Genomic DNA, 49,401 nt, shown 5'->3' with positions numbered 1-49,401 from the left:
CGAACCCGGAAGCTAAGCCTTTCAGCGCCGATGGTACTGCAGGGGGGACCCTGTGGGAGAGTAGGACGCCGCCGAACTCCTTGTGAAGCCGGGTTTCCCCGGGCCAGTTATGGCCGGGGAAAACCGGCTTTTTTTGTTTCTTGGGGCTGTTCAGCCCGTCGGGTGGGGCCGGGATGAGAAGGCAAGCGGGTCGCGCTGCCTTGGCTTGCGGTTCGTATGCCTTGTCAGAGGCGGCCGGCTGCTTTGAGTGCGAGGTAGGCGTCCGCCAGGGCGGGGGCGAGATCCTCCGGGGTGGCGTCGACGACCGTGACGCCGTGGCGGCGGAGCCGGTCCGCCGTGCGTGTGCGCTCTGCTTGTGCGCGGGCGCCGGCGGCGGCCTGGTAGACGGCTTCCACGGAACCCCTGGCCGCTGCCATTTGCTGGATGTGGGGATCGGCCACCGCGGCCAGCAGGACCGTATGGCGGTGCGTGAGCTGGGGCAGTACGGGCAGCAGGCCTTCCTCGACGGGGGCTGCGTCCAAGGTCGTCAGCAGGATGATCAGTGAGTGGCGCGGGGCGGTCCGCAGGGCGGCGGCGGCAAGGCCGTGGGAATCCGTCTCGACGAGTTCCGGCTCCAGGGGAGCCAGAGCGCCGACCACGGCCGGCAGGAGGTCGCCCGCTGTGCGGCCCTGTACAGAGGCCCGGATCCGCCGGTCGTAGGCGAGGAGCCCCACTTGGTCCCCGGCGCGGCCCGCCAGGGCGGTCAGGAGGAGCGCGGCGTCCATGGCGGCGTCGAGTCGTGGGATGTCGCCGACGCGGCCGGCCGAGGTTCTTCCGGTGTCGAGGACGAGGAGGATGTGACGGTTGCGTTCCGGACGCCAGGTACGGACGGCCACGGACGACTGGCGGGCCGTGGCACGCCAGTCGATGGAGCGGGTGTCGTCACCGGGGACGTACTCGCGGAGGCTGTCGAATTCGGTTCCCTCGCCGCGGGTGAGCAGACTGGTGCGGCCGTCCAGCTCGCGGAGTCTGGCGAGCTTGGCCGGGAGGTGCCTTCGGCTGGGGAACGGTGGCAGGACGCGGAGGCGCCAGGGCACTTGGTGGTGGCCCTGCCGGGCTGCGAGTCCGAGCGGGCCGTAGGACCGCACGGTGACGCGGTCCGGTGCACGGTCGCCGCGGCGTGTGGGCCTGAGCGGAGTGGTGATGCGGCGCTGCTCGCCTCCCGGGATGGTCAGCCGGTGGCGGGTCCCGGCCGGGGTGGCGCCCGGCGGCAGCACGCTGGGAGGCCATGCGTCACGGATGAGGGCGCGCAGCGGGCGGCCCGGAGGGCTGGCGATGGTGAGGTGGGCGGAAGCCTGTTCGCCGAGCCGAACTGACGTATCACCGGATCGGGTGAAGCGGAGCGTGCGGACTGGCGCGGCGAGCGCGAGGTCTCCGAGAATTGCCAGCAGCAGGGGGAGATTTACCAGGAGCAGCCCGGTGGTGCTGGGCATCAGCAGACCGGTGACCAATGCGCCGAGAGCGGCGATCAGAGCAGTTCGTCCGGTGAGGGCCATCGTTCACTCGCGCCGTTCAGCGGGGGACGGGGACGTTGGCGAGGATTGCCTGGATCACAGAATCCGGCGTGATGCCTTCCATCTCGGCCTCCGGGCGCAGTTGGACGCGGTGGCGGAGCGTGGGCAGAGCCAGGGCCTTGACATCGTCGGGGATGACGTAATCGCGGCCGGTGAGCCAGGCCCAGGCCCGAGCGGTCGACAGCAGAGCGGTGGCGCCTCGCGGGGAGACACCGAGAGAGAGCGAGGGGGAGTCGCGGGTGGCACGGCAGATATCGACGACGTAACCGGTGATCTCCGGGGAGACGGAGGTTGTTGCCACAGCGGTGCGGGCCGCTGCCAGATCGGTGGCGTTCGCCACGGGGCGGAGGCCGGCAGCCTGTAGGTCTCCCGGGTTGAAGCCCTGCGCATGGCGCATGAGCACGGCCATCTCGTCGTCGCGGGAGGGCAGGGGCACGGTCAGCTTCAGGAGGAAGCGGTCTAGCTGGGCTTCCGGCAGGGGGTAAGTGCCCTCGTACTCAACGGGGTTCTGCGTCGCTGCCACGAGAAACGGTTCGGGCAGAGGGCGGGGAACTCCGTCGACGGTGACTTGGCGCTCTTCCATGGCTTCCAGGAGAGAGGCCTGGGTCTTCGGCGGAGTGCGGTTGATCTCGTCGGCGAGCAGGAGATGGGTGAAGACGGGACCGGGCTGGAAGGAGAACTCGGCCGTGCGCGCGTCATAGACCAGGGAACCGGTGACATCGCTGGGCATCAGATCGGGGGTGAACTGGACGCGTTTCATGTCGAGTTCCAGCGAGGCGGCCAGGGCGCGGACGAGCAGCGTCTTGGCGACTCCGGGAACGCCTTCGAGCAGGACATGGCCGCGGCAGAGAAGTGCGACGACCAGGCCCGTGATGGCCGGATCCTGGCCGACCACGGCTTTGGCGATCTCGGTCCTCAGCGCCTCCAGGGAGGCGCGGGCGCTGTCGGCGGTCGGGGCGCTCACGAGGGGGTGTCCTTTTCCTTGAGGGGAGCTGTGTCGGGGGGTGTGGTGGGAGCAACGGGGATGCCTGCGGTGACGGTCCGTTCGAGGCGGTCCAGTTCCTCGGTGAGGCGGATCAGGGACTGGTCGTCGGGAGGCACCGGTCCGAAGAGCAGGGCGGCGATATCGGGCTCGGCGCCGGGGACATGGGCGGCCAGGGCCGGGCACAGGGTCTCGGGATGGTGGGCCCGGACGGCGGTCACGCCGACGACCGGGGCGAGCCGGCTTCTGGTGGCGGACCGGAGGATCTCGGTGGCACGGTCCCGGGCGTGTGCCTGGTGGTACAGACGGGCACGACCCTCGGTTGTCTCCGAGGCCCGGATGGTGACGGGGAGCCGTTCCGGTGTGAGGGGTCCGAGGCGCCGGGCCCGCCACAGTGCGGCGAACACGGCGGCGATGCCCAGTTGCGTCGCTGCCCAGAGCCAGCCCGGAGGCAGGAGCTGGAGGAAGCCGCGGTCTGCGCCATCGGAGGCGGCGGAGTCGTCGAGTGAGGGGAGGTACCAGATCAACTCGTCCTGCGAGCCCAGGAGTTGCAGGGCCAGGGAAGCGTTGCCGTGTTCCGCGAGCCGGTCGTTGAAGAGGATGTCGGGCGAGCCGAGCAGGACGGTGTCGCGGTGGTCGGGGCCCGGGATCCGGACCAGGGTCGGCAGTCCGTCGCCGAGATAGCAGATGTCGGCGTCCGGCGCCTTCGAGGAGAGGGAGTAACGGATGCCACCGAGCTCGGCGTCTCCGGCCCGGCGGGCGGCGGGGAGGTCACAGTCCGGGGAGCGGGTGGCGACCTCGACCGGTTCGGCCACCCGCAGGGCGGGGGCCAGGGCGCGGGTGGCATCGGGGCCGGGGCCGAGGAGCACGGTGCGCGCACGCGGTGCGGCGGCCGTCTTCTTCAGGACCGTCAGCTGGCGTTCGGTGAGGAGGTCGGGGTTGGTGATCAGCAGGGTGGTGCCCGGACCGGCCGCCGCGGTGGCCTCTGCGGTCGTGGTGACCACTGTGGTGCGTACGCCGCGGTCGGCCAGCAGTTCGGCGACAGCGCGGCTGCCGTAGCGATCGGCGGAGCGCGGGTCGAGCCGGCCGTGCTGTTCACCGGATCGCACGGCGGCGAGGGCGATTCCCGCCAGGATGAGGACGGCCAGGGCGAGGAGCAGGCCGCGGGACCGGGTCCAGAGCTGGTGGGCGGTGGGGGCGGCCGAGGTCTCGGCGGCGGCTGTCCGGGTCATACGGTTCCCCCGGCCCCGGCCCCGGCGGGCTGCGGCTTGGTGTGCTGGAGCTGGACGTCCAGGTCCCGGAGTCGGCCGTAGACCTCCGCGGTGCCGGGACGGCCGCCGTAGGTGACGGCGTCGAAGTCCCGGGCAGCGGTGCGCAGTTGGTCCGCGTGAGCGGGCAGGGGACGTCCGGCCTCGGCGGCGGCCTCATCGGCGGTGCGGCCGGGGCGCGGGTCGAGCAGGGCGCGTTCCTCCAGCGACCGGACGAGGGCTCGCATCCGTTCCCGCACGGCGAGGTCCCATTCCTGGGCGGCGGCGTGCCGTTCGGCGGCCGTCCGGTGTTCGGTGGCGCTCCGCGGACGGTCGTCGAAGAGGGCGACAGCGGCAGTCGATGTGCGGTGCAGTGGACCGAGGCGCAGCCGGAGGGCCACGACCAGGAGGAGGAGTACGGCGATGACGACGGCCAGGCCGACCGGGCCGCCGGGGGTGACCCCGGCCGCGGCGTTGAAAAGGGTGTCGAGCCATTCCCAGAAGCGGTCGAGGGCCCGCCGGAGAAGGCTCGGTTCATGCTCCCGGTACATCCGCCGGGAGAGTTCGTCCTCCGCCGCCTCCCGGGCGGGCAGTCGCGGGATCCGTACGGGGACGTCGTCCGCCGCACGAATCCCGTACCGCGCCGCCGCGAGACCGCCCGCTGCCGCGATCACCGCATCAGCTCCCCGGGGTGGCGCCGTCGGTGCGGCCGTCTCCGGGGCCCGGTGTTCCGTAGCCGGGGAGGCCGGCCGCGCGGCCCAGCTCCAGGTCGAGGGCTTCCCGCCGGATCCGCTGGTCCATGTAGAGGAGAGCCGTGACGCCGGCGCTGATGGGGAAGGTGATGGTGGAGCTGATCACCGCGCCGATGCCGAGGACGATGAGGAAGAGCCAGCCCGTCTCCGCGGTCTCGCCGGCCATCCAGTCGGCGGCGCTCTCGCCGCCGACGACCACGGCGATCAGGCTGGTCGGGATCTCGATGACGGCGGCGACGAACACCAGCAGGACCATGGTCAGCAGCTGGATGCCGAACACCCGCCACCAGGCACCCCGGACGAGCTTGGCGGACCGGCGCAGGGAGGCGACGACCCCCTGCCGTTCCAGCATCAGGGCCGGGGCGGCCAGGCTGAAGCGGATCCAGAGCCAGACCGCTGTGACGAGGGCGGCGAGGCCTCCCGCGAGCGTGAGAGCGGCTCCGGCGCCGGTGGGGCCGGTCGCGGTCATGATCAGCCCTGGGGCCATCGCCGCGAGGGTGATCGCCAGGATGATCAGCGGGATCAGCAGAAGCAGCCCGAAGAGGCGCGGGAGCTGGGGCCGCGCGCTGCGCCAGGCGTCACCGGTGGTGACGGGGCGGCCGAGGACCGCCTGGCTGACGACTATGGTCAGCATGGCGGTGGCGATGATGGTGCCGAGCATGCTGACGACCCCGGTGACGGCGCCGCCGGTGAGGGTGCCGCTGAGGGCGTCCAGGATCTCGTCGGGCGTCGGGTCGGGATCGTTCTCCAGGGCGGCCAGCCCGGTCTGGTCGTTGAACCAGATTCCCGTGGTGACCGTGGAGACGGCCTGGGTGACCGCGGCGACGGCGAGGGAGATGCCCAGCACGGTGCGCCAGTGCGCCCGCATCGTGGAGACGGCGCCGTCCAGGATCTCGCCGATGCCCAGCGGCCGGAGCGGGATGATGCCCGGCTTGGCCACGACGGGCGCGGGTGCCCAGCCGGTGCCCCAGCCGCCCTGGCCGCCCCAGCCGCCGCCTTCCGGCGGCGGGGTGGGTCCGGAGCCGGTGGGGGCGGCCCACTGGCCGCCGGGCGGCTGCTCCTTGGACCAGTTCACCGGGGGCTTGCTGTCACTGCCGGTGTCGTCCCGGCCGGGGGCAGCGGGGTTTCCGCCTTCTCGGCCCGGGTCGCCGGAGGGGGCCGATCCGGGCGAGGCCCAGCCCGGAGAGTCGTTCATCATCGCTCCTTCGCGGTGCCGTCCGCGGGCCGTCCGGCTGCGCCGGCGAGTGCCGGGCCCGGGGCGCGCGGTGACGGCCGGTTGGCTGCCATCGTCCCATGGGGCCCGTCGGGCATGGGGCGAGCCCTGTCTTCCGGAAGCCGAGGGCACCTTCTGATCTGTCCGCCGCACCGGCAGACTGGACGGATGGTTGATCAGAACGCGGTAATCGCGGCGGCCGGTGACCCGGCCATCCTTCCCTCCCTGCGCTGGGACGAGCCGCCGGAGGGGCCGGTGCTGGTGCTGCTCGACCAGACCCGGCTGCCGGCCGAGGAGACCGAGCTGGTGTGCACGGACGTGCCGGCTCTGGTGGAGGCGATCAGCACCCTCGCCGTGCGGGGGGCTCCGTTGCTGGGGCTCGCGGGTGCCTACGGTGTCGCGCTGGCCGCCGTACGCGGCTATGACGTGGAGGAGGCGGCCGGACTGCTCTCCGGGGCCCGCCCCACCGCCGTCAACCTCGGCTACGGGGTGCGCCGGGCGCTGGACGCGTACCGCAGGGTGGCCGGCCGGGGAGGCGGACCGGAGGAGGCGGCCGCGGCGGCCCTCGCCGAGGCGCGGGATCTGCACCGGCAGGACGCGGAGGCGAGCGCGCGGATGGCCGAGCACGGGGTGGCGCTGCTGCGCGAGCTGCTGCCGGGCGGTGGCTACCGGTTGCTCACCCACTGCAATACCGGGAGGCTGGTTTCCGGAGGTGAGGGCACGGCTCTCGCGGTGGTGCGCGGGGCGCACCGCGCGGGGGAGCTGCGGCGGCTGTGGGTGGACGAGACCCGTCCGCTGCTGCAGGGCTCGCGGCTGACCGCCTGGGAGGCGGCGCGGAGCGGTATGGCGTACACGCTGCTGCCGGACAACGCGGCCGGCTCGCTCTTCTCGGCCGGCGAGGTGGACGCGGTGCTGATCGGTGCGGACCGGATCGCGGCGGACGGTTCGGTGGCCAACAAGGTCGGCAGCTATCCGCTGGCGGTGCTGGCGCGCTACCACCATGTGCCGTTCATCGTGGTGGCGCCGACCACCACGGTGGATCCCGGGACTCCGGACGGCGCCTCGATCGAGGTGGAGCAGCGTCCGGGACACGAGGTGACGGAGGTCGTGCCGCCCCAAGTCCCCGGTGGTGTACGGGAAGCGGGTATGGGCATATCGCTGGCCCCGCTGGGGACTCAGGCGTACAATCCGGCCTTCGACGTCACTCCGCCGGAATTGGTGACGGCGATCGTCACCGAGCACGGTGTCGTATCGCCCGTCACGGGGGACGCAATCGGGGACCTGTGCTCCAGGTCACGCCAGGTCACGATCAGCTAATGGGATGATGTCGGTATGAAGGGACGCGTTCTCGTCGTCGATGACGACACCGCACTGGCAGAGATGCTCGGCATCGTGCTGCGCGGCGAGGGCTTCGAACCATCGTTCGTCGCGGACGGTGACAAGGCTCTGGCCGCCTTCCGCGAGACCAAGCCCGATCTGGTGCTGCTCGATCTGATGCTGCCCGGCCGGGACGGCATCGAGGTGTGCCGGCTGATCCGGGCCGAGTCCGGGGTGCCGATCGTCATGCTGACGGCGAAGAGCGACACCGTCGACGTGGTGGTGGGGCTGGAGTCCGGCGCCGACGACTACATCGTCAAGCCGTTCAAGCCCAAGGAACTGGTGGCGCGGATCCGTGCCCGGCTGCGGCGCTCCGAGGAGCCCGCGCCGGAGCAGCTCGCGATCGGCGACCTGGTGATCGACGTCGCCGGCCACTCGGTGAAGCGGGACGGGCAGTCGATCGCGCTCACCCCGCTGGAGTTCGATCTGCTGGTCGCGCTGGCGCGCAAGCCGTGGCAGGTCTTCACCCGGGAAGTGCTGCTCGAACAGGTGTGGGGCTACCGGCACGCGGCGGACACGCGGCTGGTCAATGTGCATGTGCAGCGGCTCCGTTCGAAGGTGGAGAAGGACCCGGAACGGCCGGAGATCGTGGTGACGGTCCGCGGTGTCGGATACAAGGCGGGACCAGGCTGACATGGCCGGGCACGGTGCTGCTCCGGAGCGCAACGAGGGGCGGCCCGTCGATCCGGTGGGCAGGATCTCGCTGTACGACCGCCTCCGGCAGGGCGGCGGGCTGTTGCAGGACGGGGCCCCGGGCGGTCCCGTCAACCCGCTGCTGCGGATGGTGCTGCGCTGGGTGCGGCGTCCGCTCCTGGCGGCGCTCCGGCTGTGGCGGCGCAACATCCAGCTGCGGGTGGTCGCGAGCACGCTGCTGATGTCGCTCGGTGTGGTGCTGCTGCTCGGCGTCGTGGTGATCGGGCAGGTGCGCAACGGACTCCAGGACGCCAAGACCAGTGCCGCGCAGTCCCAGGCGGCCGGTGGCTTCAAGGTGGCCCAGGATCAGGCCGACGCGGACGCCCGCGGTGAGCCCGGTGCCACCGCGGGCAGCCGGGCCCAGCTCAACTCCGGTGTCTGGCTGACCGATCTGGTGCAGCAGCTCGCCAGCGGCGGCCAGGGCGTCTATTCCGTGGTGGCGCTCAGCTCGGACACCGAACAGCCCTTCGTGGACGACAGTTCCGGTACCCGTGCGCCGCGGTCCTCCGGTGATGTGCAGCCCGAGCAGAGCGTGCCGCAGGCGCTGCGGGACTCCCTCGACGCCGAGCCCGGCACGTACATGCAGCACACCCGCATCGTCCGGAGTTCCGGGGCCGGGGAGCCCGCGCTGGCGATCGGCAAGCAGCTCAACGACGTCAACGGCAATCCGTACCAGCTCTACTACCTCTTCCCGTTCACGCAGGAGGAGAAGTCGCTGAGCCTGGTCAAGACGACTCTGGCGACCGCGGGGGTGTTCGTCGTCGTGCTGCTCGGCGCCATCGCCTGGGTGGTGGTGCGGCAGGTCGTGACTCCGGTGCGGATGGCGGCGGGGATCTCCGAGCGGCTCGCGGCCGGTCTGCTCCAGGAGCGGATGAAGGTCACCGGCGAGGACGACATCGCGCGGCTCGGCGAGTCCTTCAACAAGATGGCGCAGAACCTCCAGCACAAGATCCAGCAACTGGAGGAGCTCTCGCGGATGCAGCGGCGCTTCGTCTCCGACGTCTCGCACGAGCTGCGCACCCCGCTGACGACCGTACGGATGGCCGCAGAGGTCATTCATGACGCGCGGGACGACTTCGACCCGGTGACCGCGCGGTCCGCGGAACTCCTCCGCGGACAGGTGGACCGCTTCGAGTCCCTGCTGGCGGATCTTCTGGAGATCAGCCGGTTCGACGCCGGGGCGGCGGCCCTGGAGGCCGAGCCGATCGACCTGCGGACCGTGGTCGGCCAGGTGATCGAGGGTGCCGAGCCGCTCGCCGAGAACAAGGGCAGCCGCATCGTCGTGCGCGGGGCGGAGCAGCCGGTGATCGCCGAGGCCGATCCGCGGCGGATCGAGCGGGTGCTGCGCAACCTCGTGGTCAACGCCGTGGAGCACGGCGAGGGGCGCGATGTGGTGGTGCGGCTGGCGGCCGCGGGCGGCGCCGTGGCCGTGGCCGTACGGGACTACGGCGTCGGGCTCAAGCCGGGCGAGGCGACCCGGGTCTTCAACCGCTTCTGGCGGGCCGATCCGGCCCGTGCCCGGACGACCGGCGGAACGGGACTGGGCCTGTCGATCGCCGTGGAGGACGCGCGCCTGCACGGAGGCTGGCTGCAGGCGTGGGGCGAACCGGGCGGCGGCTCACAGTTCCGGCTGACGCTTCCGCGGACGGCCGACGGCACACTCCGCGGCTCGCCCATCCCGCTGGAGCCGGAGGACTCCCGGCGCAACCGGGAGCAGGCGCAGACAAGCGGCCCGGCGGAGCGGGGAGCGGACCGCGCCGCCCCCGGAGCGCCGCCCTCGCCGCGGCCCGCGCCCGCGGTGGCGGACCCGGCGGCGCTTCCGGGCAGCGGCACCCGGGTGGTGGCGCGGGGTGAGAGCGGCCGGCCCGCGGCGCGGCGGGGGGCCGGCACCGGCGCCACGCGGCGGGGCCGGGACGACGACGATCGGGAGGACGGACCGGGTGAGGCCTGACCAGCGCCGGTACGGACGGAAGAGCCCCGGGGGCCCGGTGCGCACCAGTGCGCTGGTCCTCTGCGGGGCCCTCATGGCCGGCTGCGCGTCGATGCCGGAGAGCGGCGGGGTGCGCCGGGTGGACGTGTCCCAGCGGGCCGACGCCGACGCCCAGGTACGGGTGTTCGGGGTGCCGCCGCGGAAGGGTGAGCTGCCGGCCGACATCGTGCGGGGCTTCCTGGAGGCGACGACCAGCGACGAGGCGGATTTCCGCACGGCTCGGCAGTATCTGACCAAGGAGGCGTCCCGGCGCTGGCGTCCCTTCTCGGTGACGACGGTGCTCGCCGACGGGCCCGTGCCCCGCATGGACCCCCGGGCCGGCGACCGGCAGGACGATTCCGTCGTGGCGGTCCTGAGCGGTGACCAGATCGCCGTCGTCGACCAGGACCAGGCCTACCGGCCGGAGGAGGGCCCGTACGAGACGCGGGTGCGGCTGGCGAAGGTGGGCGGCGAGTGGCGGATCGACCAGCCGCCGCAGGGTCTGGTGCTCGGCCGTTCCGACTTCGAACGGATCTACCGTCCCGTCAACAAGTACTACTTCGCGGTGCCCGGCTCCCGTGAGGACAGCGGGACCGGTGGGGACGTGCTGGTCGCGGACCCCGTCTATCTGCGCAAGCGCATCGGCAAACGCGAGGATCTGGTCACGTCGACCGTCAAGGCGCTGCTCGAGGGGCCCAGCAGCTGGCTCGATCCGGTCGTCGAGTCGAAGTTCCCCGCGGGGACGCGACTGGCCGACGAAACGCTCTCCCTGGACGACTCCAACGGGCTGAGGGTCCGGCTCAACGACCGCGGCGCGCGGGTGGGTCCGGTGCAGTGCAACCAGATGGCCGCGCAGCTCCTCTTCGCCGTGCAGGATCTGGCGTCGGCCCAGGTCAGCCAGGTGGACCTGGCCGACCCCAAGGGGGCGCGGCTGTGCGTGGTCAATCGCGGCCAGGCGGACGCGTACGCCCCGGCGGGGCTGCGGGAGCCGTCCGAACGCCAGTACTTCCTCGACGCCCGCGACCGGCTGGCGAGCCTGCCACCCGGCGGCGAGGTGCCGTCGCTGGTCGCCGGCCCCTTCGGTGACGGGCAGGTGGCCCTGAGGTCGGTCGCGGTGGCCCGCAGTGAACGGCTGGCGGCGGGTGTCTCGCAGGACGGGCGCTCGCTGTACCTGGCGCCGATCGAGACGGGGGCCGAGCCCGGTGAGGTGCTGCTGCGCAGCAGAGCCGGACGGGCGGAGGACGGGCTGTCCCGGCCCAGCTGGGACGGGAGCGGCAATCTGTGGATCGCGGACCGGGATCCGGAAGGCCCGCGCCTGCTGTATCTGGCCCGGGGGACGGAGGAACCGCGGGAGATCGTGGTCCCCTCCCTGGGGGACGGGCGGATCGAGTCGCTCCGGGTCGCTTCGGACGGCGTGCGGATCGCGCTGGTCGTGAAGCGCGGTGAGCGGACTTCCCTGGAGCTGGGCCGGATCGAACGGACGGGCGGCGGTCCGGGGAAGCCGCCGCTGTCGGTGAACGACCTGCGTCCCGTGACGCCGACGCTGGAGCATGTGGAGTCGGCGTCCTGGGCGGGCGTGAGCCGGCTGGTCGTCGTGGGCCGTGCCTCCGGTGTGCAGCAGCTGCAGTACGTGCGGACGGACGGCTCGGCGGTGAACACGCCGCCCCTCCCGGGTGCCAACGGCGTGACGGCGGTGGCGGCCTCGGAGGACGAGGACAAGCCGCTGCTCGCCGACTCCGAGGACGGGATCGTCCGGCTGCCCCCGATGGGGGCCAACTGGCAGCTGGTGACCGAGAAGGGCTCGGAGCCGGTCTATCCGGGGTAGCGGCGCGGGACGGTCCGCGGCGTCCCTCTTCCCGGTCCGCTCCGGGTGTTCCGGGGTTGTCCACAGGCAGGGTGTCCTGGTTGTCCACAGGGGTGGCGGAGCCGTCGGAGGGCGGGGCAGAGTCACAGCCGTGCGGGAGTGGTGGCGGGAGATCACGGAGCTGGTGCTGCCGGCCGACTGCGCGGGGTGCGGCCGGCCGGGCACCGCGCTGTGCGGCGGGTGTCACGCGGCGCTGACGGGGCGGCTCGCGGCCTCGGTGCGGCCGGTGCCGTCGCCCGCTGGGCTGCCGCCGGTGCGGGCCGCCGCGCCGTACGGGGGCGAGGTGCGGTCCGTGCTGCTCGCCCACAAGGAGCGGGGTGCGCTGTCACTCGCCGGGCCGCTCGGCGCCGCGCTCGCCGGAGCCGTCCCGTCGCGGGTCCCCGGGCGGGAGCCGTGGCTGCTGGTGCCGGTGCCGTCGGCGCGCCGGTCGGTGGCGCGCCGCGGCCACGACCCCACCCGCCGTATCGCGCTCGCGGCCGCCGCGCTGCTGCGGCGAGCGGGGCGGCCGGTCCGGGTGCTGCCCGCGCTGCGGCAGCGGCGGTTGGTGGCCGATCAGTCCGGGCTGCCGGCGCGGGCCCGGGCCGCCAATCTCGCGGGGGCTCTGGAGGTGGCCGGGCGGGCGGAGGAGCTGGTCCGGTCCGCTCCGGTGGTTCTGGTGGACGACCTGATGACCACGGGGGCGTCGCTGGCGGAATCCGCACGTTCGGTCCGTTCGGCGGGCGGGAAGGTGATCGGTGCGGCGGTGGTCGCGGCGCCGCCCAGCGCCTTCGCGCCGCGCCCGGGCCCGTGACGCCGGACCGGAACCGACGCCGGGCGCGCGTCGTTACAGGTGAGAGAGGGTGACCCGGGCACGAGAGGAACGGCACACCGGGAAGAGACGGAGGCCGCCAGGGGGTGCCATCCCCCGTTCGGGCGAGTTATGTTCAGTTCTGAGAGGTGGCGGGATTTATGCCACTTCTGGCGGGTTTTGGTGTGACTCGGCGAGGACAGGTGCGAGTCAGAGCACGACCGCCGACCCGGGAGCCGATGGGGTGTTGATCTTGTCGGCTGGGGAGGAGGAGGTGAAAGCCGCAGCGCCCGGCTCCGCGTCGTGGTGGTGCGGCAGACGCAGTGCCGGACGGGCCCCGTCCCGGGGCGGCCGTCCGGACCGAGGGCAAGAGGGATGCGCTCCGCCCCGAGCGGGGCGACCCGGAACGGAGTTCTGCGTGGACATCGTCGTCAAGGGCCGCAAGACCGAGGTACCCGAGCGCTTCCGCAAGCACGTGGCCGAGAAGCTGAAGCTGGACAAGATCCAGAGGCTCGACGGCAAGGTGATCAGCCTCGACGTCGAGGTGTCCAAGGAGCACAACCCGCGGCAGGCCAACCGCTCCGACCGAGTGGAGATCACCCTCCGGACCCGCGGACCGGTGATCAGGGCGGAGGCCGCCGCCGCCGACCCATACGCAGCGCTGGACGCGGCCACGGCGCGGCTCGACGCCCAGCTGCGCAAGCGGGGCGACAAGCGCCGTGTCCACCGGGGCCCCGGCCGCACGCCGACCAGCGTCGCCGAGGCCACCGCGCCGCTCGCCGAGCACCTGAACGGCGGCACCGCCGTGACGTCCCCGCCCGAGGAGACCGTCACCACCAAGCGGATCGGGTCCCTGGAGGTGCAGGGCGACGGGCCGCTCGTGGTCCGCGAGAAGACCCACACCGCCGCTCCGATGAGCCTGGACCAGGCGCTCTACGAGATGGAGCTGGTCGGGCACGACTTCTACCTGTTCATCGACTCCGAGACGAAGCAGCCCAGCGTGGTCTACCGCCGGCACGCCTATGACTACGGCGTGATCCACCTGGAGTCGGACTCCATGGTCTCCGAACCGCCCAGTGGCGCGGGCGGCGCGCTGGGCGGCTGACCGAGGCCCGCGATGGCGCGGTGAGCACCCATGCCCCCGGGAGCGTCCGTGCGCCCCCGGGGGCTCCCACGTGCGACCGTGAAAGCGTCGTTCCACCGCCTGAGCATGGAATCATGGCGAGGCGGTCAACCCGCCGTTCGACAGGACGGGTTGACCCGGCACGCGATCGAGGGCCAGGCCCTCGGGGGGAGGAACCATGGCGGACAGCTTCGGGCCCGTGACCGGCGGAGACGGCGAGGGCGCCGTCGAGACGGGCGCGGACGCGAACGGGTCGCGCACCGAGCCCATCCGGGTCCTCGTGGTGGACGACCACGCCCTCTTCCGTCGCGGGCTGGAGATCGTCCTCGCACAGGAGGAGGACATCGAGGTCATCGGCGAGGCCGGGGACGGCGCCGAGGCGGTGGAGAAGGCGGCCGATCTGCTGCCCGACATCGTGCTCATGGACGTGCGGATGCCGAAGCGGGGCGGCATCGAGGCCTGTACGTCGCTCAAGGAGGTGGCTCCCAGCGCGAAGATCATCATGCTGACGATCAGCGACGAGGAGGCCGATCTCTACGAGGCGATCAAGGCCGGGGCCACCGGCTACCTCCTCAAGGAGATCTCCACGGACGAGGTGGCGACCGCCATTCGCGCGGTCGCGGACGGACAGTCGCAGATCAGCCCCTCCATGGCCTCCAAGCTGCTCACCGAGTTCAAGTCGATGATCCAGCGCACCGACGAGCGCCGGCTGGTGCCCGCGCCCCGGCTCACGGACCGGGAGCTGGAGGTCCTCAAGCTCGTCGCGACCGGCATGAACAACCGGGATATCGCCAAGGAGCTCTTCATCAGCGAGAACACCGTGAAGAACCATGTGCGCAACATCCTGGAGAAGCTGCAGCTGCACTCCCGGATGGAGGCCGTGGTGTACGCGATGCGGGAGAAGATCCTGGAGATCCGCTGAGCGAGGGCCGGGCTCGCGGGCCGGCGCCGCGGCCCGGGCGCAGGGGGCACCGCACGGCTGTGATCGTGCGGGCCGGCCTCCGCCCGTCCGGGGCCGGCCTCCGGCAGCGGGCTGCGCGGCCTCAGCCGAGGACCTCGCCGACGGCCTTCGTCAGCGGAGCGGCCAGCTCCGGAGGGTCCATCCGCTCCACGCGCACCTGGGTGTATCCCACCCAGGAGGCCGCCTCGGCCAGCGCCTCCGCCATCGGCCGCACGGCCCGCCCGTTCAGCAGGGACAACTGACGGGCGACGAGGGTGGAGCCCTCGCGCGCCGGGTCCACCCGGCCCAGCAGCTTCCCGCCGGAGAGCAGCGGCATCGCGAAGTAGCCGTGGATCCGCCGCGGCTTGGGGACGTAGGCCTCCAGCCGGTGGGTGAAGCCGAAGATGCGCTCGGTGCGCGGCCGGTCCCAGATCAGGGAGTCGAACGGGGAGAGCAGGGTCGTGCGGTGGCGCCCTCGTGGCGGGGCGGTGAGCGCCGCCGGATCCGCCCACGCCGCGCCCGGCGGCCGGCCGCCCGAGTGGGAGGGGGAACCGCCGCGGCCGGCGGGCCTGCCCCAGCCCTGGACGGTCACGGGGACCAGCCCGGAGTCGGCGACGACCTCGTCGACCTGCTCGGCCCTGAGCCGGTGGTAGTCGGCGAGATCGGCGCGCGTGGCCACGCCCATCGCCGCCCCCGCCTGGGCCACCAGCCGGCGTACGCACTCGCGGTCGTCCAGGTCGTCGTGGAACAGGGGGTCCGGTATGACGCGCTCGGCGAGGTCGTACACCCGCTTCCAGCCGCGGCGCCGGGCGCAGACCACCTCGCCGGTGTCGAGCAGCCACTCCACCGCGATCTTCGTCTCGGACCAGTCGTACCACTCGCCGCCGTTCTTGGCGCCGCCCAACTCCGAAGCTGTCAGCGGGCCTTCGTCCTTCAGCCGGTCGCGCACGGCGGCGCAGGAGGCCTCGGAGTCCGCCATGACGTGCCAGCGGTGGCCGCGTGCGGCGCGGGCCCGGCGGCGGAAGGCGAAGTGCGGCCACTCCTCGATGGGCAGGATGCAGGCGGCGTGGGACCAGTATTCGAAGGCGTGCGAACCGGTCCAGTACGCCGACTCGACGGCCTCCCTGCCGACCGCGCCCAGCCGCGCGTACGGCACCAGTTCGTGTGAGCGGGCCAGCACGGAGATGGTGTCCAGCTGGACGGCGCCCAGGCTCCGCAGCACACCGCGGACTCCCGAGCGGCGGTCCGGGGCGCCGAGCAGCCCCTGCGCGCGCAGCGCGATGCGGCGGGCCTCGTCGGCGGAGAGTTCCAGGGCGGGCGTCGGCAGGCTCGTCATGCGGGCACCCTAGAGGCAGCCACTGACAGGGACGGGCACGCGGGTTCCCGTGCGGGCGGAGGAATCCGCCGGCGTCCTTCCCCGGTCGTCCGGAAACGGGCCGGTCCCCCGGCACCTTCCGGGCGGTCCGCGCGTTGGGTCATCGGAGCGAGTGCGCGCCTTCGTGGTGACGGACCTCCCGATGCGGGTGTGTCCTGACTTACGATGGCCGTTGCGGCGAGGCCTCACCTCGTCGTGCCCTCGCACCCGACCGTGCCAGGCCCGACCGGCAAGGAGACCACCCCAAGTGTCCGTCTTCAACAAGCTCATGCGTGCAGGCGAAGGCAAGCTCCTGCGCAAGCTGCACCGCATCGCGGGCCAGGTCAACTCCATCGAAGAGGATTTCGTCCATCTCTCCGACGCCGAGCTGCGGGCGCTCACCGACGAGTACAAGGAGCGGTACGCCGACGGCGAGAGCCTGGACGACCTGCTCCCGGAGGCCTTCGCGACGGTCCGTGAGGCGGCCAAGCGCGTCCTCGGCCAGCGGCACTACGACGTCCAGATGATGGGCGGGGCCGCGCTGCACTTCGGCCATGTCGCGGAGATGAAGACCGGTGAGGGCAAGACCCTCGTCGGTACCCTCCCCGCCTACCTCAACGCGCTCTCCGGCAAGGGCGTCCACCTGATCACGGTCAACGACTACCTCGCCGAGCGCGACTCCGAGATGATGGGCCGGGTCCACAAGTTCCTGGGCCTGACCGTCGGCTGCATTCTGGCCAACATGTCGCCCGCGCAGCGCCGCGAGCAGTACAACTGCGACATCACGTACGGCACGAACAACGAGTTCGGCTTCGACTACCTGCGCGACAACATGGCGTGGTCGAAGGACGAGTTGGTGCAGCGCGGGCACAACTTCGCGATCGTCGACGAGGTCGACTCGATCCTCGTGGACGAGGCCCGGACGCCGCTCATCATCTCCGGCCCCGCCGACCAGGCCACCAAGTGGTACGCGGACTTCGCCAAGCTGGCCAAGCGGCTCACCAAGGGCGAGCCCGCCAACCCCCAGCGCGGCATCGAGGAGACCGGCGACTACGAGGTCGACGAGAAGAAGCGCACCGTCGGCATCCACGAGGCCGGAGTCAGCAAGGTCGAGGACTGGCTGGGCATCGACAACCTCTACGAGTCGGTCAACACCCCGCTCGTCGGCTACCTCAACAACGCCATCAAGGCCAAGGAACTCTTCAAGAAGGACAAGGACTACGTCGTCATCGACGGCGAGGTCATGATCGTCGACGAGCACACCGGCCGCATCCTCGCCGGCCGCCGCTACAACGAGGGCATGCACCAGGCGATCGAGGCCAAGGAGGGGGTGGACATCAAGGACGAGAACCAGACGCTCGCCACGATCACCCTCCAGAACTTCTTCCGCCTCTACGACAAGCTCTCCGGCATGACCGGTACGGCCATGACCGAGGCGGCCGAGTTCCACCAGATCTACAAGCTCGGCGTGGTGCCCATCCCGACGAACCGCCCGATGGTCCGGATGGACCAGTCGGACCTGATCTACCGCACCGAGGTCGCCAAGTTCGACGCGGTCGTCGAGGACCTCGTCGAGCGGCACGAGAAGGGCCAGCCGGTCCTCGTCGGCACCACCTCCGTGGAGAAGTCCGAGTACCTCTCCCAGCAGCTCAGCAAGCGCGGCGTGCCGCACGAGGTGCTCAACGCCAAGCACCACGAGCGCGAGGCCTCGATCGTCGCCCAGGCCGGCCGCAAGGGCGCCGTCACCGTCGCCACGAACATGGCCGGCCGCGGTACGGACATCAAGCTCGGCGGCAACCCGGACGACCTGGCCGAGGCGGAGCTGCGCCAGCGCGGGCTGGACCCGGTGGAGCACCCCGAGGAGTGGGCGCAGGCGCTGCCCGCGGCCATGGAGAAGGCCGAGGCGGCCGTCAAGGCGGAGTTCGAGGAGGTCGTGAGCCTCGGCGGGCTCTACGTCCTGGGCACCGAGCGGCACGAGTCCCGGCGTATCGACAACCAGCTGCGCGGCCGCTCCGGCCGTCAGGGCGACCCGGGCGAGTCCCGCTTCTACCTCTCGCTGGGCGACGACCTGATGCGGCTGTTCAAGGCTCAGATGGTCGAGCGGGTCATGGCGATGGCCAACGTGCCCGACGACGTCCCGATCGAGAACAAGATGGTCACCCGCGCCATCGCCTCCGCCCAGTCCCAGGTGGAGCAGCAGAACTTCGAGACCCGTAAGAACGTCCTGAAGTACGACGAGGTCCTCAACCGGCAGCGCGAGGTCATCTACGGCGAGCGCCGCCGGGTTCTGGAGGGCGAGGATCTGCAGGAGCAGATCAAGCACTTCATGGACGACACCATCGACGCCTACATCCACGCCGAGACGGTCGAGGGCTTCGCCGAGGACTGGGATCTGGAGCGGCTGTGGAGCGCCTTCAAGCAGCTCTATCCGGTCAAGGTCACCATCGACGACCTGGAGGACGCGGCCGGCGACCGGCTCGGGATCACCGCCGAGTTCATCTCGGAGATGATCAAGGAGGACATCCACGAGCAGTACGCGGCCCGCGAGGAGCAGCTCGGCTCCGAGATCATGCGGGAGCTGGAGCGGCGTGTGGTGCTCTCGGTCCTGGACCGCAAGTGGCGTGAGCACCTCTATGAGATGGACTACCTCCAGGAGGGCATCGGCCTGCGCGCGATGGCCCAGAAGGACCCGCTGGTCGAGTACCAGCGCGAGGGCTACGACATGTTCACGGCCATGATGGACGGCATCAAGGAGGAGTCCGTCGGCTATCTGTTCAACCTGGAGGTCCAGGTCGAGCAGCAGGTCGAGGAGGTTCCGGTGCAGGAGCGGCCCTCGCTCGACAAGGAGCCGCAGCCCGTCCCCGCGGTGTCCGGGGCCGGCCCGCGCCCGGAGATCCGCGCCAAAGGGCTGGAGGCGCCGCAGCGCCCGGACCGGCTGCACTTCTCCGCCCCGACCGTGGACGGCGAGGGCGGAGTCGTCGAGGGCGATTTCACCAACGACGGGCCCGCCCGCTCGGAGTCGGACGGGATGACCCGCGCCGAGCGCCGCAAGGCCCAGAAGGGCCGCCGCCGCAAGAAGTGACGCCGCCGCCCACCGGGCGGGAGCGGCAGCCGGGGCCGGACACCGCGAGGTGTCCGGCCCCGGCCGCGTATCGGGGCCCACTGCAGCCTCAAGACCTCGCCCCGCTCTCAGGGCCTCGCGGCGCTCTCAGGACGTCGCGGGGGCGGACGTGGCCGGGGTACCCGGAACCGGGCCCAGCTCGACGGCGGAGCAGCGCCAGCGGCCGTCGCGGCCGTGCTCCAGCCGGAAGGCCAGGGCCCGTACCCGGTCGCCGGTGAGGATCCGGGCGTAGGCCTCGATGACACCGGGCCGCGGCCGGTATTCGTCGCAGCGGCTGACGACGGGCGCCGGGTGGGTGCCCCGCGCGGTCGTCCGGGGCGGGGCGAGGGGTGCCCGCGGGGCGAGCCGCACCAGTTGTTCGTACGCCGGGCCGGCGGTGTGGCCGAGCATCCAGTGGACCGGGCGCTGTCCGCTGAGGGTGAGCAGCAGCCGGTCGGCGAACCAATAGCGGGGCAGCAGTTCGCGTTCCCGCAGCCGGCGCGTTCCCGCGCTCGGGAGGGCGCCCGGCCCGGTGGGGCCGCGCGGGTCGCGCCGGGCCGGTGGCCCGTTCCGGCCGCGGCCCGGTCCCGTCGGGCGGCGCCCCGTTCCGGCCGTACCGATCTTGTCCATACCGATGCCCCGTTCTGTCGGCACCCGGCTCTTACCGGGCGGTAACTTCGCTCCGCCGAGACTTCTAACGACCGCGGGCAGCGGTGCGCAACCACGCGGGATCCGCGGGACCGGGCCGCGGGAGGTTCACCTATCAGAGTGAGACAACCTTGCTGACCAGGGTGTTTGTCGTCCCTTGGAGGCGGGGTGGCGGCCCGGGCACGGCCTTCGGCGGGCTGACCCCGCAACTCGAAGGGGGACGCCGCCCGTATGCTGGCCGCACCGTCAGCCAGTGCTTCAGGAGAAACGGCAGCCATGCGCGTCTACGTCCCCACGACCCTGCCCGGACTCGCCGAGGCCCGGCGGGCGGGCGAACTGGGCCCCGCTCCGCTGGACGCCTTCGCCGTCACTCCCGCGCTGCGCGAGTGGTACGTCTCCGAGGACATCGAGGAACTGGAGTACGCCGCCCTGAACCGGGCCGCGCAGGCCTCGCTGCGGCTGCTCGCCGTCGACCCCGGGGCTCCCCGCCGCCGGCTCGTGGTGGCACTCGACGTTCCCGACGGTCTCGTCACCGCGGACCCGGACCGGGCTCTGGACCCCGCCGCCGTGGGCGAGGTGCGGATCCGGGCGGCCGTCCCGCTGGCCAAGGCGGCGGCCGTGCACATCGACGCGGAGGACGCCGAGCCCGACGTGGCGGCGGCCGCCGCCGCCCTGGGCGCGGCCGACCGGGGTGACGAGGACGCGCGGTTCACGGTGGACGGTGCCGAGGACCACGAACTGCTCTGGTACGCAACGCAGGAGATCGAGCACCTGCTGGACTGACCGTTCCCCGTCGGCCCGTCGGCCCGTCGGCCCGTCGGCCCCGCGGCTCCGCGGCTCCGGCGGTTCCGGCCGGCAGGACCGTAAGGGCTGGGGCCGGGACGGCCCCGGGCCTGGTGCCACGGCCCCGTCCCGGCCCGCCGGAATGCCCCTCGCGCACCGGCCGGGCACCGGGCGCCGGGGCACCAGGTGGCCGGAAAGCCACTGGTCCGGGACCGTATCCGGTGCCCGGCGCCCGCGTTGTCGGTGCCCGCCGCTACCGTCGGGGCATGGGACAGCGGACGGCCCACATCGTGTGGGACTGGAACGGCACTCTCTTCCACGACATCGATGCCGTGATCGAGGCGACGAACGCCTCCTTCGCGGAGTTCGGCCTGGAGCCGATCACCCTGGAGCGGTACCGGGAGCTGTACTGCGTCCCAGTACCCCGCTTCTACGAGCGGCTGCTGGGGCGGCTCCCCACCGACAGCGAGTGGGAGACGATGGACGCGATCTTCCACCGGCACTACTGGGCCCGGGCGGGCACCGCCGGTCTGACCCCAGGCGCAAGGGAGCTGCTGAGCCGGCGCCGGGCGGACGGGCACACCCAGTCGCTGTGTTCCCTCGCCCCGCACGAGCATCTGGTGCCGATCGTGCGGAACCACGGGATCGAGGAGCACTTCACACGGGTGGACGGCCGCCGGGGTCCCTCCCACGTCGGCAAGGCCGAGCAGATGGTGAGCCATCTCACGTCGCTGGGCGCGATACCGGCCGATCGCGTCGTGGTGATCGGGGACGCGCTGGACGACGCCGTGGCGGCCCGGCACATCGGGGCGCGGGCCGTGCTCTACACCGGCGGATCGCACAGCCGGAGCAGCCTGGAACAGGCCGGGGTGCCGGTCGTGGACACGCTCGACGAGGCGGTGGAGACGGCCGAGAGCCTCGTCGGCTGAGCCGCCGGGAGAGCCCCGTCCGGCCGCACCGCCGGCCCCGGGGCCGCACCGGACGGCTGGCGCTGAACAGGGTGAACCCCCGGAACGGGCGTACGGACCGGGCGGGTTGGGCCCGGTGCCGCGCCGTGCCCGGCCGCGCTCCGGCGTGCGCCGGGGTGAGCCGACCCGCCGACCGCGGGCGTGCCCGTCGCGTGCGCCGTTCAACCCACCCGCCGGGGTCGGGCGGCCGTCCGGGATGCCCCCGGTGACCCCGCTGTCACTGTCCACAACGTCAAATTTCGCCCCGGTGTTCTGAATAATCGGCTGATGACCCAGCCCGCGAGCGGAGCGATAGCCTGGGGCCGTGATCAGCGCGATATCCCGCGGGGGCAGCGCCGCCCCCTCGTCAGGTCGTCGCCATCGGGGCCCCGCCCCGTGGCGCGGGCCGGCGGCGGTATCGCGCCTCCCGGCGCGCCGCGGCGAAGCCCGCGGCGCCGGATCGCGGCAGCGGTCCCAGCGGCCGACCATGGCCGGTAGCGGCCCGGTCCTCTCTCATCCCGGCAGCAGGCCGGACGCGACGCGTTCCTCCGCGTACCCCGCGTCGCGGCTCACCGCCACCACCTTCACCCACGTCACGCAACGGCGCGCGACAGGAGCCTGAACGACATGCAGAACAAGCTGGACGAAGCCAAGGCCGAGCTGCTCGCCAGAGCGGCCCGGGTCGCCGAGAAGAGCCCGGCCGGGGGCAGCCAGCCGGCCGGTTTCCACCGCGACGGAATCCTCGACGAGGAGGCCCTCAGCGCCTACCTCCAGCGCTACTACCGGCACACCGCGGCCGAGGACCTGGTCGACCGGGACCCGGTGGACGTCCTCGGCGCGGCCCTCTCCCACCTCCGGCTCGCCGAGAACCGCCCGCAGGGCAAGGCGAACGTCCGGGTGTACACCCCCACGGTCGAGGAGAACGGCTGGACGTGCAGTCACTCCGTGGTCGAGGTGGTCACGGACGACATGCCCTTCCTCGTCGACTCCGTCACCAACGAGCTGTCCCGCCAGGGCCGCGGCATCCATGTCGTCGTGCACCCGCTCGTGCCCGTCCGCCGCGATGTCACCGGCACGCTGATCGAGGTCCTCGACCCGGGCCGGATGTCCGGTGAGCGCCCGCTCGACGCGCTCTCCGAGTCCTGGATCCACGTCGAGATCGACCGCGAGACCGACCGCGCGGACCTCAAGCAGATCACCGCCGATCTGCGCCGGGTTCTCTCCGACGTCCGGGAGACCGTCGAGGACTGGGAGAAGATGCACGGCGCCGCGCTGCGCCTCGCCGACGAGCTCCACACCGAGCCGGTCGCCGAGGACGTTCCGGCGCAGGACGTGGAGGAGGCCCGGGAACTCCTCCGCTGGCTGGCCGCCGACCACTTCACCTTCCTCGGCTACCGCGAGTACGAGCTGACGTCCGTGCCCAGCGAGAGCGGCGGCGAGGAGGACGCGCTGCGCGCGGTCCCGGGTACCGGGCTCGGCATCCTCCGCTCCGACCCGAGCCAGCGGCGCGACAGCGAGGGCCGGCCCGTCTCGTCCTCGTTCAGCCGGCTGCCGGCCGATGCCCGGGCCAAGGCCCGTGAGCACCGGCTGCTGGTGCTGACCAAGGCCAACAGCCGGGCCACCGTGCACCGCCCCTCCTACCTCGACTACGTCGGGGTCAAGAAGTTCGACAGCCACGGCAACGTCATCGGTGAGCGCCGCTTCCTCGGTCTCTTCTCCTCGGCCGCGTACACCGAGTCGGTCACCCGCGTCCCGGTGGTCCGCCGCAAGGTGGCCGAGGTGCTCTCCGGCGCGGGGGTCGACGCCGACAGCCACGACGGCCGCGACCTGCTGCAGATCCTGGAGACCTACCCGCGCGACGAGCTGTTCCAGACCCCGGTCGGCCAGCTGCGCTCCACCGCCACCAGCGTGCTCTACCTCCAGGAACGCCGCAGGCTCCGCCTCTATCTGCGCCAGGAGGAGTACGGCCGCTACTACTCGGCCCTGGTCTACCTGCCGCGGGACCGCTTCAACACCACCGTCCGGCTGCGGCTGATCGACATCCTCAAGGAGGAGCTGGGCGGCACCAGCGTCGACTTCACCGCCTGGAACACAGAATCGATTCTCTCCCGGCTGCACTTCGTCATCCGGGTGCCGCAGGGCACGGAGCTGCCCCATCTGACGGACGCCGACGCCGAGCGGATCGAGGCCCGCCTCGCCGAGGCCGCCCGCTCCTGGACCGACGGCTTCTCCGAGGCGCTCCACGCGGAGCTCGGCGAGGAGTACGCCGCCGAGCTGGCCCGCCGCTACGGCGACGCCTTCCCCGAGGGCTACAAGGCCGACCACTCGCCGCGCAGCGCCGTCTCCGACCTGCAGCACCTGGAGAAACTCACCCCGGGCGAGCGGGACTTCGCGCTCAGTCTGTACGAGCCGGTGGGCGCCGCCCCGGGCGAGCGGCGTTTCAAGATCTACCGCACCGGTGAGCAGGTCTCGCTGTCCGCGGTGCTGCCCGTGCTGCAGCGGCTGGGCGTCGAGGTCGTCGACGAACGCCCGTACGAGCTCCGCTGCGCCGACCGCACCACCGCCTGGATCTACGACTTCGGGCTGCGGATGCCGGCGGTCGACGGCGACTACCTGGGCGACGACGCCCGCGACCGCTTCCAGGAGGCGTTCGCCGCCGTCTGGACGGGCGAGGCCGAGAACGACGGCTTCAACGCGCTGGTGCTGAGCGCCGGGCTCACCTGGCGGCAGGCCATGGTGCTGCGCGCCTACGCGAAGTACCTGCGGCAGGCGGGCTCGACGTTCAGCCAGGAGTACATGGAGGACACCCTCCGCCACAACGTCCACACCACCCGGCTGCTCGTCAGCCTGTTCGAGGCCCGGATGGCCCCGGAGCGGCAGCGGGCCGGCCGGGAGCTGACCGACGGGCTGCTGGAGGAACTGGAGGGCGCCCTCGACCAGGTGGCGAGCCTGGACGAGGACCGCATCCTGCGCTCCTTCCTCACCGTCATCAACGCCACGCTGCGGACGAATCACTTCCAGCATGCGGATGGTGGAAGCGGCCGGGGGGGCCAGCATGCGGATGGTGGAAGCGGCCGGGGGGGCCAGCATGCGGATGGTGGAAGCGGCAAGGGGGGCCGGCAGGCTGACGGCGGCCGCCGCTGGCACGGTTACGTCTCCTTCAAGCTCGACCCGCAGGCGATCCCCGATCTGCCCGCTCCCCGCCCCGCGTACGAGATCTGGGTGTACTCGCCCCGCGTCGAGGGCGTCCACCTCCGCTTCGGCAAGGTGGCCCGCGGCGGGCTGCGCTGGTCCGACCGGCGCGAGGACTTCCGCACCGAGATCCTGGGCCTGGTCAAGGCGCAGATGGTGAAGAACACCGTCATCGTGCCGGTCGGCGCCAAGGGCGGTTTCGTCGGCAAGCGGCTGCCGGACCCGGCCGTGGACCGCGACGCCTGGCTGGCCGAGGGCGTCGCCTGCTACAAGACCTTCATCTCCGGTCTGCTCGACATCACCGACAACCTCGTCGGCGGGGAGGTCGTCCACCCCGAGGACGTCGTCCGGCACGACGGGGACGACACCTACCTCGTCGTCGCCGCCGACAAGGGCACCGCGTCGTTCTCCGACATCGCCAACGAGGTCGCCACCGCCTACGGCTTCTGGCTGGGCGACGCCTTCGCCTCCGGCGGCTCCGCGGGCTACGACCACAAGGGCATGGGCATCACCGCCCGCGGCGCCTGGGAGTCCGTCAAACGGCACTTCCGCGAGCTGGGCCACGACACCCAGACGGAGGACTTCACGGTCGTCGGCGTCGGCGACATGTCCGGGGACGTCTTCGGCAACGGCATGCTGCTCAGCGAGCACATCCGCCTCGTCGCGGCCTTCGACCACCGGCACATCTTCCTCGACCCGGAGCCGGACGCCGCCGTCTCCTACGCCGAGCGCCGCCGCCTCTTCGAACTGCCGCGCAGCTCCTGGGCGGACTACGACACCTCGCTGCTCTCGCCGGGCGGTGGCATCCACCCGCGCTCCGCGAAGTCCGTCCCCGTGGGCGCGCACATCCGGCAGGCCCTCGGGATCGAGGACGGGATCACCAAGATGACCCCGGCCGAGCTGATGAAGGCCATCCTCAGCGCCCCCGTGGACCTGCTGTGGAACGGCGGCATCGGCACGTACGTCAAGGCGTCCTCGGAGACGCACGCGGACGTCGGCGACAAGGCCAACGACGCCATCCGCGTCGACGGCCGGGACGTGCGGGCCAAGGTCATCGGTGAGGGCGGCAACCTCGGCGCCACTCAGCTCGGCCGCATCGAGTTCGCCATCCACGGCGGCCCGGACCGCACCGGCGGGCGCGTCAACACCGACGCGATCGACAACAGCGCCGGTGTGGACACCTCCGACCACGAGGTGAACATCAAGATCCTGCTCAACGCGGTCGTCGCCAACGGCGACATGACCGTCAAGCAGCGCAACAAGCTGCTCGCGGAGATGACCGACGAGGTGGGCGCCCTGGTGCTGCGCAACAACTACGCGCAGAACGTCGCGCTCGCCAACGCGGTGACGCAGGCCCCCAGCCTGCTCCACGCCCACCAGCGCGCCATCCGCCGGCTGGAGAGCACCGGCGACCTCGACCGGGCGCTGGAGTTCCTCCCCGCCGACCGGCAGATCAAGGAGCGGCTGGCCAACGGCCGCGGCCTCACCCAGCCGGAGCTGGCCGTACTGCTCGCCTACGACAAGATCACCGCGGCCGAGGAGCTGATCGGCACCGGCCTCCCCGACGACCCGTACCTTCAGCGGCTGCTGCACGCCTACTTCCCGCAGGCCCTGCGGGAGCGGTTCCCGGAGCAGATCGAGGGGCACGCGCTGCGCCGCGAGATCGTGACGACCGTGCTGGTCAACGACACGGTCAACAGCGCCGGCACCACCTTCCTGCACCGGATGCGGGAGGAGACGGGAGCCTCGACGGAGGAGGTCGTCCGGGCGCAGACCTCGGCCCGGGCGATCTTCGGCCTGGGCTCCGTCTGGGACGCCGTGGAGGCGCTGGACAACCGGGTACCGGCGGCCGTCCAGACCCGGATCCGGCTGCACTCGCGGCGGCTGGTGGAGCGCGGCACCCGCTGGCTGCTCAACAACCGCCCGCAGCCGCTGGAGATCGCCGAGACGATCGACTTCTTCGCCGAGCGGGTGGAGGCCGTCTGGTCCCAGCTGCCGAAGCTGCTCCGGGGCCCGGACCTGGAGTGGTACCAGGCCAATCTGGACGAGCTGACCGCCGCGGGCGTGCCGGGCGAGCTGGCCGCGCGGGTCGCGGGCTTCTCCTCGGCCTTCCCGACGCTCGACATCGTGGCGATCGCCGACCGCAACGACAAGACGCCGCTGGACGTCGCCGAGGTGTACTACGACCTCGCGGACCGGCTGCGGATCAGCCGGCTGATGGACCGGATCATCGAACTGCCGCGCTCCGACCGCTGGCAGTCGATGGCCCGCGCCGCCATCCGCGAGGACCTCTACGCGGCCCACGCGGCGCTCACCGCCGATGTGCTGCGGGCCGGCAACGGCACCTCGACGCCCGAACAGCGCTTCGGCGCCTGGCAGCGGAAGAACAGCGCGATCCTGGCCCGCGCCCGGGCCACGCTCGACGAGATCCACGGGTCGGACTCCTTCGACCTGGCCAATCTCTCCGTGGCGATGCGCACCATGCGGACGCTGCTGCGCGCGCACCGCTGACGGGGCGCGGGCGGCGCCCGTGCCCCGCTCCGCCGTCCCAGGGGGCGGTCCGGCTCCGGCCGGGCCGCCCCCGCGGCGTTGCGCGGCGTGCGGGGCCGCCGCCGTTCCGTCCCCCGCGCGGATCCGCGGGGGCCTCCGTACGATGGGACGACGGATGATCCCGTTCTGTCCGTATCCGGCCCGTGCGGGAGGCAGGGATGAGCATGACGACCGGGGAGGGGAGGCGGAGCGGGCGGACCCCGGACGTCTCGGTGATCGTGATCGTCTACAACGACGCCGAGCGCCTCCCGGCCGCCGTGCGCTCCGTCCTGGCCCAGACGCTGAACGCCGTCGAGATCGTGATCGTCGACGACCACAGCACCGACGGCTCCCACGAGACGGCCCTCCGCCTGGCCGCCGCCGACCCGGACCGGGTGCGGGTCCTCCGCCTCCCCGCGAACAGCGGCGGCTGCAGCGCCCCCCGCAACCGCGGCATCGAGGCGGCCCGCGCCCCCTGGCTGATGTTCCTCGACAGCGACGACGAACTGCCCCGGCACGCCTGCAAGTCGATGCTGCTCACCGCCGAGCGCACCGGCGCGGACTTCGTCACCGGCGAGGTGACGCGGCTCTACGAGGAGTCCGGCACCACCGGCCTCTGGTACCCGGACCTCTTCGCGGACGAACGGGTGGTCGACGGTATCCGGGAGGCGCCGGAGTTCTTCTTCGACCACCTCTCCACCAACAAGCTCTACGCGGCCTCCTTCATCGCCCGCCACCGGCTGCGCTTCCCGGAGGGCATCCACTACGAGGACCAGCTCTTCTCCGCGCGCGCCTTCACCCTGGCCCGCCGGTTCGCCGTGGTCCCCTGGCCCGTCTACACCTGGCACCTGGCGGCCGACCCCGCCCGGCCGTCGATCTCCTCCAGCCGCCATCGCATCCGGAACGTCATCGACCGGATCGCCGTGGCCCGGATGATCGACGGCTTTCTGGAGGAGAGCGGCAACACCGGTCTGCGCCCTGCCAAGGACCGCAAGTTCCTGCACCACGACTTCCGCCTCCACCTGGGCGATCTGGCCTTCCGCGGCCCGGAGTGGACCGGGCGCTTCGCGGCCGAGACCGTCCCCTATCTGGACGGCCTCGCGCCGGAGGCGGTCGCCTCGCTCCCGCGCGACGAGCGCGTCTGCCTGCGGCTGCTCCGCGAGGGCCGGTACGCGGAGGTGCGGCAGTGCGCCCGGGCGCTCGGGCGGCCGGGCATCGCGCCGCGCCACGCCGTACGGGACGGTGCCGGGCGGGTGTACTGGGGCGCGCGGCTCCCGGCCGCCGGGACGGACGCGGCCGCCGATCTGGACATCACCGCCTGGCGGTTGACGGAACAGCCGTTCGCCGGCGGCCGGATACGCCACGAGGCCGAAGCCCTCGTCCCCGAAGGGCCACTGCTCCGGCTCCGGCTGCGCACCCATGACCCGGCGGGACTGCTCACGGACACCGCCGGCACGCCGGGCGGGGAGGACGGGCTGACGGCCGAGCTGTGGCTGAGCGCGGGCGGGGCGCCCCTGAAGGTCCCGTTCCGCTACCGCCGGCTCACGGGTGCGCAGCCGGGGGAGACGGGGACGGCCGGTACGCACCGCGCCGCCGGGACCGCCGGGACCGCCGGGACCGCCGGGCTCGAGAGGCCCGCCGGCACGACCGGCGCTGCGGCCGGGACCGGCGCCGAGTCCGGGACCCAGTCCGGCACCGGCGCCGCGTCCAAGCCCGGCCCCGGTAACGCCGCGGCGGCCGGCCGCACCGGTGGCGAGTACACCGCCGAGCTCATCCTCGATCCGCGCCGCATCCCCCTCCGGCCCCAGGGCTTCGCCGGCCGCCGTCACCCGGTGGTCGTCCTCACCCGGCACGGCCTGACCCGCCGGGACCCGCTGCTGGCCCCGCTCGATCTACCGCCCCTGCGGACGGCGCTGCCCCGCGCCGGACCGCTCTGCGGCCACGAACTCCGCGTCGTCTGCGAGGAGAAGGGCGCCGGGCGGCTGGAGTTCCGCTGGCGGCGTGCCGGCGCGCTGCGCCTGGCGGCCGAGCTGGCGCCCCGGCTGGGCCCGGTCCACCGCGGGGTCCTGCGGCTGCGGCGGCGGCTGACGAGTCCCCGGCTGAAGGCGATGGCCGAGCGCGAGCTGTGGCGGCTGCCGGTCGACCGGCACCTGGTGCTCTTCGAGGCGATGGAGGGCGCCGGCTACACCGACAGCCCCCGCTACATCCACGAGGAACTGGTGCGGCGCGGGCTGCCGTACCGCAGCGTGTGGTCGTACGCGGGGGACCGCTCCTCCTTCCCGCCCGGAGTGCCGCTCGTCCGGCGCGGCAGCTGGGCGTACGTCCGTACGCTCGCCCGGGCCGCGTACTGGGTGGACTCGCACGGCATCCCCTCCGTCTACGCCAAGCGCCCCGAGACCCGCTATCTGCAGACCTGGCACGGCCAGGCGCTGAAGCACATGGGCTTCGACACCCCGGAGTTGCGGCTGGGCGGCGAGGAACGGCGGCGCAGGCACCGGGAGATGGTGGCCCGCTGGGACGTCCTGATCGCGCCCAGCGAGGAGTTCGAGCGCACGTTCGTCCGGGCCAACGGCTACACCGGTGAACTGCTCCGCTGTGGGCTGCCGCGCAACGACGTCCTGGTGCGCTGGAACGAGCCCGCGCAGCGGGACCGCGCCGCCGCCGCCCGCCACCGGCTGCAGATCCCGGACGGCCGCCGGGTGCTGCTCTACGCGCCGACCTTCCGGGACGGCCTGCGCGGCAGCGGCGACTCGATCCGGGTGGACCTGGCGGAGCTGGCCGAGGGGATCGGCGAGGAGTGGACCGTGGTCGTCCGGCCGCATGCCTACGACCGGTTCACCGTGCCGCCGGAGCTCGGGCACGCGATCCGCGACGGCCGGGGCTTCACCGATGTCAACGACCTGCTGCTGGCCTCCGACGCGCTGGTGACGGACTACTCCTCCCTGATGTTCGACTACGCCGCCCTGGGCCGGCCGATCCTGCTGTTCACCGACGACTACGAGGAGTACAGCGGCGGCTCGCGCGGGACGTACTACGACCTGCCGGACATCGCCCCCGGGCCGATGCTGGAAACCACCGGCGAACTGGTGGCGGCGGTGAGGGACTTGGACCGGGTGACCGTCGAGTGGGCCGGGGCGTACGCCCGTTTCCGCGAGATGTTCGCCTCCCGGGACACCGGCCGGGAGAGCAAGGCCGTGGTCGACCGGTTCTTCGAAGGGGGCGCACGGTGAGCGGGGGTGCGGGCGCCGGCGCACACAGGAGCGCATATGAGGGCGCACGCGGGGACGAGCGCGGGGACGCACGCGCCGGAGCCCGCGCGGCGCCCCGGGGGCGCACCGTCTTCCTCGTGGGCATCGACGTCGACTCGATGGGCGGCTCCCAGCGCGTGCTGCACACCCTCGCGCAGGGGTTCGGCGAGCGCGGGCACCGTACGGAGCTGATCGGCATCCGGCCGAGCCCGGAGCCGTACCGTTACCACGCCGATCCCGCCTACCGGCACACCACGCTCTACCCCGCCCCCGCGTCGCCCCTCCGCCCGGCGCGCAGCCTCACCGAACGCCTCGGCCCCGCCCGGCTGCTGGAGGCCCGGGCACGCCGCGCCGAGCGCGACCGGGCGCGGGCCCGGCTGGCCGCCCGGTTCGCCACCGCCGACCGCGGCTACGTCATCATCGGCTCGCCCTGGGCCGTCGACTGGCTCTCCGCCGTGGACCGGCCGCGGCTCAAGGGCATCGGCCAGTACCACGAGTCGTTCGCGCAGGCGCGCGCCTCGGCGAACCTCCGGCTCATCCTGCGGCACTACCCGGAGCTGGAGAAGGCCCTCTTCCTCAGCGAGGGCGACGCCGCCGACTTCCGCCGGCAGCGGCTGCCGAACGCCGCCGTGATGCCCAACCCACTGCCGTTCACGCCCCCCTCCGCTCCGGCTCCGCTCGACACCCGCCGGATCGGCGCCGTCGGCAGGCTGGAGGAGATCAAGCGGCTGGACCGGCTGATCGACGCCTTCGCGGAGATCGCCCCGGACCGGCCCGGCTGGGAGCTGCACCTCTTCGGCGACGGGCCGCTGGAGGCGGAGCTGCGGGGGCGGGCCGCCCGGCTCGGCTGCGCGGAGAGAGTCGTCTTCCGGGGCAGCGTGCGCGATGTGGCAGCCGCCTACCGCGAGCTGTCCGTGCTGGCGCTCACCAGCGAGCGCGAGGGGCGCCCGATGGCCGTGGCGGAGGCGGCGGCCTGCGGAGTGCCCGTGGTGAGCTTCGATCTCTCGGACGGGGTGCGGGAGTTGGTCGCCGACGGCCGCACCGGCAGGCTGGTACGCCCCGGCGATCAGGAGGCGTTCACCGCCGCGCTGCGCGACCTGACGACGGACGGCGCGCTGCGGGAGCGTTTCGGGCGCGCGGCACGGGAGCACGTTGCCCCGCTCGCGCTGCCCGCGGTACTCGACCGCTGGGAAGCCCTGTTCGACGAGATCGACCGCTGAGCGGGGGCCGGGACGGCGCGCTCACCACCGCTCGGCCAGCCCTCGCCGCAGCGCCCGGCCGACGATACGGAGCGCGTTACGCGGCCCACGCGCCACCCGCAGCGCCAGCGATCCCCCCGCCGCCTCGAACGGGTGCAAAAGCAGCAGCCCGTGCCGGCCCGCCGCCACCCCGCGGCGCGGCAGCGGACCGGTGGCCCGTACGCCGGTGTAGACCGAACTGCCGTCCGCGCAGCGGACCCTGACCCGGACGTCCCACGTCTCCTGCGTTCCGCCGCGCGCCGCCGCCGGGGGTGGCCCGGCGGCGCCCGGGGCCTCCGGGCCGAGCAGGACCTCGGCGGTCCAGGACGGGGCCGCGGTGTCGTCCCGGGTGAGGACGGCGTTCCGGGCCTGCCCCAGCCGGCCGTCGTCGCGGTGGCGCAGTTCGATGTCCACGGTGACCGGGCCGCCGGCGGCCAGCAGCCGTCCGTACAGCTCGTGCACGCGGAGGGTGAGCCGCAGCCGGGGCCGGGTGAGGCCCATGGCCCCGGCGGCGACGGCACCGGCTCCGGTGCCGCTGCCGCTGGTGCCCCCCTCCCCGTTCCGGCCGCCGCCGTTCCCGGGGCCTCCGTCGCCGCGGTGTCCGCCGCCTCGGCCGGGGCCGCGCTGGTACGTGCTGAGCACCCCGTCGACGGTGACCGGCAGCCGGTGCAGCGGCGTCTCGTCCACCCCGTCGAGCGGGACGGTCGGCAGATCGATGGCCCATACCGGCCGCCCGTTGACGCGGGCGTACGGCGGCAGCAGCCGTGGCGGGTGGACGGCGAGCCCGGCCAGCCGCTCCACATCCCGGGGGTGCCCGGCGGCCGCGATGACCCGGGCGCTCCACCGCGCGGGCGCGCGGGCCGCGAGCAGATCCTCCTCGCCGAACGACTCCAGGTGTTCCCGGGCGAGGTCCCACCAGGCGATGCGGTGGTCCTCGTCGCGCCGGTTCAGCTCCCGCAGGTATATCCGCAGGTCGTGGTCGAGGAACTTCACCCGGGCGGCGTGGGCGAGCCGCCGCTGCCCGGCCAGTTCCAGGGTGTCCACGGCCAGCCGGTGCGCCGTCAGCCGGGCGCGCCAGCCGTCCACGTGGTCCCGGTCCAGCGAGATGGACGGCTGGGCGGCGGCGCGGCGGACGTGCCAGATGTAGACGGTGTCGGGGATGACGGCGATCCGGGGGCGGGCGGCCAGGACCCGGGCGGTGAAGACGAAGTCCTCGTAGCGGAACGGGCCTTCGGGGAAGGCGATGTCGTGCGCGGCGAGGAAGGCCCGGTCGTACAGCTTGTTGACGCACAGGGTGTCGCGGACCAGGCGCGGCTGCAGCTCCGGCGCGTCGTGGACCGCCTCGGACAGGAAGAGCCCGCGCTGCCAGCGGGTGTCGCGCCGCTGCGGCAGTTCGCGCCGGAGGCAGGCGCCGGCGACGACCGGTGCGGCGTGCCGGCGGGCGGCGGCGAGGAGGGCGTCGGCGGCGCCCGGCGGCAGCACGTCGTCGCTGTCGAGGAACATGACGTATGGGGCGGTGGCCTGGCGCAGCCCGTCATTGCGGGGACTGCCGCAGCCGCCGCTGTTGACGGCCCGGTGCCGCACGCGCAGCCGGGGCTCGCGGGCCGCCATCCGGTCGAGCAGGCCGCCGGTGCCGTCGGTGGAGGCGTCGTCCACGGCGATCACCTCGCGGACGGCGGGACCTTGGCCGAGGGCGGAGCGCACCGCGTTCCTGATGTGCGCCGCGTCGTTGTAGCCGATCACGATCACACTGATCTGCCCGGCGGTCACCGGCTCCGGCGTATCGGCATCCATGCGGACAAACCTATCCGCCGCGACGGCGGATCCCGGCCCAAGCCCGGCCCGGACCCACCCCGGGCGCGGCCGGTGGTGGCCTGCCGCCGGGCCGTCCGAGCGCGCGTTCCGGACCGTCGCCCCTTCATGGGTCAGTGCGGACCGCGCGGGGAAGGGATGTGAACGGATGGTACGCGGGCTGCGACGGCGAGCATGCTGCTTCTCGGGTGGCGGCGACGGCCTTGAACCGAGACCAGACGATCTTGCCGAACGGCTGGCGGCTCTCGACTCCCCACGCGTCGGCGAGCAGCTGGACGAGCAGCAGACCGCGACCGGACGCATCCGCCGGGTCCGGGTCGTGGACGCGCGGCCGGTGGCTGTCGCGTCGAAGACTGCGGCTGTCGTGCACCTCCAGGCGCAGGACAGTGTCATCGTGGGCCAGCTTGACGAGGAAGCCGCGTCCCGGCTCGGTCCCGTGCACGAGCGCGTTGGTGGCCAGCTCGGAAACACAAAGCCGGACATCGTCCGTGAGCCCGTCCAGCCCCCAGGAAGCCAGGGTGGCGGTGGTGAACTTTCGTGCCAGGCTCACAGATCGGGGCCTGGCGTCGAAGTACTTCTGCGTCATCAGTTCGGACATGCCGGTCTCGCTTTCGGTGTCAAGGCCCTGCTGAAGGCAGGCTCGGCCGGTGCCGGTCGGGCCGGTGGCAGGGATGTGCCTCAGCAGCGGAGCAGGGGCAGGTGGTGCCTCCAGCCGGATCCGACGACCGGGATCAAGAGTGATCCGCCTGCGTTGCCGCAGGTAGTGACAGGTGCCCGCCCTTCATGGGCGGGTTCATCGCCCTCAGTGGGCGGCCGGTCCGCCCACAGCGGACAGGTCTGATGGCGTGCCGGGGCAGGCACGAACTCGTTGGTCATCAGAGGCGGCGCGGTCCGGCGTCGCCCTTGTGCCCGTGGGGGAGTCGACCGGTGAGAAGCCAGGTGAAGGAGCAGCCCAAAGCGGTCCACGACGTGTCGTGCGGCAGATCACTGCGCGAGCGGGCCCTGGGCCGGGCCGGGTCCCCCGATCCTGTGCCGCAGGCCCTGGCCGCGCTGATAGCCGTCGAGATTGAGGCCCATTGCGGTCACCGCCGCCTCAAATGCCGCCGCTTGGCCATGGGCTGGACGGTTGCTCAGGCCGTCGCCGCTGCCCACCAGCTCGTTGAGAGCGAGCGCTTGGCCAAGGTGGGCCTTTCCGAGCGTTCCTGGAAGGACTGGGAGGCCGGCCGACTGCCCAGCCCGGAGTACCAGGATCTGCTGTGCCGCCTGTTCGCCACCGGACCGGTCGAATTGGGCTTCGCCCACGACTACTCGCCCGCACCTGTGGCGGACGGACCCAGTCCGCTCTGGAGGAGACAGGGCCCGGATGGAACACTCTCCGAAAGGGAAGCAGCCCAAGCGGGCGCAGACTCGCGGACCTTCACGGAGGTGGAGGCAACGAAGCGTCGCGACGCGGTGAAACTCGCCGGCCTGGCCATGGCCTCGCCGGCCACCACAGCCAAGATCCTCGAACAGGCCGCTGCCGAAGCCATGGAGTTCACCCGGCAGGCCGAGGCCACCTCGCTCGGCTCGGGGACCCTGAACCACCTTGACCTCGCGGTCACCGAGTTCAACCGCGCGTACTCACTGAAGCCGCCCAGGGCGGTCTTCGACGCGGTGATGGACTACCGGCGCAAGGTGGGTGCCCTCCTCGCAGGCCGGCACACGCACCGGCAGAAAGGTGAGCTGCTGACGTTCGCCGGCTGGCTGTCCGAACTCCTGGCCTGGCTCGCCCACGATCTCGGGGACGCCCGCACCGGTCTGGCCTTCGCCACCGACGCGTTCGTCCACGGACAGCAGGCCGGTCACGGCCGGCTGTGCGCGTGGGCGATGGACGCCGCAGCCTCCATCAGCTTGTACGAACAGCGGCCCGGACAGGCGCGTGACGCGGCCCTCAAGGGCCTCAGCGAAGCACCGGGAGACCATCCGCTGACCGTGCGGCTGCATGCCCAAGTTGCGCGCGCTGCCGCCGCCGACGGTGACGCGGAGGGCTGCACCGCCGCCTTCCGAGCAGCCGGGGAGGCCTACGGCACCCTGCCGCCGCGGTCGCCCCGCCGCTTCGGCCTGGACGTACTGCCCCTGGCGGACTATGCGCTGACCTCCTATTCGGCGACCTCGTTCATCTGGCTCCGGCAGGCCGAGAAGGCCCGGCACCATGCTGAACGGGCTCTCGCGACCTACGAAGCGGCCCCTGCGGCCGCCCGGTCCCCCAGCCGCGAAGCCATCGCCCGCATCGACCTGGCTCTCGCCCATGCCCTCCTCGGCGATCCCGACGACGCCGTCGCTCTCGGTCACCAAGCCCTCGACTCCGCGCGCGTCGTCGACTCCGTTCGTCACCGGGCCGGTGACCTGGCCAGCTTCCTGACCCGCCGCTATCCCCGCCGGGAGGCCGTAGAGGCTTTGCGCGAAAGGCTGGCCGCAGCCGACGCGGCCGCCCGCCCGGACGTGTCCACAGCCCTGGGACACGAACCCGAAGGAGGCACCACGTGACCGGTCCGCAGCAGCCTGCCGAGCACTCCCTCACCATGCGAGAGCCGTACTTCGACCTCATCGCGTCCGGCGCCAAGACCGTCGAGGTCCGCGTCGGCTATCCCAAGATCCGCAGGATCACCGCCGGGGACCTGCTGCGGATCACGTGCGCGGACCGGGTACTGACGACTCGCGTCACCGCGGTGAACGCGTACGACTCGTTCGCCGCGATGCTGGCTGCCGAGAACCCGACCGAGATCGGCGGGCCCGACATGTCGCATGCCGAGCTTGTCGCCGCGATCCGCGACATCTACCCGCCCGAGAAGGAAGCCCTCGGCGTCTTCGCCCTCCACCTCGACCTCACCCGGGCGGGAGGTGAGCCGGGGCTCACCCCTCACGGGAAGGGGCAGGGCCGGACCGCCTCCGGCGACGGTGACCAGGGAGACGCGGCGTGACGGACAGCCAGCGGGTCCTCGCCGAACACCAGCGGCAGCGGGCCGAACTGCTCTGGGACTACCACCAGATGCGTCATGAGGTCCGGCCGGTCGATGCCGCGATCGGGCTGGGCAGCCACGACATCGGTGTACCCGCGTACTGCGCCCGCCTATATCACGCCGGGCTCTTCCCGGCCCTGGTCTTCACCGGCGGACGCAATGCCACCGCCCCGGAGAGGTTCCCCCGGGGCGAAGCCGTCCACTTCCGGGAGCGCGCTGTTGAACTCGGCGTTCCCGACGAGGCGATCCTGGTGGAGCCCAAGGCCCGCAACACCGGCCAGAACATCACTTACTCCCGTGAGGCCCTGGCCGATGCCGGGATCACGGTGAAGAGCGCGATGCTGATTTCCGTGCCGTACATGGAGCGGCGCGCCTTCGCCACCGCGCGCAAGTTGTGGCCGGAGGCTGAGGTGATCTGCGCATCGGCGCCACTGGGGTTCGACGACTACCTGAAGAGCATCGGCGACGAGAAACTCGTCATCGACCAACTCGTCGGTGACCTCCAGCGAGTGATGGAGTATCCGCGGCTCGGCTTCGCCATCGAACAGGAGGTCCCGGAGGACGTGCGTGCGGCTTTCGAGTCCCTCGTCCGCGACGGGTTCACCGGCCGCCTCATCCGCTGAGTTCCCACCGCGGCAGGGCCTGCCGGCTCGCTGCCGCAGTGGGCACCGGAGCGACCGGTGCCCACTGCGGCGCACGGAGCGCGGAGTGTGCGGGGCGTTTCCGGCCCGCGCGGCGTCGTTATTTGACGGCGCCCGCCATTACCCCGTTGACGAACTGGCGTTGGAAGGCGAAGAAGACCGCCAGGGGGATCACCATCGAGACGAAGGCGCCCGACGCCAGGACGTCGATGTTGTTGCCGAACTGGCGTACCTGCTGCTGGAGCGCCACGGTGACCGGCGGTGAGCCGGGGTCCGCGAAGATCAGCGCCACCAGCATGTCGTTCCAGACCCAGAGGAACTGGAAGATGCCCAGCGAGGCGATCGCCGGGCCGCCCAGCGGCAGGACGACCCGGGTGAACAGCCGGATCTCGCCCGCTCCGTCCAGCCGGGCCGCCTCCAGCAGTTCGCGGGGGATCTCCGCGAAGAAGTTCCGCAGCAGGAAGACGGCGAACGGCAGGCCGAAGGCGACGTGGAAGAAGACCACGCCCGCCAGCGTCTGGAAGATCCCCAGGCTGTTGAAGAGCTTCGACACCGGGATCAGCGCCACCTGCACCGGCACCACCAGCAGGGCCACGACCGCCATGAACACCCAGTCGCGGCCCGGGAAGTCCAGCCAGGCGAAGGCGTAGCCGGCGAGCGCGCCGATGACGATGACGAGCACCGTGGACGGCACCGTGATCGCCACGGTCGTCCACAGCGAGGTGGTGATGTCGTCGTTCCCGAGCAGGTTGGCGTAGTTGTCCACGGTGAGCTGCGCGGGCTCGGTGAAGACCGTCCACCAGCCGCTGGTGGCGATGTCCGAGGTCTCGCGGAGCGAGGAGACCAGCAGGCCGATCGTCGGCGTCAGCCAGAACAGGGCGATCAGCAGCAGGACGGTCTGGACGAGGCCGCCGCTCGTACGGGCCGCCAGGCGGGAGACGGCCGAGGGTTTGCCCGGGCCGGAGGGAGCGGAGGGAGCAGACGGCGCGGATGGATCGGATGCACCGGAGGGAGCGGGCGCGTCCGCGGGCCCGGACTGACCGGGTACGCCGGCCGTCTTCGCCACCGCCGGGCCGTCGCCGGCGCCCGGGCCGCCCGGGCCGCCCGGACCCTTCCGCTCCGCCGAGCACCCGGGGCCCGGGTCCGTCGAGGCGCTCACGGGCGTCGCTCCCTTCGCATGCGGCGGATGTTGAAGGCCATCACCGGCACCACCAGCAGCAGCAGGACCACGGCGATCGCGCTGCCGACGCCCTGTTCGGCGTCGGTGCCGAAGGACAGCAGATACAGCTGGAGGGCGAGGACGTTGGCGTCGCTCTGCGTGGCCCCCGGCGCCAGGATGTAGACGAGGTCGAAGATCTTCAGCACGTTGATCATCAGGGTGACGGTCACCACCGCCAGCACCGGTGCCAGCAGCGGCACCGTCACCTTGCGGAAGACCTGCCACTCGTTGGCCCCGTCCACCCGCGCCGCCTCCATCAGCTCGCGCGGCACGCTCGCCAGCCCCGCCCCGATGAGGACCATGGCGAAGCCGGCCCACATCCAGATGTAGCTGCCGATGATGGCGGGGGTGACGAGGTTCGGGCCGAGCCAGTTGATGCCGTTGTACGCCTCCGTGAAGTTGGAGCCGGGCAGCCGCAGCTGGGCTCCGGACGCGCTCGCGGGCAGGCTGTACGTCCCGTCCTCGCCGGACTCGGCGCTGGCGACGACCTCGCCGCCCCGGACCGCCTCGACCTTCACCCCGGCCAGGGCCTTCTCGCCCCGGTCGATCACCCCGGCCTCGCCGCCCCCGCCGGGCGTGAAGTCGAGCCAGACGGTGCCGGTGACCTGCTCCCCGTCCGGCTTCGCGGCCACGGCCTGGGCCGCGTCCTTCGGTACCTCGGCCGGGGGGATGCCGACGAGCGGCAGGCCGGCCGGGTCACCGGCCCGTACGGTCTCCCCGGTGGTGAAGGAGCCGCCCGCCGTCTTCTCGATCCCCGCGTTCGGGCGCGGCCGGGCGCCCGGATAGGCCGAGGACTCGGAGAAGGTGTCGTGGACGCCCGTCCACACGGCGTTGGCGACCCCGCGCTCCGGGTCCTGCTGGTAGACGAGGGTGAAGATGATGCCCGCCGCCAGCATGGAGATCGCCATCGGCATGAAGACGATCATCTTGAAGGCGGTGCCCCAGCGCACCCGTTCCGTGAGCACGGCGTAGATCAGGCCGAGCGCCGTGGAGACGGCCGGGGCGACGATCACCCAGACCAGGTTGTTCTTGAGCGCGGTCCGGGTGCCCGGGTCGGAGAACAGCTCGCCGTAGTTGTCCAGGCCGACGAAGGCGGTGCCCTCCGTGTCGAAGAAGCTCCGCACCACGGAGTACCCGATCGGGTAGACCACGAGCGCGGCCAGCAGCACGAGCGCGGGCAGCAGGAAGCACGCCGCGATCCACGCCCGGGTGCCGGTCACGCCCTTCTTGGTGACGGGCTTCTTGGTGACGGGGGGCGGGGCGCCGGGTGTGGCCGCGCCCCCCGCGGTCGCTGTCGTCATCGGTGGCGGCCGCCCGTCAGTCCTTGTAGGCCTTGGCGGCTTCCGCTTCCAGCCGCTTCTGGGCACCCGCCACGTCGTCGGGGTTCTTCAGGAAGTCCTGGAGGGCCTTCCACTCGCCCTCGCCCTTGGTGCCGCCGAAGGAGGCCGGCGCCTGGTCGGACATGTCGAAGCGGAAGTCGTCCCCGGCTTCGATCAGGGCCTTGGCGATGTCCCGCTGGACGTCGTCCGGGTAAGCCTTGAGGTCGAGTTCCTTGTTGGGCGAGATGAAGCCGCCGGCCTTCGCCCAGATCTCGGCGGCGTCCGTGGAGGCCAGGAAGGTCAGCAGGGCCTGCGGTCCCTTGCCGTCCTTGAGCGCGACGGCCACGTCACCGGCGCTGACCACCGGCGATTCGTCCCCCACGGCCGGGAACGGGAAGACCTTGGCGTCGGTGCCGATCTTCGCCTCGGTGTCCGAGGTGATGTTGACGGCCACGAAGTCGCCCTCGAAGACCATGGCGGCCTCCGGCGCGTCACCGCCCGCGAAGGTCTGGGTGACGGACTTCGGGAACTCCGTCTGCAGCGCGCCGCCCGGGCCGCCGGCGATCAGCGTCTTGTCGCCGAACAGCTCACCGAGGGTCTCCAGCGCCTCCTTGACGGAGGGGTCGGTCCACTTGATCTTGTGTTCGGCGAGCTGGTCGTACTTCTCCGGGCCGGCCTGGGAGAGATAGACGTTCTCGAACCAGTCGGTGAGCGTCCAGCCGTCCGCGCCGCCGACGGAGACCGGCGCCACGCCGGAGTCGGAGACGGTGCGGGCGGTGTCGAGGAACTCGTCCCAGGTGCCCGGCTCCTCCACGCCCGCGTTCTCGAAGGCCGCGGTGTTGTACCAGACCAGGGACTTGTTGGCGGCCTTGAAGTAGACGCCGTACTGCTTGCCCTCGTGGGCGCCGAGATCCCGCCAGCCCTGGGAGAAGTTCTTCTCCAGCTGCTCCTGCGCCTCCTCGCCGGCCGGCTTCAGCTTGCCCTGGGCCGCGAACTGCTTGAGCGCGCCGACCTGGGGGAGCAGCGCGATGTCCGGCGGCTGGCCCCCCTCGATCTTCGTACCGAGGAAGGTGGAGATGGAGTCGCCGGTGGGGACGAACGACACCTCGGCACCGGTCCGCTTCTCGAACTCGTCCAGCACCGCCTTGAAGTTCTTCTGCTCCGCACCCGTCCAGACGGCGGCGACCTGGAGCTTCTCGCCCTTCAGCTTCGGCAGGTCGACGGTGACGGCGCTCTTGCCCTCGCCGCCGCTCTCGCCATCCTTCCCGTCGCCCTCCCCGCCACCGCCGCAGCCGGCGGCGGTGAGTGCGAGGGCGCTCGCGGTGACGGCGGCCAGTACGGCCCGTGTGGTGCGTGTGGTGTGCCTGCCTGCGGAGCGTGCTCCGCGTGCCGCTCTGTTCGCGGTGGTGAGAGTTGTGCGCATCGTGCCCGACCTCTCCTGGGTCCCGCCTGGGCCCCACCCGTGAACCCCCGTGAGGGGGCCGGCCCGTGTGCGGGCGCCCGTTCCTCCGACGGCCGACCGCACGGGGCTCGTCCCGTACCTACTGTGCGACAGTCCTATGCCCCGGAGGAGAGCGGTCGCAATACCGGGACAGTGATCAACTGACCTATTGTGACCGGGCCGTGATGGGCAGTCAGGCTTGTTGAACGCGCGTAGGGGACGGCGCCCGGAAACCCGTTCGGGCAGGGCGGCCGCGGGGTATCCGACCCCTTTCGCGCGGTGAACGGTCCCCGGGGCGAGCGGGTGGACCGCGGCCCGGGCAGGGTGCGCCGACAACAGACACCCGGGGGCGGCCGGCGGGGCGGGTACGGGGCCGGGGGCGCCCCGCGTCCGTGCCGGTCCCACCGGCCCGGGCCCGCCGTTCGCGCGCCGAGTGCCGGGCGCGGCGGCCGCCCGGCCGCGGCGGGCCCGGGCCCCGTCAGACCAGTGGCGGAGCCGGAGCCGCGTCGGCCGACTCGGCCGCCCGCTGCAGGGCACTGGCCAGCAGCGCCAAGTCGGTCGGCCCGTTGCCCAGTTCACGGAGCGGGCGGCGTGCCGGGGGATCGCCCATGCGTTCCCAGTCGAGGGGCACCACCGTCGGCCGCTGGGTGGCCGTCCGCGGGATGCGGCCGGTGACCCGGCCCGCCTGGAACCAGACGACCGCGCCGTCGCGGCCCGTCAGCCGGCCGCGTCCCGCCGTGGCCTCCGCCTTCTCCGGGCCGTCGGTGACGGCGGGCAGCACCTCCAGGGCGACCCGCACCCCGGCCGCCTCCGCCGCGGCGGTGCCGGCCGTGCGCTCCGGATGGCCGCTCGCCGCGACCAGATGGACCCCGAGCCGGGCGCCTTCCCGGGCCACCGCCTCCAGTGCCCGCACCACGGAGCCGGCCGCCGGGCGGCCGGTGCTGCCGAGCGCGGGGGACAGCAGGGCGTCGAAGTCGTCGACGAGGACCACCAGCCGGGGCAGCGCCTCCGGGCCGGCCGCCGCACGGGCCTCCGGCTCCGCCCCGGCGGACGCGCCGCCGCGTACGCTCCCGGCCGGGGCCGGCACGGTACCGGTGAGCGCCCCGCCGCCACCCGGGCCCGAACCGGAGGAACTTCCGGAAGCCCCGGGGGAGTTGCCCGCAGCGGGAGCGCCGTGCTCCCAGGGACGGCCCGCGCCGCGCACCCGGAGCTGCAGTGTGCCTCCGGACTCCGCCTCCGGGTCACCGCTCCGCCGTTCGCCGCCCGGGCGCTCCGCCGTACGCCGCACCGGCCGTTCCGCGCGGCCGGACCGGCGGGCGTGCCACTCGGCGAAGTCCAGCCCGTCCAGGAGTTCGGCCCGCCGTTTCAGCTCCGAGCTGAGCGCCTGGGCGAAGGCCCGCATCCGCACCGGGTCGACCCCGGTCACATACGTCGTCACATGCGGGAGGTCCGTGCAGGCGCGCAGCCCCTCGCCGCGCGCCTCCGGCTGCGGGGAGCGCAGCCCGCCGCCGTCCACCAGGGCCATCGCCAGCCGGTCGGGCCGGTCGGCCGCCGCCAGCGAGGCGGCCAGCGACCGCAGCAGCTCCGTCTTGCCGCTGCCCGCGCCGCCCTCGACCAGCAGATGCGGGCCCTCCGCCGCCACGTCCACCGTGAGCGGGCCGTGCGGTCCCGCGCCGAGCACCGCGCAGAGCCTGCCGCCCGGCGGCGTCCCGGGGTCGGCCGCGGCGGCCCACCGGGCCGTCAGCGAGGCGGGGGTGGCGCGGGCCAGCCCCAGTTCGTCCAGCAGCCGGGCCGCACGGGGCAGCGTCACCGCCACCCGCCGCGATCCGCCGGGGCCGCTCGCGCCGGGCCCGGCGTCCGGCAGCCTCAGCGGTGCCAGCGACCGGGCGAAGCGTTCGGCCCAGGCGGCGGACACGGCGTCGGCGACCGCGGCCGTCCCGTTGTCCGGCACGGCGGGGCGGCGCCCGCCCGGGGCGCGCTCCGCCGCCACGGCGCGGGACGACAGGCCGTGGGTGTCCGCCGGGTCGGCGGACCGCGGACCGCCGGGTCCGGCGGTGCCCGGCGCAGCGCCCGGCGCGGTGCCGTACGGGACGCCGGGGCCGTGCTCCCCGTACGCGGTGCGGGCGTCCGGGGCGGCGGCCGGGGCGGCGTCCGGGGCGGCGTCGGCCGGGCCTCGCGGTGCGTACGCCCCGGGCCGGTCGGCCGGAAGGTGTATCAGCCGGAGCGCCGTGGCCACCTCACCGCTCAGCATCGCCACCGCGCCGCACTCCCCGAACGCCGGGGACACCGCGCGCGCGGTCTCGAAGTTGGCCAGCAGGGGAGCCGCGGGCGAGGCGGCCGGGGTCTCCACCGCGCAGAGGAGATGGACCCCGGCGGCCGGGCCGGCACCCGCCAGCCGGGCCGTGGCCTCCCGCAGCTCCGGGGAGCCGGGATCGCCGTCCAGGACCACCACGGTGTACGAGCCGTCCTCCCGGGACGCCGTGCTGCCGCTGCCGTGACCGGCCGCTCCGGGGAGGGGTGCTTCCTCCACCTGGCGGGCCAACTCCGCGATCCGGGCGGCGGCCTGCTCGTGGTCGTAGGCGAGCAGCAGGCGGCAGTCCTGGCCGTGCGCCGGACGCAGCTGCGGCAGCCAGCCGAGCCAGGCCCAGTCGGCCATCCGCTCCCGCAGCTCCCGCGCCGGGTCGGCGCTGATCAGGACGAGTTCCAGGGTGGCGGGGGAGTGCAGCGCCGCCAGTTGCGCGACGACGGACCGGGCCAGCCCCGCCAGCCGGGCGCGCGGACCGGCCAGGCCCAGCGAACCGGCCTGCCGCAGTCCCACGGTGACGGGGAATGCCGGCACCCCCGCGCGGTCGGCCGTGCCGAGCCGTACCACCAGCGCGTCGGGGTGGCCGGGGCCGCGCTCCCACAGCCGCGGGCCGGGGCCCAGGGCGGTGAGCAGGATCTCGGAGGGATCGGGCCAGCGCCGGTGCAGCGCGGCGGCCGCGGCGGCGGACGGTGCGGCGGGGTCCGCCGGCCGGCCGGTCCCGGCGGGTTCCTCCTCGGCGCGGCCGCCGGCCAGGCGGCGGGCCCAGGCTCCTATGCCGCGGCCGCGGCGCCCGGTGCGGCGGTCCGGCCCCTCGCCCGCGGCCTCCCCGGGCGGGGAAGCGGGACGGCCGGCGGCGTACGCGGGCAGCGGGGGCGCCCCGGCGGGCACGCCGGGCCGGACGGTGCCGTGCTCGGGCGGGCTCGGCGGCCACTCCGGTGCCGCGTCACCGCGTTCAGGGCCGCGGAAGGCGCCGCTGCCCTCGGCGGCGCGGGTCTCGCCGGCGGGGCGGCCGCAGGGAAGGGGGGTGCCGCCGTGGCCGGTCACCGTGTGTTCCCGGGGGCCGTCGGGCCACTCGCCGGGCGCGGCCGGCTCCCGGTCCGGATCCCCGCCCGGGTTCCGCTGCCCGGGCACCAGCGCCCGGCCGGACGGATCCTGCGCGCCGTATCCGGCGCCGCTGTACCCGGCTTCGCCGTATCCGGGCTCGCCGCGGCCGTGAGCGTCGCCGTGTCCCGGCTCGCCGCGGCCGGGCAGCGCGTGCCCCGACTCTCCGGTGCCGCCGTGTGGATGACGCGGCCGCCCCTGTTCGCCGGGGGCCCGCTCGCGGGGGTCGCACGGCGCCTGCCCGCCGGTGCTGCCGTACCGGCCGTCCTGCCCCGGCCGTCCGCCCGGAAGCCCGCCGCCCGGACGCGTCGTGCCGGCGGCCGGGGCCGGAGCGGGGCTGGTGGCGCGGGCAGCGCGGGAGGCCCCGTCGGGCGCCCGTCCACCGGCGCCCGGGGCGCCGGGCGGCTCGACCCGCAGCCGGCCCTCACCGTCCGGGGCCACCGGGAGCGCGCCGGGCAGCACCGCCGGCCGCCGCACCGCGCCCGCTCCCGCGGGCGCGGCCGGAGGTTCCTCCCCGGCGTCCGCCGCGGACTCCAGCCGCAGCGCCGACTCCCCGACGCGGAGCAGGGCACCGGGCGGCAGCGGCCGGGACCGGCCGTCCACCGGCGCGCCGTCGACCGCCGTGCCGTTGGTCGAACCGAGATCCGCGACGGTCACCCGGCCGTCCCCGGCGAGCGTCACCGCGCAGTGCAGCCGGGAGACGTCGGGGTCGTCGAGCGGGACATCGGCGTCCGCGGAGCGGCCGATCCGGATCTGCCCGCCGTGCAGCAGATGGACCCCGCCCGCGTCCGGCCCGGCGACGACGTGGAGCCGGGCGGCGCCCCGCGCGGCCGTCTCCTGGGCGATACCGGGGTGCAGACCGGGCTCGACCGGGGCGTGGAGGGACAGCACCGCGCCGTCGACGAGCGGCGGTTCGCCCAGGACGCAACGGCGGCCGTCGAGCCGCTCGGAACCCGCGTACAGCGCGACGGAGGAAGGGTTCTGCGCCGCGCCGGACGACCGGGCGCCGGCAGCAACGGATCCGCCGGGGCCGCCGGTCTCCGCGCCGCGCCCGGGCTCCGCGCCGGCGGCCACGGTGGCCGCGAGGCCGCCGGCCACCGCGGCCAGCGCCGTCCCCGCGGGGGCCGTGACGAGCACATCACAGGAACGCGGGGCATGGCCGCTGAGCGGCCCGAGGACGGTCAAGCGGATCTGCATCGCCGTCAGCGGTCCCTTCCGCCCGGACGCGGCAGGGGCCCGGTCCGTCCCCCGTCCGTGCACGGGCGCTCGGCACGTACAGGTCACCACAGAGCGCGGAGCCCCCGCTCCCCGCTCCTCCGTGCGTGGATGCATCCTCGCACCTGCCGGCGACATCCCGCCCGGCGACCACCGTTATTCGATCTTGAATGGTCGCGGTCCGGCCAAAAAGCGCCTGACGGAGCGCCAGTGGCGGCATCCCCTGTCGCTCTCTGTCGCTCCCCGTCGCTTCTTCTGTCGCTCCGGCGACCGATCGCGTCCCCTTCCCGGCCGGCTCGCGCCCGGCGCTCCCGGAGGCGTCGCCTCAGCCCGCCTCCGCCCGCCGGCCCCGCCGGGCCGGGCAACGGGCCGCGGGGCAACCGCCGGCCCGGCGACGGCGTCCTCCCGGTGGGTGGCGCCGCGTCCGGTCCGCCGGGAGGGGACCGGGGAACAGCGCACGACCCGCCGCCGGCCCGCGACCCGGCACTAGAGTGGGGCGGAACGGCCCCGTGGAGTCCCCTCCGCGGAACGAGGCCCGGTACCAGGACGTAGGGAGCGCATGACGTGCGGCCGGTAGGCAGTAAGTATCTGCTCGAAGAGCCGCTCGGCCGCGGGGCCACCGGCACCGTCTGGCGGGCCCGGCAGCGCGAGACGGCGGGCGCGGAGGCGGCTGTGGCCGGGCATCCCGGCGAGGCCGTCGCGATCAAGGTCCTCAAGGAGGAGCTGGCCCACGACCCCGACGTCGTGATGCGCTTCCTGCGCGAGCGGTCGGTGCTGCTCCGGCTCACCCACCCCAACATCGTCCGCACCCGGGACCTCGTGGTCGAGGGCGATCTGCTGGCCCTCGTGATGGACCTCATCGACGGCCCGGACCTCTTCCGGTACCTGCGCCAGAACGGCCCGTTCACGCCGGTCGCCACCGCCCTGCTGACCGCGCAGATCGCCGACGCGCTCGCCGCCAGCCACGCCGACGGCGTCGTCCACCGCGACCTCAAGCCCGCCAACGTCCTGCTGGCGACCGGCGCGAGCGGCGAGATGCACCCGATGCTCACCGACTTCGGCATCGCCCGGCTCGCCGACTCACCCGGCCTGACCCGCACCCACGAGTTCGTCGGCACCCCCGCCTACGTCGCGCCGGAGTCCGCCGAGGGCCGTCCGCAGACCTCCGCCGTCGACATCTACGGCTGCGGCATCCTCCTCTACGAACTCGTCACCGGCCGCCCGCCGTTCGCGGGGGAGACGGCCCTGGAGGTGCTGCAGAAGCACCTCAGCGAGGAGCCGCGCCGCCCCACCACCGTCCCCGAACCGCTCTGGACGGTCATCGAGCACTGCCTGCGGAAGAACCCGGACCAGCGGCCCAGCGCCGTCAACCTCGCCCGCGGCCTCCGTACGGTCGCCTCGGGCGTCGGCGTGCACGCCAGCCCCGCCCAGGCCGAGGCGGCCCTCGGCGTCGCCGCGCTGCTCGCGCCCGACCCGGCGCCCGCGCCCGTACCCGGCGCCACCGCCGGCCACGGCGCGGGAGCGGCCGGCGGCGGGGACGCCGACCCGACGCAGGTGCTGCCGTCCGGCGCGAGCGCCTACGACCCCAACGCGCAGACGGCCTTCCTGCCCGCCGGCGGCGGGCCCGGCGGCCCGGACCACGCCGGCGCCACCCGCGCGATGCCCCCCGTGCCGCCCGGGCCGCCCGGAGCGGGGGAGGGCCAGGACGGCGAGCACCCCTGGCAGAACCAGATGCGCGCGGCCCGCGACCGCAACGAGCAGACCCAGGTCCAGTACCTCGACCCGGAGGACGACCCCCTCCGCCGCCGCCCGCAGCGCCGCCCGGCCCCGCAGCAACAGCAGCAGCCGGCCCCCTACGCGCCGCCCCCGCAGCAGCAGCCGCAGCCCCGGCCCCAGCCGCGCCGGGAGCCCCGCCGCCGGCAGGAGCCGCAGCCCCAGCGGTACGCCCCGCCGCCCCCGCCGGCCCCCGCGCCGCGCCGGGAGCCGCGCCCGCGCAGCGCCAACCCGATGCGGATCCCCGGGCTCGGCTGCCTCAAGGGCTGCCTCTTCACCATCGTGGTCTTCGTCCTGGCGGCGTGGCTCGTCTGGGAGTTCACCCCGGTCCAGAGCTGGATCGCGGAGGGCAAGAGCTTCTGGCAGGCCACGACCGACGGCATCGGCGAGGTCGTCGACTGGTTCTCGCAGCTCGGCGAGGCGTCCGAGCAGCTCCCGGAGACCCCCGACATCAAGGCCCCCGAGCTCGACCCGGGCGCCGGCCAGTGACCCCGGGCCGCGCGCCCGGGCCGCAACACCTCCGCCACTGTGGAGACTTGTCGACTTACGGGCCCCGATTTACCGCGCAGAAGTGATGGTTGGCCCCATCCTGGGCAACGGACACCTCGGTGGCCGCGTAGCTTGGTGGCCCACTCCTGTTGGTGGCCCACGCCTGCCCTCCGCGCGGAGGGCGTGACACGTCGGAGCAGTCTTGGCACGCAAGATCGGTAGCCGGTACACCGTCCATCAGATCCTCGGGCGGGGGTCCGCCGGGACGGTGTGGCTGGGCGAGGGGCCCGAGGGCCCGGTCGCCGTCAAACTCCTGCGCGAGGACCTCGCCTCGGACGAGGACCTCGTCGAACGCTTCGTCCAGGAGCGCACCGCGCTCCTCGGCCTCGACCACCCCCGGATCGTCGGCGTCCGCGACCTCGTCGTGGACGGCAACGACCTGGCCCTCGTCATGGACCTGGTGCGCGGCACCGATCTGCGCACCCGTCTCGAACGGGAGCGCCGGCTGGCCCCGGAGGCCGCCGTCGCCGTCGCCGCCGACGTGGCCGACGCCCTCGCCGCCGCGCACGCCGCGGGCATCGCGCACCGCGATGTCAAGCCGGAGAACATCCTGCTCGACATGGAGGGCCCGCTCGGCCCCGGCGGCGCCCACCCGGCACTGCTGACCGACTTCGGCGTCGCCCGGCTCGTCGACTCCCCCGCCCGGGCCCGCGCCCTGCGCTCCACCGCCGGAGCCGGGCCGGCCCCCCGCCCCGGCCAGGGCGGCCGCGCCGGGCAGGCCGGCGCGGCCCGCAACATCATCGGCACCCCGGACTACCTGGCCCCGGAGATCGTCGAGGGCCTGCCGCCCCGCGCCTCCGTCGACATCTACGCCCTGGCGACCGTCCTGTACGAACTGCTCGCCGGGTTCACCCCCTTCGGCGGCGGCCACCCCGGCGCCGTGCTGCGCCGCCATGTGACCGAGACGGTGGCCCCGCTGCCCGGCATCCCCGACGAGCTGTGGCAGCTGCTCGTCCAGTGCCTGGCCAAGTCGCCCGCCTCCCGGCTGCGCGCGGCCGAGCTGGCCGGCCGGCTCCGGGAGCTGCTGCCCGACCTGGCCGGGATCCCGCCGCTCGACGTGGACGAGCCGGACTCCGAACGGTCCGGGGACGACCCCGCGGCGGAGGAGCGGGCCGAGCCGCTCCGCTCCGTCCCCGAGCAGCCCCGCCGGGGCGCCGTGCCCCTGGTGTACGGCTCGGCGCCCGACTCCGGGCGCGACACCCACACCAGCATGCGCGTCCCCAGCGCCGACGAGCTCGCGGGCGGGGCGCACGGCACCGCCCGGGTGCCCCGCAGGCCGGGCGAGCCCCGCCCCGGTTCGGCGCGCCGCCGGGCCGAGGCGCTGCGCCGCCGCCGGATCCGGCTGGGCGTGATCGTGGCGGGGCTGGTGGCGGTGGCCGGCCTCGGCGGCTGGCTGGCGGCCTCGGCCGACGGCGCCGTCACCGGCGACGGGCCCCGGCCCGGCGGGAGCGGTGGTACGGAGCATTCGGCTCCCCCCGCCCCCGCCCC

The 49,401-nt window shown here is 73.6% G+C and carries 31 protein-coding genes and 1 rRNA gene; 19 read left to right on the top strand and 13 right to left on the bottom strand.

Features of this window, described 5'->3' with window-relative positions:
• Positions 1-77 (top strand): 5S ribosomal RNA (gene rrf / locus IF83_RS0126915); the annotation flags it as partial.
• A 147-nt stretch (positions 78-224) separates the two neighbouring features.
• On the opposite strand, the gene IF83_RS0126910 is transcribed toward rrf, so the two are convergent.
• From IF83_RS0126910 to IF83_RS0126890, 5 genes are read right to left on the bottom strand one after another with little or no spacing between them, the layout of a single operon-like run.
• On the bottom strand, positions 225-1,535 hold the full coding sequence (locus IF83_RS0126910; RefSeq protein ID WP_030548531.1) for a DUF58 domain-containing protein: 1,311 nt from the start codon (positions 1,533-1,535) through the stop codon (positions 225-227).
• A 16-nt stretch (positions 1,536-1,551) separates the two neighbouring features.
• Positions 1,552-2,517, bottom strand: a complete 966-nt coding sequence (locus tag IF83_RS0126905; RefSeq protein WP_030548529.1) for an AAA family ATPase — start codon at positions 2,515-2,517, stop codon at positions 1,552-1,554.
• Positions 2,514-3,767 (bottom strand): DUF4350 domain-containing protein, encoded by a 1,254-nt coding sequence (locus IF83_RS0126900; RefSeq protein WP_078843917.1) that lies wholly within the window; start codon positions 3,765-3,767, stop codon positions 2,514-2,516. The genes IF83_RS0126905 and IF83_RS0126900 overlap by 4 nt, the downstream gene beginning before the upstream one ends.
• On the bottom strand, positions 3,764-4,453 hold the full coding sequence (locus IF83_RS0126895) for a DUF4129 domain-containing protein (protein ID WP_030548525.1): 690 nt from the start codon (positions 4,451-4,453) through the stop codon (positions 3,764-3,766). The genes IF83_RS0126900 and IF83_RS0126895 overlap by 4 nt, the downstream gene beginning before the upstream one ends.
• Positions 4,454-4,460: 7 nt before the next feature.
• A complete protein-coding gene (locus IF83_RS0126890) occupies positions 4,461-5,729 on the bottom strand; it encodes a DUF7544 domain-containing protein (protein WP_030548522.1) in 1,269 nt (422 codons plus the stop codon).
• 186 nt (positions 5,730-5,915) lie between these two features.
• Between IF83_RS0126890 and mtnA the strand changes: the two genes are divergently transcribed.
• The 7 genes from mtnA (at position 5,916) to IF83_RS0126855 (ending at position 14,482) form a co-directional block, all read left to right on the top strand.
• Positions 5,916-7,064 (top strand): S-methyl-5-thioribose-1-phosphate isomerase, encoded by a 1,149-nt coding sequence (gene mtnA / locus IF83_RS0126885; protein ID WP_030548520.1) that lies wholly within the window; start codon positions 5,916-5,918, stop codon positions 7,062-7,064.
• A 15-nt stretch (positions 7,065-7,079) separates the two neighbouring features.
• Entirely contained in the window at positions 7,080-7,757 is a 678-nt protein-coding gene (gene mtrA, locus IF83_RS0126880) for a two-component system response regulator MtrA (RefSeq protein ID WP_019711651.1), read from the top strand.
• 1 nt (position 7,758) lies between these two features.
• Positions 7,759-9,768: an MtrAB system histidine kinase MtrB gene (gene mtrB, locus IF83_RS0126875; RefSeq protein ID WP_078843914.1), complete on the top strand. Its 2,010-nt coding sequence runs from the start codon at positions 7,759-7,761 to the stop codon at positions 9,766-9,768.
• 37 nt (positions 9,769-9,805) lie between these two features.
• The gene (locus tag IF83_RS0126870) at positions 9,806-11,611 is read left to right on the top strand and encodes an LpqB family beta-propeller domain-containing protein (RefSeq protein WP_244177220.1); all 1,806 of its coding nucleotides are present in this window, start codon (positions 9,806-9,808) and stop codon (positions 11,609-11,611) included.
• Positions 11,612-11,741: 130 nt separating this feature from the next.
• Complete coding sequence (locus IF83_RS0126865; protein ID WP_030548514.1) at positions 11,742-12,440, top strand: ComF family protein; 699 nt, start codon at positions 11,742-11,744, stop codon at positions 12,438-12,440.
• A 415-nt stretch (positions 12,441-12,855) separates the two neighbouring features.
• The gene (gene hpf / locus IF83_RS0126860) at positions 12,856-13,542 is read left to right on the top strand and encodes a ribosome hibernation-promoting factor, HPF/YfiA family (RefSeq protein ID WP_030548512.1); all 687 of its coding nucleotides are present in this window, start codon (positions 12,856-12,858) and stop codon (positions 13,540-13,542) included.
• Between the two features lie 196 nt (positions 13,543-13,738).
• Positions 13,739-14,482, top strand: coding sequence for a response regulator (locus tag IF83_RS0126855; RefSeq protein WP_030548510.1), 744 nt, complete (start codon positions 13,739-13,741; stop codon positions 14,480-14,482).
• 121 nt (positions 14,483-14,603) lie between these two features.
• On the opposite strand, the gene IF83_RS0126850 is transcribed toward IF83_RS0126855, so the two are convergent.
• Positions 14,604-15,836, bottom strand: a complete 1,233-nt coding sequence (locus IF83_RS0126850) for a winged helix-turn-helix domain-containing protein (RefSeq protein WP_030548508.1) — start codon at positions 15,834-15,836, stop codon at positions 14,604-14,606.
• A gap of 286 nt (positions 15,837-16,122) precedes the next feature.
• On the opposite strand from IF83_RS0126850, the gene secA reads away from it, so the two are divergent.
• The gene (secA, locus tag IF83_RS0126845; protein WP_030548506.1) at positions 16,123-18,936 is read left to right on the top strand and encodes a preprotein translocase subunit SecA; all 2,814 of its coding nucleotides are present in this window, start codon (positions 16,123-16,125) and stop codon (positions 18,934-18,936) included.
• A 126-nt stretch (positions 18,937-19,062) separates the two neighbouring features.
• Here secA and IF83_RS0126840 read toward each other — a convergent pair whose 3' ends face one another.
• Complete coding sequence (locus tag IF83_RS0126840; RefSeq protein WP_244177219.1) at positions 19,063-19,608, bottom strand: Rv3235 family protein; 546 nt, start codon at positions 19,606-19,608, stop codon at positions 19,063-19,065.
• Between the two features lie 270 nt (positions 19,609-19,878).
• Here IF83_RS0126840 and IF83_RS0126835 point away from each other — a divergent pair, with 270 nt between their 5' ends.
• From IF83_RS0126835 to IF83_RS0126815, 5 genes are all read left to right on the top strand, one after another.
• A complete protein-coding gene (locus IF83_RS0126835) occupies positions 19,879-20,385 on the top strand; it encodes a DUF6912 family protein (protein ID WP_030548502.1) in 507 nt (168 codons plus the stop codon).
• Between the two features lie 266 nt (positions 20,386-20,651).
• Positions 20,652-21,314: an HAD family hydrolase gene (locus tag IF83_RS0126830; RefSeq protein ID WP_030548500.1), complete on the top strand. Its 663-nt coding sequence runs from the start codon at positions 20,652-20,654 to the stop codon at positions 21,312-21,314.
• 645 nt (positions 21,315-21,959) lie between these two features.
• The gene (locus IF83_RS0126825) at positions 21,960-27,035 is read left to right on the top strand and encodes an NAD-glutamate dehydrogenase (RefSeq protein ID WP_030548498.1); all 5,076 of its coding nucleotides are present in this window, start codon (positions 21,960-21,962) and stop codon (positions 27,033-27,035) included.
• A 197-nt stretch (positions 27,036-27,232) separates the two neighbouring features.
• On the top strand, positions 27,233-30,283 hold the full coding sequence (locus tag IF83_RS35095) for a bifunctional glycosyltransferase/CDP-glycerol:glycerophosphate glycerophosphotransferase (protein WP_244177218.1): 3,051 nt from the start codon (positions 27,233-27,235) through the stop codon (positions 30,281-30,283).
• 116 nt (positions 30,284-30,399) lie between these two features.
• Complete coding sequence (locus IF83_RS0126815) at positions 30,400-31,521, top strand: glycosyltransferase (RefSeq protein WP_030548494.1); 1,122 nt, start codon at positions 30,400-30,402, stop codon at positions 31,519-31,521.
• 21 nt (positions 31,522-31,542) lie between these two features.
• Here IF83_RS0126815 and IF83_RS30710 read toward each other — a convergent pair whose 3' ends face one another.
• Both IF83_RS30710 and IF83_RS0126805 read right to left on the bottom strand, forming a co-directional pair.
• Entirely contained in the window at positions 31,543-33,333 is a 1,791-nt protein-coding gene (locus tag IF83_RS30710) for a glycosyltransferase family 2 protein (protein ID WP_037681550.1), read from the bottom strand.
• 124 nt (positions 33,334-33,457) lie between these two features.
• Complete coding sequence (locus IF83_RS0126805; protein WP_078843911.1) at positions 33,458-33,949, bottom strand: ATP-binding protein; 492 nt, start codon at positions 33,947-33,949, stop codon at positions 33,458-33,460.
• Positions 33,950-34,278: 329 nt separating this feature from the next.
• Here IF83_RS0126805 and IF83_RS35090 point away from each other — a divergent pair, with 329 nt between their 5' ends.
• The 3 genes from IF83_RS35090 to IF83_RS0126785 are packed head-to-tail and all read left to right on the top strand — an operon-like array spanning position 34,279 to position 36,973.
• On the top strand, positions 34,279-35,877 hold the full coding sequence (locus IF83_RS35090) for a hypothetical protein (protein WP_244177217.1): 1,599 nt from the start codon (positions 34,279-34,281) through the stop codon (positions 35,875-35,877).
• Positions 35,874-36,311: an ASCH domain-containing protein gene (locus IF83_RS0126790; RefSeq protein ID WP_244177216.1), complete on the top strand. Its 438-nt coding sequence runs from the start codon at positions 35,874-35,876 to the stop codon at positions 36,309-36,311. The genes IF83_RS35090 and IF83_RS0126790 overlap by 4 nt, the downstream gene beginning before the upstream one ends.
• Positions 36,308-36,973 (top strand): YdcF family protein, encoded by a 666-nt coding sequence (locus tag IF83_RS0126785; protein ID WP_030548484.1) that lies wholly within the window; start codon positions 36,308-36,310, stop codon positions 36,971-36,973. The genes IF83_RS0126790 and IF83_RS0126785 overlap by 4 nt, the downstream gene beginning before the upstream one ends.
• A 118-nt stretch (positions 36,974-37,091) precedes the next feature.
• Here IF83_RS0126785 and IF83_RS0126780 read toward each other — a convergent pair whose 3' ends face one another.
• The 4 genes from IF83_RS0126780 to IF83_RS0126765 all read right to left on the bottom strand — a co-directional run bounded on the left by IF83_RS0126780 (position 37,092) and on the right by IF83_RS0126765 (position 45,573).
• Complete coding sequence (locus IF83_RS0126780) at positions 37,092-37,922, bottom strand: carbohydrate ABC transporter permease (RefSeq protein ID WP_030548482.1); 831 nt, start codon at positions 37,920-37,922, stop codon at positions 37,092-37,094.
• 224 nt (positions 37,923-38,146) lie between these two features.
• Positions 38,147-39,511, bottom strand: coding sequence for a carbohydrate ABC transporter permease (locus tag IF83_RS0126775; RefSeq protein WP_030548480.1), 1,365 nt, complete (start codon positions 39,509-39,511; stop codon positions 38,147-38,149).
• A gap of 16 nt (positions 39,512-39,527) precedes the next feature.
• Positions 39,528-40,952 carry an ABC transporter substrate-binding protein gene (locus IF83_RS0126770; RefSeq protein ID WP_078843910.1) on the bottom strand — a complete coding sequence of 475 codons (1,425 nt, stop codon included), beginning with the start codon at positions 40,950-40,952 and terminating at the stop codon, positions 39,528-39,530.
• A 496-nt stretch (positions 40,953-41,448) separates the two neighbouring features.
• A complete protein-coding gene (locus tag IF83_RS0126765; RefSeq protein WP_030548477.1) occupies positions 41,449-45,573 on the bottom strand; it encodes an FHA domain-containing protein in 4,125 nt (1,374 codons plus the stop codon).
• A gap of 582 nt (positions 45,574-46,155) precedes the next feature.
• Between IF83_RS0126765 and IF83_RS0126760 the strand changes: the two genes are divergently transcribed.
• Both IF83_RS0126760 and IF83_RS0126755 read left to right on the top strand, forming a co-directional pair.
• Complete coding sequence (locus IF83_RS0126760) at positions 46,156-47,853, top strand: serine/threonine-protein kinase (protein ID WP_051723452.1); 1,698 nt, start codon at positions 46,156-46,158, stop codon at positions 47,851-47,853.
• Positions 47,854-48,055: 202 nt separating this feature from the next.
• Positions 48,056-49,401, top strand: a 1,346-nt coding sequence (locus tag IF83_RS0126755) for a serine/threonine-protein kinase (RefSeq protein ID WP_030548473.1), incomplete at its 3' end; no start/stop codon positions are given.

Source organism: Streptomyces albus subsp. albus (assembly GCF_000719865.1).
GTDB lineage: Bacteria > Actinomycetota > Actinomycetes > Streptomycetales > Streptomycetaceae > Streptomyces > Streptomyces albus_E.
This window is presented reverse-complemented; position numbering and strand designations above follow the sequence as displayed.

Coding starts and splice junctions, on each gene's coding strand:
- IF83_RS0126850 (WP_030548508.1), bottom strand. CDS start 15,836: ATGACGAGCCTGCCGACGCCCGCCCTGGAACTCTCCGCCGACGAGGCC.
- mtnA (WP_030548520.1), top strand. CDS start 5,916: ATGGTTGATCAGAACGCGGTAATCGCGGCGGCCGGTGACCCGGCCATC.
- IF83_RS0126775 (WP_030548480.1), bottom strand. CDS start 39,511: ATGACGACAGCGACCGCGGGGGGCGCGGCCACACCCGGCGCCCCGCCC.
- IF83_RS0126805 (WP_078843911.1), bottom strand. CDS start 33,949: ATGTCCGAACTGATGACGCAGAAGTACTTCGACGCCAGGCCCCGATCT.
- mtrA (WP_019711651.1), top strand. CDS start 7,080: ATGAAGGGACGCGTTCTCGTCGTCGATGACGACACCGCACTGGCAGAG.
- IF83_RS0126770 (WP_078843910.1), bottom strand. CDS start 40,952: ATGCGCACAACTCTCACCACCGCGAACAGAGCGGCACGCGGAGCACGC.
- IF83_RS0126825 (WP_030548498.1), top strand. CDS start 21,960: ATGCAGAACAAGCTGGACGAAGCCAAGGCCGAGCTGCTCGCCAGAGCG.
- IF83_RS35095 (WP_244177218.1), top strand. CDS start 27,233: ATGAGCATGACGACCGGGGAGGGGAGGCGGAGCGGGCGGACCCCGGAC.
- IF83_RS0126765 (WP_030548477.1), bottom strand. CDS start 45,573: ATGCAGATCCGCTTGACCGTCCTCGGGCCGCTCAGCGGCCATGCCCCG.
- IF83_RS0126855 (WP_030548510.1), top strand. CDS start 13,739: ATGGCGGACAGCTTCGGGCCCGTGACCGGCGGAGACGGCGAGGGCGCC.
- IF83_RS0126900 (WP_078843917.1), bottom strand. CDS start 3,767: ATGACCCGGACAGCCGCCGCCGAGACCTCGGCCGCCCCCACCGCCCAC.
- IF83_RS0126910 (WP_030548531.1), bottom strand. CDS start 1,535: ATGGCCCTCACCGGACGAACTGCTCTGATCGCCGCTCTCGGCGCATTG.
- IF83_RS0126890 (WP_030548522.1), bottom strand. CDS start 5,729: ATGAACGACTCTCCGGGCTGGGCCTCGCCCGGATCGGCCCCCTCCGGC.
- IF83_RS0126830 (WP_030548500.1), top strand. CDS start 20,652: ATGGGACAGCGGACGGCCCACATCGTGTGGGACTGGAACGGCACTCTC.
- mtrB (WP_078843914.1), top strand. CDS start 7,759: ATGGCCGGGCACGGTGCTGCTCCGGAGCGCAACGAGGGGCGGCCCGTC.
- IF83_RS30710 (WP_037681550.1), bottom strand. CDS start 33,333: ATGGATGCCGATACGCCGGAGCCGGTGACCGCCGGGCAGATCAGTGTG.
- IF83_RS0126835 (WP_030548502.1), top strand. CDS start 19,879: ATGCGCGTCTACGTCCCCACGACCCTGCCCGGACTCGCCGAGGCCCGG.